Here is a 54,612-nt window from a genome sequence, read left to right on the forward strand (position 1 = left end):
CCGCAGGCGGGGCTCGCGGGAAAACCCGAGGGAGATCAGCGACGACGTGGCCGCGAACAACGGGCCTGAGTGTCCCAGCACGTATTCGGCAAAAGCGTAGGCGCCGACGGCACAGACGGTCATTTGGACGGCGGGGAACAGCGAGTTGCGGCTCCTGATCATGCCGGTACGGAACCGGCTGCGCAGGAAGCGCCTGCCTGCTGAAATTCCTGCTGCGGGGGCCATGCGGTCCAGTCTATTGGCTGCCCCGGCCGCGGCATTCCCGCCGTTCCCACTACGCCCGCGATGTGACCTGCGCAATGGTGACCGGGCAATTGTCAGCGATTATCCGGCCGTCGTTAATGTTTCGTTCACCTTGGGCAGCCCATCCCGTTACCTGCGGCCCCTAACTTTCTTGGAAGTACAAAAGGTACGCATCGCGCAGCAGGGTTCTCCGTCCCTGCCCCGCACTGAATAACCCTGGAAGGGGTACACGTAGTGAAGGCATCCCGCTTCGGCCGCCACGCGGCTATCGCTGTTATCGCAGCCGGCGCACTCGCGCTCACCGCCTGCGGTTCAGACAACGCCACCGGCACCACCCCTGGAGGCGAACAGACTTCGTCCGGCCCCAAGGTCACCGGCACGCTCACCGGCATCGGCGCATCCTCCACGGGTGCGGCCATGGACGCCTGGAAGGCCGGCTTCGCCGCCGCCAACCAGGGCGCCACCGTTCAGTACTCCCCGGACGGTTCCGGTGCAGGCCGCAAGGCGCTCATCGACGGCTCCGCCCAGTTCGCCGGCTCCGACGCCTACCTGAAGGACGACGAGCTGGAAGCCTCCAAGGCCGTGTGCGGCCCGGACGGCGCCATCAACATCCCCGTGTACATCTCGCCGATCGCTGTCGCCTTCAACCTGCCCGGCATCGAAGAGCTGAAGCTGGATGCCGCAACCGTGGCCAAGATCTTCCGCGGCGAAATCGCCAACTGGAACGACCCCGCCATCGCAGCGCTGAACGAGGGCGTCACCCTTCCCGACCTGAAGGTCACCCCGGTGAACCGCTCGGACGACTCCGGCACCACCACCAACTTCACCGACTACCTGGCCTCCGCTGCTCCCGAGGTCTGGACGGACAAGTCCTCGGGCGTTTGGCCCGCCAGCCTGCAGGGTGAGAACGCCAAGGGCACCTCCGGCGTCGTCAAGACTGTCACCGACACCCCGGGTGCCGTGACCTACGCCGACGACTCCGCTGTTGGCGGCAAGCTCGGTACCGCCTCCATCAAGGTGGGCGAAGAGTTCGTCGAGATCTCCGCCGACGCCGCAGCCAAGGCCGTCGAAGCAGGCTCCCCGGTGGAGGGCCGCTCCGCCAACGACGTCGCCATCAAGCTGGACCGCAAGACCACCGAGTCCGGCGCGTACCCGGTCGTCCTCGTCTCCTACCACGTGGTCTGCAGCACCTACAGCAGCCAGGAAACCGTCGACCTGGTGAAGGCCTTCGAGAACTACGTAGTTTCCGAGGAAGGCCAGCAGACCGCTGCGGATTCCGCAAAGTCGGCCCCGCTTTCCTCCGCCCTTGCGGAGAAGGCAACCAAGGCCATCGAATCCATCAAGGTCAAGTCCTAATCAACGCGCACCAACACCGGGTTCCCCGCACTGCCGCAAGGCAGTGCGGGGAACTTCGGTGTGCCCGCACCACTTTTCCAGTGTCAGTTAACGATCGAAGGGCCGTCGAATGACCGCCACCCCCCTGACCAGCACCCAGGGCGCCGGCCGTGCCGGTGACAAAGTCTTCTCCGGTGCCGCCCTGGCCGCCGGCTGCCTCATCCTCGCCGTCCTGTTCGGCGTCGCACTGTTCCTGGTGGTCCAGGCAATCCCGGCGCTGACCGCCCCGGCCGCCCAGATCCAGGGCGGGGCGGGCTTCTTCGCCTACATCTGGCCCATTGTGATCGGCACGCTCATCGCCGCCGTGATCGCCCTTGTCATCGCGACGCCGATCGCCATCGGTGTAGCCCTGTTCATCTCGCACTTCGCCCCGCGCGGCCTCGCCGCCGGCCTGGGCTACGTGGTGGACCTGCTCGCCGCCATCCCGTCCGTTATCTACGGCGCATGGGGTGCCGCGTTCCTGGCGAAGGAAATTTCCCCGGCCTACAACTGGCTCGCGGACAACATGGGCTGGCTTCCCATCTTCCAGGGGCCCGCCTCTGCCACCGGCAAGACGATTCTCACGGCAGGCATCGTCCTGTCCGTCATGGTCCTGCCCATCATCACCTCCCTGTCCCGTGAAATCTTCCTGCAGACCCCCAAACTGCACGAGGAAGCCGCCCTCGCCCTGGGTGCCACGCGCTGGGAAATGATCAAGATGGCCGTCCTGCCCTTTGCCCGGCCCGGCATCATCAGCGCCGTCATGCTGGGTCTGGGCCGCGCGCTGGGCGAAACCATGGCCGTGGCACTGGTCCTCTCCTCCGGCGCCCTGACTGCCAGCCTCATCCAGTCCGGCAACCAGACCATCGCCGCCGAGATCGCGCTGAACTTCCCGGAGGCCAGCGGGCTCAAGGTCAGCACCCTGATTGCGGCAGGCCTGGTCCTGTTCGTCATCACCCTGGCCGTGAACATGATCGCGCGCTGGATCATCACCCGGCACAAAGAATTCTCGGGAGCCAACTAAATGACCTCCACGCTTACCCCGGTGCGCAGCAAGCGCTCGGCACTGACCAAGGGCCAGCTGCCCAAATACGCCCCCTACGTGGTCCTCGCCGCGGCCCTCATCATTGGCGCCGCCATCCTGGCCCTGGTGGGATTCAACGCCTTCGGTTGGGGCATCGTCTCAGCACTGCTGTTCGCGGTGGGACTGGTGTCCTGGAGCGCCGTCGTCGAAGGTTCCCGCAAGGCCAAGGACAAGCTGGCCACGTGCCTGGTGGTGGGATCCTTCCTGATCGCCCTGCTGCCACTCATCTCCGTGATCTGGACCGTGCTGGTCAACGGTGTTCCCGGACTCCTGAACCCCGGGTTCCTCAGCAACTCCATGAACGGCGTTACCGGAATCTATGACAACCGCGCGGTGGAGAAAGGTGCGCCGGTGCTGGGCGGCATCTACCACGCACTGCTCGGCACCGTACAGATCACCCTGCTGGCCACCCTCATCTCGGTCCCGGTCGGACTGCTCACGGCCATCTACCTCGTCGAATACGGCAACGACGGCCGGCTGGCCCGCGCCATCACGTTCTTCGTGGACGTCATGACCGGCATCCCGTCCATCGTGGCCGGCCTGTTCGCCGCCGCCTTCTTCTTCGCGGTGGTGGGCCCGGGCACCAAGACCGGTGCGGTAGCCGCCGTCGCCCTTTCGGTACTGATGATCCCGGTGGTGGTCCGCTCCAGCGAGGAAATGCTGAAGATCGTCCCCAACGAGCTGCGGGAGGCCGCGTACGCGCTGGGCGTCCGCAAGTGGCGGACCATCGTCAAGGTCGTCATCCCGACGGCGATCTCCGGCATTGCGTCCGGCGTCACCCTCGCTATCGCCCGGGTCATCGGCGAGACCGCGCCCATCCTGGTCACCGCGGGCTTCGCCACGAGCATCAACTCCAACGTCTTCAGCGGCTGGATGGCCTCCCTGCCCACGTTCATCTACACGCAGATCCTGAACCCCACCTCGCCGGCCAACCCGGACCCGTCGAACCAGCGTGCCTGGGGCGCGGCGCTGGTGCTGATCATCCTGGTGATGATCCTCAACCTGGCCGCCCGACTCATCGCCCGCGTCTTCGCCCCCAAAACCGGCCGCTGACCGGTTCACCTTTTTCCCGCCCACCTGTCCAGGCAGCCGGCCGGAACCTAGACTCAATCCATACCCAGTAAGTGAAGGAACACCATGTCTAAGCGCATCGACGTCAAGGACCTGAACGTGTACTACGGCGACTTCCTCGCCGTGGAGGACGTCACCATCAACATCGAGGCCAAGTCCGTCACCGCGTTCATCGGCCCGTCCGGCTGCGGAAAGTCGACCTTCCTGCGGACCCTGAACCGCATGCACGAGGTCCTCCCCGGCGCCCGGGTGGAGGGTGAAGTCCTGCTCGACGGCGACAACCTGTATGGTCCCGGCGTGGACCCCGTCACCGTGCGTTCCCAGATCGGCATGGTGTTCCAGCGGCCCAACCCGTTCCCCACCATGTCCATCCGCGACAACGTGCTGGCCGGCGTGAAGCTGAACAACAAGAAGATCTCCAAGGGCGAGGCCGATGTCCTGGTGGAGCGCTCGCTGAAGGGCGCCAACCTGTGGAACGAGGTGAAGGACCGCCTGGACAAGCCCGGCTCCGGGCTTTCCGGCGGCCAGCAGCAGCGCCTCTGCATCGCCCGCGCCATCGCCGTGGAGCCGCAGGTGATCCTCATGGACGAGCCGTGCTCCGCCCTGGACCCCATCTCCACCCTGGCCATCGAGGACCTCATCAACGAGCTCAAGGACCAATACACGGTGGTGATCGTGACGCACAACATGCAGCAGGCTGCACGTGTGTCGGACAAGACTGCGTTCTTCAACATCGCCGGGACGGGCAAGCCGGGCAAGCTGATCGAATTCGGCGACACCCACACGATCTTCAGCAATCCGGTGCAAAAAGCTACTGAGGACTACGTCTCCGGCCGCTTCGGGTAACCCAAAGAGGCGTCCTCCCGCGGAAGTGTTGTAGATTTCCTGCTGCTGGTGCGTTCCCTACGCATTTAGTACGCTGAACTAGATACTTATCGGACTAGTAATAAGCACGCTTGGGAGTTCGCATGACGCAGATCGTTACCAGTCCCCGCGGCCAGAAACTCGAAGCGTCCGGATTCGGGCTTCCGGAAATCGCTCCGCTGGCCATGGGCACACCGGCAAGGGACCTTCCGAATGCGGGGGAGGACCTCCTCGCCGCAGTCTGGCGCACCAGCTCCTATGTGGAGAGCGTCCAGTGGGAGCTGGACGCGGCGCAGGGTTCGCTGTTCCGCGCGGTCCGGCAGGCGGCGCAGTCCGGCGTCGCGCATGACGAACTGTGCAAGGCGGCCAACATGACCGCCGTCGAGCTCGCTGCGGCTCTGGAGACGGTCCCCGTCACCGCGGGGCCCTAGCCCGCCGCCCTGCTGCTCCCGCTATTCCGGGACTTCGAGCTGGTAACCGCACCGGCAGCGAAGCACCCTCGTCGGCAGGCAGACTGCGCTTAGCCCGGCACCCCCCGTCCGGTAGCAGAGCCTTTCGATTTCGAGTTCGGTTTCCTCCATTGGAAAGCCGCAATGGATGTAATCGTCGCCGAACATGATGACTTCCGCCATCCAGCGCACCTGGTGCAGTGCCGCCGCAACATCGGCCGCATAGGCGAGGTGCTCCTGGAACCGGCTGCAGTCATGGCAGGTGTAGGAGACGGTAACCAGGTCGCCGCCCCCTGCGCTCAGAGCCGTGATCGCATGGATGGTGAGGCGGTGTTCGGTTCCGCAGGTTTCGCACTGTAGTTGCCGTGGCTGGGGCAGGGGGTGGCGGGGATTCGAGGAAGACATTGTTGTCTGCTCTTTTCCGTAGGTGTGCATCCTGGCCGCCGGTTTGCTACAGCGGCACCCGTCCGCGGCGTGCACAGGGTGGCGGACGGCGCTCCCCGGCCGGGGTCCGATGCCGCGGAAACGTACTTTCGAATGTAAGCCACCCGCGGCGGGCCTGTACAGGGTAAGCGCGCCCGTAGGGGAGGGAGAGTCAGCCCACCAGCGGCGACAGGGCAAGGGCCAGGACAAACGCCATGCCCGCCGTCGCCGCAGGGGTCAACGCCCACAGCGACAGGATGCGGATGACCAGTTTCCTGTTGGTGACCGAGAAGTTCTGGTTCTCGCCCGCCCCCAGGACGGCGGCGGTGACGGTATGGGTCGTGGACAGCGGCCAGTGCAGGGCGATCGCGCCAACGAACAGCATGGCTGCGCTGTAGATCTGCGCCACCGAGCCCCGCAGCGGATCGACCCGGGTGATTTTGTGGCCGATCGTGTGCGAAATCCGCCAGCCGCCAAAAAGCGTTCCCAGGGTGATCATCACAGCGGTCACCAGCGCCACCCACATCGGGATGGCACCGCCGTCGGACCAGTCCGCCGCCAGCAGTGCCAGCAGGAGCACTGCGCTTACGCGCTGCCCGTCCTGCAGGCCGTGGCCGAAGGCAACCGCGCCGGCCGCAATAGCCTGGCTGCGGCGGAACCGCTGGTTGACGACGTTGGGCTGGGTGTAGCGCGCAGCCCAGGTGGCTGGGGTAACCAGCAGGAACGAGAAGCTGTAGGCCACCAGCGGCGAGAGCACCAGCGGCAGGACCACCTGGAACAGCAGCGACTGGTCCGCGCCGCCAACGCCTGTGCCGCCCACGGCAAGGCTGGCCAGTCCGGCACCTGCCAGGCCACCGACCAGGGCGTGCGTGGAGGAGGAGGGCATGCCCCGCCACCACATCAGCAGGCCCCAGGCGATAGCGCTTGCCAGGCCGGCCACCAGGATGCCGAGGCCGCTGGTTCCGGCAGGGAGGGTGATCCACTGCTGCGTGACCGCAACCGCGAAGCCGGCGCTCAAGAGGGCGCCGACGAAGTTGAAGAACGCTGCCAGCAGCACCGCAATGCTGGGAGTGAGCGCCCGGGTGCGGGTGGCGAGTGCGACGGCGTTGGAGACGTCGCGGAAGCCGTTAAGGAATGCAAACCCGGCAGTCAGCAGCACCACCGCGCCGAAGATGGCAGGCAGCACGTCAGGATTCCTTGACGATGATGCTGCCCACCTGCGTGGCGATCCGCCGCATGTCCTTGGTGACCTCGACCAGCTGGTTGGCGATGTCACGGTTGCGGGAGTACTGCGCCCATTTCATGTCGCTGATCATGTCCGCGACCCAGACCCGGTGTGTCCGTTCGGCGCGCTTGGCCAGGCGGAGGATCTCGATCCAGTAGTCCTCAAGGTCGTCCAAATTGTCCAGCCGGCGCATGGCGTCCACGGTCAGTTCGGCCTGCCTGCTGATGATCTCCAGCTGGTCCGCCGCGCGCTTGGGCAGCCGCTCCAGTTTGTAGAGGGCCACCAGCTCGGCGGCGGCGTCCATCTTCTCCATGGCCTCGTTGAGGTAGCGGGAGAGCGCGTACATGTCCTCGCGGGGGAGCGGGTTCACGAAGCTGGTGCGCATGTGGGTCAGGAGGGCGAAATGCAGCTCGGCGGATTTGGCGTCGTGGTTGTGCATGTCCTCGACCAGCCTGCCGTGCTCGGCGGCGGGGACGCCAAGGATTTCCGCCAAGGTGCCGCTGGCCAGCACAATCTGCTGCGCCATCTGCGTAAGAAGGTTCAGCCCGGCGGGCTCCTGGGGAAAAAGGCGCAGCTTCACGTGGTTCCGTCTCCGGGGAAAGTCTAGGGCGGGGTTGCCGCCGTATGACTTGACCCCGGCTGGCAACTGACGCTAACTCTACCGGGCCGTCAGCAGACGGTTGAAACGCGAAAACGTGCCGCGGGCAGAAAAATGGTGCCGAACCGGATACGCCTCTCGGCGGTAGGCCGCTCTAGGCGGCTGAGTTTTGAAGCCCGGGGGTTTCGCGGTTCGGCACCAGTTTCAGTTTTCTACGATGCTGCGCCCAAGTCAATCTTGACAGCCGGGAGCCCGCCGGGGCAGGGGCGCAGGTCAGTCCAGCTCGCCCAGGCGCCAGGCGTTGGCGGCGTGCTCGAGGTCTTCCGCCGTCTTCACCAGCTGGTGCGAGTTGCGGGTGAGCCTGCTGGCGTGTGCCTCATTGGCGTGCTCAGCACCGTCGGCGAGCGTGGCCTGGCCGAGTGCCACCACGCGGCAGAAAGCGGCGGAACGTTCGAGCGCGACGTCGAACTCGCCGTCGAACGCTCCGGAAAGGATGGCATCGGCCATGGCCGTCATTTCGTCGGCTCCCGGCGGCTCTGCTGCCCCCGCCACCACGTTGGACACCTGGGCAGTGTCCCGGCCGGCGCGGAAGTAGACGGAGATGCGCTCGGGGTCCTGGACGGTGGCGGCGCGCAGGGCGTAGAGCCGCCACAGGGCTCCGGGAAGGGACCGGGCGGGGCTCTCGGCCCACATTTCAGCGATCGCTTCAAGGCCTTGTTCGTCGGCGAGCCTGACGAGGCGTTCGGTGACCACGGGGTCATCGCTGTCGCGGCCGTGGCGGACCAGCGCCTGCGCGGCAAGGTGGGCGGCCTCGGAGACGCGGGCAGGATCGGCGCCGCCCGCGAAGGGCTCAAAGTCGATGGGCGCGAAGGGTTTCGGCTTATGGTGCCGGTGCGCGCCGCCGTAGGGACTGGATCCTGCTTGCTGGCTCATGCCCCCACGCTACTCCTGTGGTGCCGCCTAATCGAGCACGGGGCGTCCCTTGCAAACGGACGACGACGGCACCCCGCCCGCGTGCCAAACGCACCGGAACCATGGGTTAGAGTATTAACGTCCAGAAATGGATTGGGCTGTACGGTCGAAATGACCGGACGGCAGGGGCCTTTAGCTCAGTTGGTAGAGCATCGGACTTTTAATCCGTGGGTCGTGGGTTCGAGCCCCACAGGGCCCACTCTTTGCACGAAGAGTGATCCCCGGCTGCCGTAGACGGCGGCCGGGGATTTTTTCTTGTCCGCCCCGGGGAGAATGGGCACATGACCAAAAGCAGCCCTACGACAAAAAGCAGCAAGGGCCGGATGCCGCGCCTGGAAGACGTGGCGGACGTGGCGGGTGTTTCCCACCAGACCGTCTCCCGGGTGGTCAACAACCACCCCAACGTCAGTGCGGCAACGCGGGAAAAGGTCGAAGCGGCCATCGCGGAGCTGGGGTACCGCCGCAACACCGCCGCCCGCAGCCTGGTGACGCGGCGCTCGCAGACCATCGGTGTGCTGGCCAGCGAGCTGTCCCAGTACGGCCCGGCCAACACGCTCCTGGGCGTGGAACAAGCGGCCCGCGACGCCGGATACTTCGTCAGCATCGCAGCCCTCCGCGAGGTTGGCCGGGACGCCATTGCCGAAGCCGTCAGCCGCTTCATGGACCAGGCGGTGGACGGGATCGCGGTGCTGGTTCCGCACGCGGACACCCTGAAGGTGCTCGAGGACCTGAACCTGCCCGTTCCCGTGGTTGCCGTGGGCTCTCCGGGCACCAGCGCTGTCAGCGGTGCCATGGTGGACCAGCGCGAAGGTGCGCGGCTCGCCGTCGAACACCTCATCGGGGAGGGGCACCGGCAGATCGGGCACATCGCCGGCCCGCCGGACTGGACCGACGGCGCCGAACGCGCCCAGGGCTGGCGGGAGGCCCTCCGCGAAGCCGGCCTCCCGGATACTCTGCTCCTGGAAGGCGACTGGAGCGCCGGCAGCGGCTATGGGATCGGCAGGAAACTCGCGGCCGAAAGGAGCGCCACGGCGCTGTTCGTGGGCAACGACCAGATGGCCCTCGGCGTGCTCCGCGCCTTCGCCGAGGCGGGCGTGCGGGTGCCCGACGACGTCTCCGTCGTCGGGTTCGACGACCAGCCTGAATCGGGGTACTTCACCCCGCCGCTCACCACTGTCCGGCAGGACTTCGAGGAACTTGGCCGGCGCTGCATGGACATCATGCTCAAGGAGATTGAGGCCGGCGCCGCGGTCAGCTCCACCGTCGTCACGCCGGAACTGGTGCTCCGGGCGAGCACCGCGGGGCCGGCCACCGCGTAGGGGGCAGGAAAAGATCCCAAATAATTTTCCATGAATCTGCATCCAACTCCGCACCTGCACCAGTAGTAGGGGTGTAAGCAAAAACGCCCGCGAAGCGGGCCGATGAAGGAGAAGGACATGCGCAACAGGATCTTCACGGCAGGTGCCGGTGCAGCGGCAATTGCGGCAGCAATCGCCCTCGCCGGTCCAGCCCAGGCAGCCGAGGGCGACGCCCAGCTCTCGGTCCTGCACGGCGTCCCCGGACTCACCGTGGACGTCTGGGTCAACGGGGAACGGACCCTCGACGATTTCACGCCCGGCACCCTGGCAGGCCCGCTTGCCCTCCCCGCCGGCGCCTACGAACTGGCCATCACAGCATCGGATGCGGCAGATGCCTCCGCCGCGGTGATCGGCCCGGTCAGCGTCACCCTGGCAGCCAACGGAAACTACACCGCCGTGGCGAACCTGGACGCGGGCGGCAACCCGACCGCCAACCTCTTCACCAACGACGTCTCGCAGATCGCCGCCGGCAAGGGCAAGCTCACCGTCCGGCACACCGCGGCAGCACCCGCCGTCGACGTCCTCGCCGGCGGCACGGCAGTGATCTCCAACCTCGCCAACCCGAATGAACAGACCCTGACGCTCGATCCCGGAACCATTCCCGCTGCCGTCGCCGCCGCCGGCACCACGACCCCCGTCATCGGTCCCGCCGACGTCACGGTCGCGGAAGGCACCTCCACGATTGTCTACGCATGGGGCAGCCTGGCGGACAACAACCTGCAGCTCGCGGTCCAGACGATCGAAGGCCTGCACTCCTCACCGGCTTCGGTGCCCGGAGCGCTGGACGGTTCCGCTGACGCGGCTCCTGCCACCTTCGTCCTCGGTGCCGGCGGCGCCGCCCTGGCCCTGCTGCTTGCAGGCATCGGTGCAGTCCGCACGGTTGCGGCCCGCCGGCAGCAGTAACACCGGCAAACGCGGTACCCAGCAGGCCGTCCGGTGCATCGGCCCAGTGCACCGGGCGGCCCTTCCGCCGCCACGCCCGCGGCAGGACGGCACGTCAGGAGAAAGGCGGGGCAATGGACAAGCAGACGACGACGGCAGGGGAGCCCCGCCGTCGTCCTTTCGGTTCTTCAGGGGCTGCCCTCCTCGCGGCGGCGCTGCTCCTTCCCGCCTGCGCCCCTGGCGGCACAGCCTCCGGCCCCACCCCTTCGGTGCAGGTGACCGTCAGCGGGCCACCCGCAACAGCCGGGCCAACCGCCGCGACACCCGAGCCGCCTGTGCAGTCGGCACCGGCGATGCCTACGGGACCCGTGGTCCCCATCCAGCAGGCGACGCTCCCGGCAGTGTCGACCGCCGACCCGGCGCCCACCTCACTCACGGTCGAGGGGACGCAGATCGACATGCCCGTCATTCCCGGGGGCGTGTCAGCGGAAGGAGCCATGGAAATCCCGGACGTCTTCGACCAGGCGGCGTGGTACCGGTTCGGTCCGGCCCCCGGCGCCGCAGAAGGAGCGGCCGTCATCGCCGGGCACATCGACACGACCTCTGACCGGGCACCGTTCTCGGCCCTGAAGTCCCTGGCGGCCGGCACCGCCATCCGGGTGGGCCGGGACGGCGCCCCTCCCCTGACCTACCGGGTGATCAGCGTGGAGCTGATGGCCAAGGACAAGTTCGACGGCGGGGCGCTGTTCCGCAGGACCGGTCCGCACGAGCTCAAGGTGGTCACTTGCGGGGGCAAATGGCTGGACGAGCGAATGGACTACAGCGACAATGTGATAGTTACTGCGGTCCTGGAATGAGCGGTGATCCGGCCGTGGTTCTCGCCACCGATGCCGGGAAGGAGTCCATTGTGGCACTTTCCGGGCAGTCCGCGGCCGGTGGGGAGGACGCGCTGACCGCCGCGTTCGCGGCGGGCGACGAGCGGGCCCTGGCCACCGCGTACCGCGAGTTCGCACCGCTGGTGCACACCCTGGCGTTGCGCTCGCTGGCCGACCGGTCGGCCGCCGACGACGTCACCCAGGAAGTCTTCATCCGGGTGTGGCGGTCGCGGGGCACGTTCAACCCCCGGGTTGCCCGGCTCCCTGCGTGGATCGTCGGCATCACCAGGAACGCCATCGCGGACGCGCTGTCAGCCACGGCACGCGAGGCACGCAAGGCCTACGCCGCGGCAGGCGCCGGGATGGCGCGGGAGGACGACCCGGGGGTGGAGGCGGCCGAGCACCTGGCCGACCGGCTCCTGCTGGACGGCGAGTTGGACCGGCTGGGGGAGCCGCAGGGCTCCATCATGAAGCTCGCGTTCTACGAGGACCTTACGCACGAGCAGATTTCGCGGAAACTGGACCTTCCGCTTGGTACCGTCAAGAGCCACATCCGCCGCAGCCTGACACACTTGAGAAACAGATTGGAGGTTGACCGTGCCGCATCTTGATCCGGAACAGTTGAGCCTCCTTGCCCTGTACGCCGGCTGGGAGGACGACGCCGGGCGCGAGCACCTGCGCGTCTGCCCGGAATGCGCCGCCGACTACGCCGCATTGCGCCGCACCGTGGAGGCCGTCAAGACCACCCCGGACACCAGCAGGTTGTCCGTGCCCGGACCGCAGGTGTGGGCCGGCATCCACCGGGAACTTGGCCTGGCGCCGGAGCTGGCGGGGGACCCGCTGGCCGCCGGGACGGCACCCTCCGCAGCGGTGCCAACCGAAGGTGCCATGCCGCCGTCGGACGCTGCAACGGCGCCGGACGCTGCAGGCGGTGCATCCCCAATTGACATCGCCGCCGCCCGCGAACGCAGGAAGGGCGGAGTGTGGCGGCGCAGCAGCACCTGGCTGGCGGCTGCCGCGGCGGCCGTGCTGGTGGCCGGCGCAGGCATCTGGGCCTTGAACCGTCCCGGGGAGCAGGAGCCCCGACCGCTTGCGGCGGCCCAGCTGACGCCGCTGGCGCAGTTTTCCGCCACGGGCACGGCCAAGGTGGTGGAGGGCTCTGACGGGTCCCGGAGCCTGGAGGTCCAGCTCACCAAGGACGAGGCGCAGGGCTACCAGGAGGTGTGGCTGATCGCCCCGGACTTGTCGCGCCTGGTCAGCCTGGGCGTGATGAACACTGAATCCGGCACGTTCCAGGTGCCGGCGGGCCTGCAGCTGTCCGACTATCCCATCGTGGACGTCTCCGACGAACCGGTTGACGGCAACCCTGCGCACTCAAGCGTCAGCATCGTCCGCGGCACGCTTACGTCCTAGCGACGGCCGGGCCAGCGCCGTCCAGGCTGGCGCCATCCGCCATCGACTGAGCCGTTCCCACTGCGCGGCCACCAGAGCGGTCAGCAGCGCGGCGCCGGCGTGCAGGTACAGCAGCAGATGGAGGTCGTGGGCGGCGGCAGGCTGCTGCCCGGGTACGGATGAGGCGTCCTGCTCCGGCGCATCCCCGTGGCCGTGCCCTGGCAGGTAAAAACCCGTGGCGGAGGCAAAGGCGCTGAAGGCCAGGTGCAGGAGTTGCTGCGCGAGCGCTGCCGCCACCAGTACACCCCAGGCGGGAAGCCGGCGCCGCCCGAGCATGGCAGCGGCCATCGCCAGCAGCGCCGCCAAGGCAACGACGATCAGGGCTGCGGGCGACTGGCCGCCACCGGCCACATGGGCAGCCCACCCGAGTCCCGTGGCAAGGGGACCCAGGAGCCAGGCGGCACGGGTGGGGCGTCCGGTCAGGGCAGGTTCCACGTCATCCCCCTGGTGAGTATCCGGCAGCATGGAAGGTTCCTACCCTTTTCGGGGCGCTCTGAACTGCACTTGCCGCAAACTACGCCGCGCTCAACATGGTCCTGTCGGAGCGAGAACTGGAACTGGGCCGTCCCTTGGCGGCCGAAGGATCGGCTCTTCTCTCCGGAGTTGAATGCGTGCGGGACAGGTAACTCACTTCAGCCACCGGCGCAGCTGACAGTAAGAGTCCAGTAAGGGACGTTTCCGGTTGAACCGGCCAGCGCCAAAATGCCAACACCATCGGTCTCTGCCGGCCCGGCCCGTTGTTATTGGAGATGTTGTTTTCCACCACGCTGGGACTTCCGGGGCGCAACCTGATGCCTGCCAAGGAAGTTCTTGCCCTCGAACGGTCGCGAAGCATCTTGAACATGCCTACGCGAAGCTTGGGGTCAGCAACCGGACCGATGCACTCAATCGCTTTAAAGGGGTCATCCCTTGATAGCGAGTCATGTTCCGACATGCAGCTACGACGGAGACGACGAGGTCCAGGGCCGCGCCACGGGCACGGTCCTGGCCGTGAGGAAGTTTCACAGTGCTCCGGCTCCAGAATGTCTTTTTCATCGTCAGGTTTACGTTCATGCCGCGATTTGGTCATGGATCGAGACCTGTTGAAATGCAGGGTCCTCGTCAAACTCGATGAGAATCTGGTCAGCCTGGCGGGAAGCGCTTCGATAGTCGCCCAGGCGACCACCGCCTTCTTTGGTTTGCACACAACGCTTTATCCGACAGCCTCCAATGACTTCTGGAAGGACCTGGCGCGGTTTTCACTGTTCCCGATGCTGCATCCTATTCACGGCAGGGAACGACAACATTGCAGTCGGCGCGCATGGCGGGCATGGAGGAACTCCGCAATTACCTCGAAGCCGACAAGGCTATATAGCGCTGGACTCTCCGCTTGAGCCTGACGAGGTGTACCACTCCCACACACCCTCATCGTTGATACGCCCGCTCATCGCACCGAACATCCAGGGAGTGATTCCCGTAGGATCACCACCAGCCCTCACGAAATCCTCCCGCTTCTTACGGGCGACCCTGAAGTGCTCGCGAAGGTACAGCACAAGCCCGATGCCGCATCCGAGCACGAAGAGCAGGATCGACAGGACGCCGTAGGGCCGGCCGATAATTAGGTTGCTCAGGAAGACGTATCCGACCGTGAACCCCACTCCACAGAAGAGCGTCCAGAACACTACCCAGAATCCGGCCCAAAACCGAAGGCTTCTGTTGCTCGGGCGCTGGTTGGGATCGTTGTTACGCTTCAGGCCGGATGGTTTTCCTGTGGAACCTGAGTGGTCTAACCGCTTCACATCAGCAGTCTATGCAGGCGTGCGAAGGCCGACTAACCAAAGTATGCGCGCCGGCAACGGAACGTTGCGCCCGTTTCGATAACAGCGGACGGTTCACCGGACGTTGCGCCAAACGTCTACTGCCCTGGTGCCGGTCGGGCATGAGGCATACGACGTGTTGAGGCCCTGCGAGGCCGGCATCTGCCACTTCCAAGGACCGCGCACAATCTCTTCATGGCCAGTGGGAACATGACGGCACCGGCCCGCGACTTGATACTCGGTGCCCGGCGCATCGGAGTTGCACGTGGCTCCCACGTGATACTCGTAGTGGATCCACACATTGCAATTGGCATACCCGTCACCAGCCAACGCAGGCTGAGCTGTGAGTAATGTCCCGCCCGCGAACGCAAGGGCGACGCTGGCAGCAAGAATTTTTCGCGAAAGCTTCAAGATGTTCCCCCAAGGTGTGAGTGGCGACTCGATGTCGTCGCTCAATACTCGGGGGACACCCAGCGGTTGCGCAATGGGGCGAACTATCCATCCAGGCTCCTCGGTGGCTTCAGCTGTTCGATGGACGATCCCCTTGCGGCTGCACTAGGCGTCAAATAGCCCGTGAAGCAGCCGCCATTTACGCAGAAGGTTACCCGCAGGAGGAGTTAGCGATCCCGCGTCGTCCTGCCAGTAGCGGCCACGAGCCAGCCGCGGGCGGTCATGCTTCATCTCCCGTGCTACTGACCCCAGCCCGAGCCTGTATGCGTCGTTCGTCGGCTTGAAGGATGCCGTCACGGACTGCGGCACGGATGACGCCGTAGAGGACGTAGGCGAAGATCGCCGCGAAGACCACGAGCAGGACCGGGTTGTTGAATGCATCCATTACTGCCCGCCCTCTTCCGGCCAATACTTCTTGGCGCCAGCCGCGGCCTCCCTGAGCTGTTTGCCGTCCAGGATGATGGAACCCTCACTCATGCCCATGTCCGTCCATTGAGCGACGAGACGGAGGTCACCAGCCGACGGAAGCGGCCATAGCCAGAGGAAGCCTGAACCTGTCAGTTCGTCATCTCCACCGCCGCCCCCGCGGTTCTGCAGGTACAGGACGGGAGAGGTGGGGTGGTAAGCCGGATCGTCGGGGCCAACGGGCATGTGCATCACAGCCGTACTGGCCTTCGTTCCGTCAGAAAACTCCACGCCGAATAGCAGGCCACTGCCACTTGCCGCGTTCCTCGGGGGATGTCCGTGGCTAAAAAAGGCCGCATTGAGCGCTGCCCAGTCCTGGTCGCTCTCATCGGCGCGGCGGATGAACCATGACACGTCGAGGGTGCAGCCAGTGGAGAAAACCTGGGCGCTCCGGACGGCGAGGACGCGGTTGGAGCTTCGGTGCAGGAACTTCCCCAGATGAACAACAGCAGGCAGTTCGTCATCGGGCGCACCAGACCAATCGGGACGGATCGGCTTCGGGACCTTGGGTCTTGGTGGAAGATTCGGTACTGGAAAGTCGCGGAAGAAAGTCATGATCATCCTTGGTTCGCTGGCTGCGACCGACCAGCGGAACAGCGGCGAGCCGCCCTGGATCCCCCAATCCGTCCTAACCCCGCAAGTCTAGCCACAGCCCCCATGCCAACGGACAGCAACAAGACATGGACCCCCGATGAAGCAGCCGGCCTACGCACGGATTAGGTCATGAAAAGAAGCACATTGGAACTCTTCAGCGGCTCGGAGAGCGATCCCGGGCTGGGATAGTCAGTTCAAGTTTGGTTGGCTGGCGAGGATGTAATCCAGGGCGGCCGGGCCGGTCATACGGAGTCCAAGCCGCATGTGCCCGCGGTTGTTCCCATACCGTTCATGCAGGCCCAGCTCGGCCATTGCCGCCCAGAAAGACTCGCAGGGCCCAGGGGCTTGGGCGAGCAGTGAGCACCAGCTCAGGTACACGCCAAACACCTGGTCTTCTGTAAGCGTTTGCTCCTCGAGCGTGTCGGCGAGGCAGTCCTGAACAAAACGGGCATAGTCCCGGCTTTCCATCTCTAAGTGCTCCTGTTCCTGGTCCCTGCAAATTGCGGATGCTCGTGCGGCGGCCTTCTTGAAGGGCCAAGGTAGAACTGACGAGCGCTAACGGGTGGTCACGGCGTTACCGCCGTGGTCGTGGATGAGGGATGTGGCCATGCGTTTGGCGAACACAGCTGCCTCCCGGTCTCCCTCGACCGCTGCAATGATCGAACCCTTTGTCAGGATGTGGCAGGAGCGGGCAAAGATGTCAGGTTGCTCAAGGCCAGCCTCGACTGCCAGAGCCCGAATGAAGGACCGGACGTGCGCTAAATACTCGATTGAGGCAACTCCGAGTGGATGGGCGGAACCCATCTCCAACATGGTGCTTACGAAAGCGCAGGCTTGGAAGTCGTCCTGGCGGAACCACCCGTCCAGGACATCGAAGATGGCCAACAACCGGCCCGTAGGGCTCTCCGTCCGCCTTGCGGTCTCGGCGATAATCCCCTCAACCGTCATGTCCTGGTGGCAGTGCTCCAGGTAAGCAAGGACCAGTTCATCCTTTGAGGTGAAGTGCGCATAGAACGTCGCCTTGGCGACCCCGGCCCGTGCGATCAACTCATTGATGCCGACATCGCGGATGCCCCGCTGTAGAAACAGTTCGTAAGCCGCAGCCAGGATGCGCTCCCTGGCCCCACCGGTAGTCGGGCGTGGAGGAGCCGCGAGCCTCTCAGCGGCGGGTGGAAAGTCATATGTGTGTGACATTACAAGCAGACATTACACGGAAACAGACAGACCAGTCGGTTCACCCCGGCGTCGTAATGGAAGAGGCTCCGGAGGCAAATGCCTCCGGAGCCTCGCCGCGAGCTGTCCCCGCTAGTGCCCGAAGTGCGCGCTTGGGGCGCCCTCCGGAAGCCGCTCCAGGATGTCCTCGGCAATCCTTCGCACCTTGATGTTCCGGTGGCTCGAGGCCTTTGCCAGGATGGAAAAGGCCTCATGGTACGAGCACCTGTTCTGCGCCATGATCACGCCGCAGGCCACGTTGATGGAGGTGCGGCTGTCCAGCGCGGAGCGCAGGTCCGAGGCCATGGACCGGGCCGTATGCAAGTCGACGGCCATCTGCAGGCTCTTTGCCGCCAGGCCCGCAAAGGCCCGCGCCTCGGCGATGACCTGCAGCGGGAAGGCCTTCGCATCCTGGGCGAAGAAGGCCAGGCCCGCGGGGGGAGCGGCTTCGCCGTCGCTCTTCAGGGGCAGTCGCACGCCCAGGACGCTGCCGAATCCGGCGAGCTGGAGCTGGTGGCAGTAGCGCGGCCAGCGGAAGTCTCCGATGCGCTGGAGGACGGCCACAGGCTGGCCGCCGGCCAGCACCTCGCAGACCGGCCCTTCCTTGGACTGGTTTTCCCATTCCAGCAGCCGCACCACATCGTCGGAGGTGCCGGTGATGGCGGGCGCCTTCTTGGGCTGGGGCACCACGACGCCGCACTCGATGCGGATACCCGCCGTGCGTGCCACCGTGTGCACGGACGAGGTCACAAGCCGGGTGAGGGATTCGCCCAGGGAATCAGCGCCGGTGACCAGGTCCAACAGAATGTCCTGGCTTGCGTCCGGGCCGCCGTTGTCCGGGGACGTTCCAAGGTCGGGGACAGCCGATACCGGGCGGCTGCCAGGGGCCCTCGGGGAAACAAGAGGGCCGGCGACGGCTGGGGGAGAGTCCTTGGTCTCAAAGGACTCCTCGTCGCCGGCCCCGCCTAATACCCGTGTCCGCTGGACCGGGAAGCCGGAGCTCATATGTCGTGCATGCATCCAGTCTCACACCCCCTAGTGAGCAAGTACCGCGAGGCAGAACAGGTCTTGTCTCTGCCCAAAAATCTAGTTCCGCCCCGGCGCCGGTGAACGCGTAAGCGGTACCCGTTTTTGAAATTAGGTACTACTTGGATTTCCGCTCGATCCCACACCCTTCCCGCGTTGCTGCAGGTGAGCCGGACGCCGCGGCCGGGGCGTCCCTCCGGGGCAGGCTTCAGCCCGCCCGCTCCAAACCCTTGACTCCCGGGCGGACAACCCAAAGAATGTTTTCTATAACGTTGTAAAAGTAGCTGAGGAAGTTTTAGTGACCACTCCCGAACCGGCTCCGGCCACAATCACCATCGACCCCGCCTTCACGGTGGGACCAGTCCGCCGGCGCACTTTCGGTGCCTTCGTGGAGCATCTGGGCCGGTGCGTATATACCGGCATTTTCGAACCCGGGCACCCCGCGGCGGACGGGGACGGCTTCCGCGAAGACGTCCTCGAACTCACCCGCGAACTCGGCGTCTCCACCGTGCGGTACCCCGGCGGAAACTTCGTCTCCGGCTACCGCTGGGAGGACGGCGTCGGTCCGGTGGACCAGCGCCCGGCCCGACTGGACCTGGCCTGGCACTCCACGGATCCCAACCTGGTGGGCGTCGACGAGTTCGCCAAGTGGTCCGTGAAGGCGGGGGTGGAACCCATGATGGCCGTCAACCTGGGCACGCGCGGCACACAGGAAGCACTCGACCTGCTGGAATACTGCAATATCGACGGCGGCACGCACCTTTCGGACCAGCGCCGCGCCAACGGAGCGGAAAACGGCTACGGCATCAGAATGTGGTGCCTCGGCAACGAGATGGACGGCCCGTGGCAGATCGGCCACAAAAACGCCCAGGAATACGGCCGGCTCGCCGCGGACACGGCACGCGGCATGCGCATGATCGAGCCGGACCTCGAGCTCGTTGCCTGCGGCAGCTCCGGTCCCACCATGGCCACCTTCGGCGAATGGGAACGGGTCGTTTTGACCGAAACCTACGAACTGGTGGACCTGATCTCCGCCCACCAGTACTTCGAGGACTTCGGCGACCTGCAGGAGCACCTCTCCGCCGGGCACCGGATGCAGGCCTTCATCCACGACATCGTCAGCCACATCGACCACGTGAAGTCGGTGAAGAAGTCCACCAAGCAGGTGAATATCTCCTTCGACGAATGGAACGTCTGGCACATGAGCCGCGACGAGTCGAAGGTACCCAACGGCAAGGACTGGCCGGTGGCCCCCGTCCTGCTGGAGGACACCTACACGGTGGCGGACGCCGTCGTCGTCGGAGACCTCCTGGTCACCCTGCTCCGGAACACGGACCGCGTGCATTCAGCCAGCTTGGCGCAGCTGGTGAACGTCATCGCGCCCATCATGACCGAACCGGGCGGGCGCGCCTGGAAGCAGACCACCTTCCATCCCTTCGCGCTGACCTCCCGCCACGCCTCCGGCACCGTGCTGCAGCTCGCCGTCGAGTCCCCGCTGGTCAGCGGCGGCAAGACGGCCGGCTTCGCCGCGCTGTCCGCCGTCGCCACCTACGACGCGGAGAAGGGCGAGGCCGTTGTGTTCGCGGTCAACCGTTCGGCAACCGACGCCCTGCGCCTGGACGCCGTGGTATCCGGGCTGGGCAGCGTCCGCGTGCTGGAGGCCCTCACCTACGCCAACAAGGACCCGTACTGGCAGGCCAGCGCCGACGATTCCACCTCCGTGCTGCCCACGGAGAACGTCACGGCAAAGGCCGACGGCGGCCGCCTCACCGCGGAGCTGCCCGCCGTGTCCTGGTCCATGATCCGGCTCGCCGTCAACCCCTGAACCTTTGGCAGGTGAAGGCCACTCCGTAACCCCGTCGCCGGAGTATGACGGCGGCGGGGCGCAGTGGGAGGATGGACGGCATGGAACTGCACATCACCGGCGATCCCGCCGCGGACAAGCTGTTGAGCGAGGACGATTTCGCGCTGTTGACCGGAATGCTGCTGGACCAGCAGGTGACCATGGAGTCCGCATTCGCGGGTCCGGAGAAGATCAAGACCAGGATCGGCTCCCTGGCTCCCGAAGCCATCGCCTCGCATGAGCCGCAGGCCTTCGTCGAGATGTTCAAGGAGCGCCCCGCCGTCCACCGCTTCCCGGGTTCAATGGCCGCCCGGGTCCAGGCGCTCGCGGAAGCCGTCCAGAACGAATGGGACGGCGACGCCGCCGCCATCTGGACCAAAGGCGACCCGGACGGTGCCGAGGTGCTCCGCCGGCTGAAAGCCCTGCCCGGGTTCGGCGACCAGAAAGCCAGGATCTTCCTTGCCCTCCTCGGCAAGCAGCGCGGCCTGCAGGCACCCGGCTGGCGTGAAGCGGCCGGGCACTACGGCGAGGAGGGCGCGTTCCTGTCCGTGGCAGACATCGTGGACCCTGAATCCCTCGTCAAGGTCCGCGCCAGCAAGCAGGCCGCAAAGGCGGCGGCGAAGGCGGCAAAGACCAAGGCCTGAGTTGCCCCTTCCGGTACGGTTCCCGTGCAGGTGCTGCCATCTGCAACGATGTATCCCAGGAAGTGGCCAAACCACACGAAGGAGCCCAGATGGCGGTCACCATGAACGACGTTGCACGAGCGGCGGGGGTGTCCCTCAAAACGGTTTCCAACGTCCTGAACGACTACGAGTTCATCCGGCCGGCCACCAAGCAGAAGGTCAAGGATGCCATCGCCGAACTGGGCTACCAGGCCAACCTCACAGCGCGCAGCCTGCGGTCCGGCAAGACGTACATGCTGGGCCTGGTCCTGTCCGACCTTTCGGCCCCGTACTACGCCGAGCTTGCCGCCAGGCTGATGAAGGCCGCCACGCAGCGCGGGTACCGGGTCCTCGTTGAACAGTCCGACGCCGAGGAGCAGGCCGAACTGAACGCGCTCCAGGGTCCCTTCCGCCAGTTGACCGACGGGCTGCTGTTCACGCCGCTGGCGATTGACGCCGACGCCGTCGCCTCCCGGGTGGGCAGCAAGCCGCTCGTGATGCTAGGCGAACATGTGATGGACCCCCGGTTCGACCTCGTCACCATGAAAAACGGGGAGGCCGCCGCGGCGATCACGGCGCACCTGCTGCGCAGCGGCCGCCGCCGCATTGCCGTGCTCGGCGCCAGCCCGGAGGAGACAACCGGCAGCGCAGGCCTTCGGCTGACCGGTTACCGGACGGCGCTGGAGGAGGCCGGCGTCCCGTTCGACCCCGCCCTGGTCACCCCGGCCGAGTGGCGCCGCGACACCGGGGCCGCGGCCCTGGCCAATCTCCTGGACAGCGGCGTGAAGTTTGACGCCGTGTTCGGCCTCAACGACGTCCTCGCCCTCGGAGCCATGCACGAACTGCTGATCCGCGGCGTCCGGGTTCCGCAGGACGTGGCCGTGGCGGGTTTTGACGACATCGATGAAGCCCGCTTTGCGTCCCCCTCCCTGACCACCGTTTCGCCCGGCATGGACGAAATCGCCGAACGATCCGTTGCCCTGCTGCTGGACCGGATCTCCGGAAAGGAGACGGCGGACCAGGGTGTGCACGTGAAAGCCGGGTTCGAGCTGAAGATCCGCGAGTCTGCGCCCTAGCCTCTGTTGGCGGACCGGTCCCGCCGTTTCGCCGGCTCCGGGCGCGGGTACGTGTCCCGCAACGGCTCAACGAGAGGGAAAGGTGTCCACATGATTGCCCTTCTGGTCATCGACATGCAGAATGCCTTCTTTGAAACACCGGAACTGGCAGAGCAACAGGAACGCGTGGTGGCCGAGTGTAACCGGCTCCTGGAAGGCTTCGCCCAAGCCGGACACAAGGCGTTGCTGGTGGGGACCGAGCACGAGCGTGACAAGTCCACCTGGACCCTGAGCATGCTTGACGACGACCAGGGCTTCATCTTCCGCGGCAGCGAGCAGGCCCAGTCCGTGCCCGGGCTGGCCAAGGACGACCTGCCGCAGCTCAACAAGACGCGCGACAGCGCCTTCGTGGGCACCAACCTGCTCTCCCGGCTGCGGAACTGGGGCGCCGACGAGGTGGTCCTCGCGGGCGTTTCCACACACAACTGCATCGCCCAGACCGGCGCGGACGCCTTCGCGCACAACATCCGGGTCACGTACGCCAAGGATGCCATGGCCTCCGAGGACGACCAGGACGCCCAGGACATGCTGCGCATCCTCTCCACCACGTACCGCCAGCCGGTCCAGTCCAGCGACGAGATCCTGGCGCGCCTCAAAGAGGCAAAATAGGCCGCTGACTTGGAAAGGCCCGCATTACAAGTCTGAAACGTGGCCGAAACGTGCGGCCCCTACTGTAAGTCCCACGCCGTCCGCTGGCCGCCGAAGGGACCTACGATGCACCTGATGCCACGTGAGCAGGAAAAGCTCATGCTCGTGGTCGCCGCCGACCTCGCCCGCCGCCGGCAGGCCCGCGGGCTGAAGCTCAACTATCCCGAGGCTGTGGCCATCATCAGCTACGAACTGATCGAAGGCGCCCGGGACGGCCGGAGCGTGGCGGAGCTCATGAGCCACGGCACCACCATCCTCGCCCGCGACGACGTGATGGACGGCGTGCCGGAGATGATCCACGACGTCCAGATCGAGGCCACCTTCCCGGATGGCACCAAGCTCGTCACCGTCCACAACCCGATCCGCTGAGGGGCGCCATGATTCCCGGAGAGTACATCCTGCGGCCCGAGCCGGTGACGGCGAACGCGGGGCGCGAAGCCATCGACGTGGACGTCGCCAACACCGGCGACCGTCCGGTCCAGGTGGGCTCGCACTTCCACTTCGCCGAGGCCAACGCTGCACTGGACTTCGACCGGGACGCCGCCCACGGGCGCCGCCTGGATATTCCCGCGGGGACGGCCGCCCGGTTCGAGCCGGGGGACCGGAAGACCGTGAAATTGATCCGGCTGGCGGGCCGGCGCGAGGTCTTTGGGCTCAGCAACGCGGTCAACGGAACGCTCGACGGCGGCACCCGCCCGGGCGGGCACGCCACGGAAGGGGACGGCCAGTGAGCTTCGACATCCCACGGCGGCAGTACGCCGACCTGTACGGCCCGACCACGGGCGACAGGATCCGCCTCGCCGACTCCGAACTGTTCCTCGAAATCGAGAAGGACCTCACCGTCTACGGCGAGGAGGTGGTGTTCGGTGGCGGCAAGGTGATTCGGGACGGGATGGGCCAGAACGGGCAGGCCACCCGGGACGGGGAAAGCGCAGTTGAAGATGTTCCCGACACCGTAATCACCAACGCCGTCATCCTTGACTACACCGGCATCTACAAAGCCGACGTTGCCCTGCGGGACGGGCACATCTTCCGGATCGGCAAAGCCGGCAACCCCCAGATCACTGACGGCGTGGACATCGTGATCGGCGCCGGCACCGAAATCATCGCCGGGGAGCGCAAGATCCTCACCGCCGGCGGCATCGACACCCACATCCACTTCATCTCCCCGGACCAGGTCCCCACCGCGCTGGCCAGCGGCGTCACCACCATGATCGGCGGCGGCACCGGCCCGGCCGAAGGCACTAAGGCCACCACGGTCACCCCGGGAAAGTGGCACATCCACCGGATGCTGCAGGCCGCCGAGGCGTTCCCCATGAACATCGGCCTGTTCGGCAAGGGCCACGCGTCCGCTGTCGAACCCCTGGCCGAGCAGATCCGAGCGGGAGCCATCGGGCTGAAGGTCCACGAGGACTGGGGCGCCACCACCTCCTCGATCGACACCTCCCTGACCGTGGCGGACGAATACGACGTCCAGGTGGCCATCCACACCGACACCCTCAACGAGTGCGGCTTCGTGGAGGACACCATCCGCGCCATCAACGGCCGCGTCATCCACACCTTCCACACCGAAGGTGCCGGCGGCGGCCACGCCCCGGACATCATCAAAATCGCCGGGATGCCCAACGTCCTGCCGGCGTCAACCAACCCCACCCTGCCCTACACCCGCAACACCATCGAAGAGCACCTGGACATGCTCATGGTCTGCCACCACCTCAACCCGGACATCCCCGAGGACGTGGCCTTCGCCGATTCCCGGATCCGGGCCGAGACCATTGCTGCCGAGGACGTCCTGCAGGACCTCGGAATCTTCTCCATCACCTCCTCCGACTCCCAGGCCATGGGCCGGGTGGGTGAGGTGATCACCCGGACCTGGCAGGTGGCGGACAGCATGAAGAAGCAGCGCGGGGTTTTGGAAGGATCCCGCAGGGAGGATACTGCCGGCTCCCACGGCAGTGCGGACAGCGACAACTTCCGGATCAAGCGCTACGTGGCCAAGTACACGATCAACGCGGCGCTGGCGCAGGGCATCGCGGACTCCGTCGGTTCAGTGGAGGAGGGCAAGTTCGCGGACCTGGTCCTCTGGGACCCCGCGTTCTTCGGCGTCAAGCCCGAACTGGTGCTCAAGGGCGGGCAGATCGCCTACGCCCTGATGGGGGACGCGAACGCCTCCATCCCCACGCCCCAGCCACGCACCATGCGCCCGATGTTCGGGGCATTCGGCAAGGCGGTACAGCAGTCCTCCATCACCTTCCTGTCCCAGGCGGCGATCGACGCCGGCGTCCCCGAAGAGCTCGGGCTGGAAAAGCTCATCCGGCCCGTCTCCGGGATCCGGACCCTCACCAAGGCGGACCTCAAGTACAACGATGCGACGCCGGACATCCAGGTGGACCCGGAAACCTACCAGGTGACGGTAGACGGCGAGGACGTCACCTGCGAACCCGCCGACGTCCTGCCCATGGCACAGCGCTACTTCCTCTTCTAGAACTTTCGAAAGAACCCACGTGATCATCGAGAAAGTCCTCGGCAACCTCCACGACCTGCCGGACACCGACCTCACCGCCTACGCCGGGCTGCACCGCGAGAAGGTGGTGCTGCCCAGCACCCAGCTGGTCAAACGGATCCAGCGCGCGACGACGGACCACGGCAACGAGATCGGCATCCGCCTCCCGTCCGGCTCCGGCGACCTCCGCGACGGCGACATCCTCCACGTCGCGGAAGCCAACATGATCGTGGTGTCCGTGCTGCCCACCGACGTCCTGGTCATTGCGCCGCGCAGCATCACCGAAATGGGGGTCACGGCCCACTCCCTCGGGAACCGGCACCTCCAGGCGCAGTTCTTCGATGCGGAATCGGAGTACGAAGCCGAAGTCATGGTGTGCGCCTACGACCACACCGTCGAGGACTACCTCAGACAGGCCGGCGTGCCCTACACCCGCCAGGAACGCGTTATGCCGGTGCCATTCCGCCATGCTGAACACAGTCACTGACTACCAGCTGGCGCTGCAGCAGCTGACTGACTCGGCGCTTCCCACCGGGGCGTTCGCCCACTCCTTTGGGTTTGAGACCTACATCGAGCAGGAGCTCGTTCTTGATGAGGACTCTTTTGGGGTGTGGCTGTCTGTTTTTGTTGGGCAGCAATTGACTTACTCGGATGGGCTGGCCATCCGTTTTCTCTATGAAGGATGGGATGTCCTTGAACTCGATGCCCTCTTGTCCGCGCAGCTGCTGCCGCGCCAGGTCCGGGAGGCCAGCATCAAGATGGGCGGGCGGCTGCTGGAAATCGGGGCGGAAGTCTTCCCGTCGGACGCGCTGGAGCTGTACCGGGACCCGGTGACCACGGGCCGGGCCGACGGGCACCAGCCGCTGGCGTTCGCCGTCGTCGCCCGTTCCCTGGGCGTGCCGCTGCAGGAGGCGCTCGCCGCGTACCTTTTCGCGACCGTCACGTCCCTGACGCAGAACGCCGTACGCGCCATCCCGCTCGGCCAGAACGCCGGGCAGCGGGTACTGCGGAAAGCGCACGACGACGTCGCTGCCGCGCTCGAGGCGATTGCCCGCCTCACGCCGGACGACTTCGGGGCTGTCAGCCCCGGACTGGAAATCTCACAGATGCGGCACGAACGCCAGCGTGCCCGGATGTTCATGAGCTGATTGTGCTCGTGAGAAGGAGGAACAATGGCTGAACCCATCAAAATCGGCGTCGGCGGACCCGTTGGAGCCGGCAAGACCCAGCTCGTCGAGCGGCTCACCCGGCACATGAGCGCCGACATTTCCATGGCCGCCATCACCAACGACATCTACACCATCGAAGACGCCAAAATCCTCGCCGCCAACGGCATCCTCCCCGTGGACCGGATCATCGGCGTCGAAACCGGCGGCTGCCCGCACACCGCCATCCGCGAAGACACCTCCATGAACACCGCCGCCATCGAGGAACTAAAGACCCGGCACCCCGACCTGCAGGTGATCTTCGTCGAATCCGGCGGTGACAACCTCTCCGCCACGTTCAGTCCCGAACTCGTGGACTTCTCCATTTACATCATCGACGTGGCCCAGGGTGAGAAAATCCCGCGCAAAGCCGGCCAGGGCATGATCAAGTCCGACCTCTTCATCATCAACAAAACCGACCTCGCACCACACGTCGGGGCGGACCTCGCCGTCATGGAACGCGACTCCAAGGAATTCCGCGGCAACAAGCCCTTCTGCTTCACCAACCTCAAAACCGACGAAGGCCTCGAAAAGGTCATCGAGTGGATCCGGCACGACGTCCTGATGCTCGACCTTGCGTCGTGAGCACGACGGCGTCCCCGGCGGTTGAGCCTGTCGAAACCCCGGTGATTGGATTTCGACAAGCTCAATCACCGAAAGCCATGGGCGAGCTTGAGCTTGGGGTCGCCGTGCGTGGTCAGCGGTCAGTTGCCATGCATCAGTACCATCGGGGTGCTTTGAGGGTTTTGCGGCCGCACTATCTGGATGATTCGGGACAGGTTTGTTATGTCGTTGTGAATCCTGGCGGGGCTTATCTGGGGGCCGACCTTTTTGTTGTTGATGTGGAAGTCCAGGATGGGGCTGACCTGCTGCTGACGACCCAGTCCGCGACCAAGATCTACCGGACTCCGGGGTCGTTTGCCGAGCAGCGGATGTCTTTGCGGCTGGGGGAGGGGGCGCGGCTGGAGCTGATGCCGGACCAGCTCATCGCCTACCGGGAAGCCAGCTACCGGCAACGGACCTCCGTGACCCTGCGACCGTCGTCGTCCCTGGTGATGGCGGAGGTGGTGACGCCGGGGTGGTCACCGGACAGGGCTGCGTTCCGGTACGAGGAAGTCCGGCTGCGGAACGAAATATGGGTCGAAACGGACAACGGCACGCGCGAACTGCTGGCGCTGGACAACCTGCTGATCCGGCCACCTGCCGGAGACGTGACCGGGTTGGGCTTCATGGACGGCTACAGCCACCTGGGATCGCTCGTGGTGATCGATCCCCGGGTGGACCAGCCGCTCGCGGACGAGCTGCACGGGCTGACGGCGGGGGATAATGCCTTGACCGGGGTCTCCCTCACCCACCAGGTTGGCGGAACCACCGGGCTGGTCCTGCGCTCGCTGTCGAACAGCACGGGGGAACTGAACCGCCTGCTCACTGCCTGCGCCGACCTCCTCCGTGAACGCTGGCACGGGCAGGGGCCGCTGAACCTAAGGAAGCACTGATGACGGCAATGACCAGCATCACCACCCTCTACCGGGACAGGGAAGCACTGCCGCTGCGGACCCGCGTGCTCATCACCTTCGGTGCCGTGGCGGCACTGCATGCTGCCGCCGTCGTCGTTCTGCTCGCGGGCGGTGCCGGACCACAGGCACTGACGTGGGGCCTGGTCCTCACCGCCTACCTGGCGGGCGTAAAACACAGCTACGACTGGGACCACCTTGCCGCCATCGACAACTCCACCCGTAAATTCGTGGCCCAGGGGCAGGACCCGGTCAGCGTGGGCTTCGCCTTCAGCCTGGGACACAGCTCCGTGGTGACCCTGGCCGGTGTGCTGGTGATCGCCGGCGCCGCAGTCGTGGGGGAGTACATGGCCGACGGATCCACGGGCAACCTTGTCCTGGGGCTGATCGGCAGCGGTGTATCCGGGTTGTTCCTGCTGGCCATGGGGCTGTTCAACGGCTCCGCCTTCGCCCGCTCCGCCCAAGCCTTCCGCCGGGCAAGGAACGGCGCCGCCGTCGACCCCTCTGAGCTCGAACCGCAAGGAGTGGTTGCCAGGCTCCTCACCAGGCCGCTGTCCAGGGTGCGGCGGCCGCGGAACATCTACGTGGTCGGCTTCCTCTTCGGGCTGGGCTTTGACACCGCCACCACCATCGGGCTGCTGATGATGACGACGGCGGCGTCCCTGGCCGGCGTGCCCCCGTTCGCCCTGCTTGCCCTGCCGCTGGCGTTCGCTGCCGCCATGACGCTGTGCGATTCGCTGAACGGCATGGCGATGATGCGGATGTACCGGTCAGCGCTGCACGATCCCCTGCGGCGGCTCGGTTTCAACGCGGTGATAACGGGCATCTCTGCGCTGTCCGCCCTGTTCATCGCCGTGATCACGTCGGGCGGCTTCCTGAACGCAGCCCTGGCCCTGGAAGACCCACTGACGACGTGGCTCGGATCTGTTGACCTGGGCCACGCCGGACTGTTGCTGGTTGGGCTGCTGCTGGCGGCCTGGGGCGCGGCTGCCCTTCGGGCCGGAAAGCAGAATTGATGATTGTGACGCGATCAGTTGCTTCTATTGCAACAATTTCTGAGCGGGTTATTCGCGCGGAAAATAGAGGTTTAGGTCACATCCGGGCCTGTCGGCCGGCCGATCTCCCTTTGTCTTTCTGGCACAATACTTAGCACCTCCCCTAGGGGAAACCGGCTTATAGCCGGTACTCCTGCCGACCCGTCATCCGGTTAATAGACAGGACGAAGATGTTCGAACAGTCCAAAGAACAGCAATCCGTGCGCCAAAAATCCGGCCGCCGACTCAAGGCGGCCGATTGCATCGTCGTGGACAAAAACGAACTGCGGAAGGCACAGGTAGGTGCCGGGGTAGGCAACTTCATCGAGTGGTACGACATTGGCGTCTACGGCTACCTGGCCGTCGTCATGACCTCCGTGTTCACCGAAGGCATGGATGAACGCGTGGGCCTGCTCGTGACGCTTCTCGGTTTCGCGGTCTCCTTCATCGTGCGCCCCCTGGGCGGCATGATCCTTGGCCCGCTCGGCGACAGGATCGGCCGCCGCAAGGTGCTGTTCTTCACTATGGCGCTCATGGCTGTGGCGACAACCGGGATCGGCCTGCTCCCCACCGCGGGTGAAGTGGGCCTCTGGGTCATCATCCCGCTGTACCTGCTCAAGATGCTGCAGGGGTTCTCCACCGGCGGCGAATATTCAGGTGCCGCCACCTATATCTCCGAGTTCTCTCCGGACCGCAGCCGCGGGTTCATGGCCTCGCTGCTGAACTCCGGCTCGATGCTCGGTTTCGCTGCCGGCGCCAGCATGGTGGCCGCCACCACCGCCATCACCACGTCCGTGTGGGGCCCTTCGGCAATGCTCGACGGCGGCTGGCGCATTCCGTTCCTGATCGCCCTTCCGCTGGGCGTCGTAGCAATCCTGATGCGGCTCCGGCTCCCGGAATCACCCAGCTTCGAGGTCGCCCACGCGAAGGCCGCGACTGAGGACATCGACCCGATCTTCGTCCGGCACAACCTGTCGAACATCTTCAAGCACTACTGGCCCCAGATCCTGATCGGCTGCTGCCTGGTTGCCGCTGACGGCACCACCGGCTACCTGCTTACCGGCTACCTGCCCACCTACCTGGAAACCCAGGTGGGATCGGATCCCGTCCACACGGCCGTTGCCGCCGTCGTGGTCCTGGTCCTGCTGGCGGTCATGATTCCGCTTGTGGCCCGCTGGTCCGACCGCATCGGCCGCCGCCCCATCTACGCCATGGCCACGATCGGCAACCTGGTCCTGCTGCTGCCGGCCTTCACCCTGATGCAGATGGGAACGCTGTGGTCCCTGTACCTGGCACTGTTCATGGTGTCGCTGCCCTCGGCGTTCTTCCTCGCTTTGACCGCTGCAGTGATGTCCGAGCTCTTTCCCACGGCCTCCCGTTTCGGGTCCGTCGGTGTCACGCACAACCTGGCCATTTCGGTTTTCGGCGGCACCACCCCGCTGGTCAGCCAAATCCTTGTTGACGCGACCGGGAACCCGTACGCTCCCGCGTTCTACGTGATGTTCTTCTCGCTGGTGGCGCTGTTTGCCTTGCTGAAGATGCGGGAGTCGGCGTCCCGGCCCCTGCTCGGGTCAGTGCCTGTTGTGGCCAGCCGCGAGGAAGCGGAGGAACTGGCCGCCCGGCAGGACACCGATGAGCGCATTGATACCGCAACCATGCTGCTGACCCCCGCCGCGGAGGTTCCCGAGGCTGCCGGGGCGCGCTAGCAGCCTCAGGCGGCCATCCGGCCCTTGCCCTTCCGGCGCGGCCCCCTGGGCTGCGCCGGCGCCGTCGTGCGCGGGCCCATCAGCACCTGTCCGTTGTCCGCGACGGTGGCATCCGCTTCCAAATGGACACCGTGCTCGATCAGGACACTCGAGCCGATCCTGGAGTGGCTGCCAATATGCACCCGGTTCCCGATCACCGTTCCACGGCCGATCCGGACGCCGTCGCCGATGACGGCACGGTCGCCGATGATGGCGTCGCGGTCGATCCAGGAGCCATGCCCGATCCGGGCACCGTGGCCAATCCGCGCGCCGTATTCCACATAGGTCATCGAGCCGATGCGCGCGCTCTCGGCGACCGTGGCGCCGGGAGCCACCAGGCCGCCCCCGTTGGCGCGGCGGACGTAGCGGGTGACCTTCCCGGCGTCGTCTTCAACTGATTCAAACTTCGTGCTCATGAAATCCCTCAGTACCGTGCGGCAACTTACCGTACGTTCAGTTAACGGTTGCGAACCCAAACGGATTCCCGGGAAACCCTTTTCGCGGCGGCTCCCCGGGAACGGCGCGCTAGGGGACGTTCTGGAAGGACGCGCCTTCGTCCTCTTCGGGCTCGTCCGCTTCGGTCAGCAGCAGGGCTGTGCCCTGGTAAGCAGGCAGTTCGAGGAAGAAGCTGCACAGGTCGTCCACCTGGCCGATTGCCTGGCCGGTGAACAGGTCCTGCACGGTTGAGCCGGGGGACAGGTGGCTTGACTGGATGCTGCCGGCCACGTCCTGGTCCGAGAAATTCAGGACGGTGACCTCCAGGGCCCCGCTTCCCAGCCGGGTGACCATGACCAGCAGGCCCCGGTGCGAAACATCGGGGATGTCCAGCAGTGCTCCGGTGGCGATGCCGTGCTCGTCGCGGACGGCAAGCACCCGCTGCAGCCGGCGGGCAAAGGAGTTGGCGTCCTGCAGCTGCTCCGGGAGCGGCCCGTAGAGGCTGCGGGCCCGCTTCATACCCGACGAGGAGGCCGTCGCGTCCGGGCTGGTTCCCATAAGGTCGTGCGCTCCGCGGTTGATCCAGCGGGTGTCGCCCTGGGCGGTCAATTCCGCCACGCTGTCCCGGTCCAGGGCCGTGATGCCGGCGATATCCCAGCCGGACAGTGCGAAAACGCCCGGCTGCAGTGCGTTGTACATTGCCAGCAGGATGTGGACGTCCAGGACGCGCGCCTCCTGTTCCGGGGTGATCGCGTCCGGGTCCTGCACCCCCAGGGCGGCCATGATGAAGCTGACGGTGGTGCAGGCGATCCCGTTGGTGGTGAACACGGCGTTGTACGGTGCGTTTTCGCCGGTAAGGCGTTCACGCATGGTCTGCTGCACCTTCTCGGCCAGTTCGGCGCCGGTCAGCTCCTCACCGCCGAGCTCGAACATCTCGTCCCGGTGGCCCGAGGCGAAGTGCATCAGTTCATACGTGAGTTCGTCATGGTTCTGCAGGGCGTGGACCAGCGAGGCCTGGTCCACGCCGATTTCCATGGACAGGCGCAGCGTCAGCCGCAGCAGTTCGGTGTCCGCCGCGACCAGCGCATAGTGGTACGCGGGCCGGGTAATGAAGTCGTAGGACAGGTCCGGGCCGGACTCGGAGGTGGCCTTGATGTCGTCGATGGTCAGGTTGAGTTCCTGGAAGGAGAACCCGCCCACCTTACGGATCATCGAGCCAATCAGCTGGTTGGCGGCCTCCGAGAGCGGATGCCCTTCCGACCAGCCGGGCTGCTCCTCGGCGCTCTTTTCGACGCCCAGGAAGCCGTTGGCGTCCAGGCGCAGCGCGCCGGTGCCAAGGTCGAGGAGCGAGTGCAGGGCATCGCCCACCACCAGGCGCATGCCGGCGAATGTGGGGTCCAGCCAGTTGATGGAGGGCTGGCCGGCCTTGAAATAGTGCAGGTAGACCCAGCGCCGGGTCTTCCCCGTGGTGTCCACCACCGGCCGGGTGGCACTCCAGTTGGTTTCCTTGACGCCGGGCTCGTAGAAGATCACCCGCTGTAGCCGGCCGATGATGTATCCGGCCTTCTGCAGGGCCTGTTCGGACTCCGGGCTGAGGTTCACCGAGTCCTGTCCCTCGGGGACGTCCGGCAGCAGGTGCCAGTCCTCTTCCGGGATGTCCACCATGTGGTAGATGCCGGGGTAGTCCCGGAAGTTCATCTCGGCCAGGCGGAAGTCCGCCCCCTTGCCGGTGTGGCCGGGCACGATGTCGTCGATGATGGTGCCGCCGTGGTCGGCCGCCACCTCGCACATGCGCCGGAACTCGTCCTCCGTGCCGAACACGGGGTCGATGGCCATGCTGATCCGGTCAAAGTGGCCGTCCACGCTGGGTGTCTGCGTCCAGCCGCTGATGCCGCCGGCAAGTTTGACGGGACCGGTGTGGATTGCCCGGATCCCGATCTCGCTGAAAGCGTCCCACATGCTCTTGTCGCCCAGGGCGCTCAGGAAGGATTCCCCCTCCCTGGTGATGAAGGACAGGGGATAGGCGGTGAACCACACGGGTGCACGCTCGACGGCGGCCCGCGGGTTGGGGTGCGCGTAGGAGTTCTGCCACATGCTGGCCTGGCCGGAGAGCTGCCGGGCCAGGGTGTTCGCGTCGCCGAGCATGGCCTGGTTCCGCAGCCATTCGACATACGCCTGGTTGCGCCCGTCGAACTCGAACGACGGCCTGGTCGCGAGGTACTGGCGCCGACGGGCGATCGGCCGAAGCGCCTTGGGGCGTGCGGGATAAAACTGCTCGTCGTAGGTGATCTCCGGCTCGGCCGTGGCGCCGGCCGCCGCCGCGTCTACCTCTTCGTCCCCGCCGGCAAGGGTGTCCGCTTCAAGAAAACCGTCGCTGGCACTTCGATCCCGCATAGATTCCTCCTCCAGGTCGTTCCCGTGGTCCCTGGGCATCATTCCAGGTCACCCTGCTCCTGCCAACGTACCCCAGAGGGCGGTGAGTATTCGCGAGGACGGAACGGCCGGCGTCGAAAGACGGTGCGAAAATGTGCGCTGGGGCGGGACAACGGCCCGGGCGCGGCCTAGGAGACCAGGTTGGCCGCGGCGGTATCCATGTGCTCGAGGATGGTTTTCCGGGCCAGGCCGGCGTCGCCGGTGTCGATGGCGGCAACGATGTCGCGGTGCCGGTCAACGCTCATGTTGCTGACGCCCTTTTCCAGCCCGGCGAACATGATGGACATCCGGATGGAGCCCTCCAGGGATTCCCAGGAGTGCAGAAGGGTTTCGTTGCCGGTCAGGCGGCAGAGGGTCCGGTGGAACTCAAGGTCGGATTCGATCCGCTCCTCAAGCGTTCCGCCGGCCGCTGAACCCATGGCATCGATGGCCGCGTGCAGGGCCTCGGTGATGTGCTGCCGGTCGGGCAGTTCGCACAGGGTCCGGGCTGCCAGGGATTCCAGCGCTGCGCGGACGGCGTAGATGTCCCGGATTTCCTTCGCGTCCAGGTGGCGGACGGAGAGCCGGCCGCGGGGCCCGGCCGAGAGCAGGCCCTCCTGCTCCAGCTGACGCAGGGCTTCGCGGAGGGTGCCCCGGCTGATCTGGAGCATTTCGGACAGTTCGGTTTCCACCAGGTGCCGGCCGGGTTCCAGCTCGCCGCTGGTGATGGCGGTCCTCAATGCCGAGAGGGCCTGCTCGCGCAGGCTCTTCTTTTGCAGTCCCAGCAGCGGGGCTGTCAGTCCGGCCATGGCATCCGTCCTCAGTGTCATAGGTTGACTGTTTACAGTCGTATTTCGATAGTACGGCAGAAAGCACGGCTCCAGCCGGGACCGGAGCCGTGCTTTACGCGGTGATACAGGTTTAGCCGAGTTCGGCGAGGACCTTGGCCACGATGCGGTCCACGGCCAGGCCGTAGCGGTCGTGCAGGGTGGGCAGCGCGCCGGCGTCGAGGAACTGGTCCGGCAGCGCCACGGGAACCACGCGCTTGCCAAGGCCCGCGCCAACGACGGCGGAGGCGACGGTTTCGAACAGGCCACCCACCACGGAGTGGTTTTCCAGGGTGACGGCGAGCCGGTCGGTGTTGATCTCGGCGAGGACGGTTTCGGCGTCGAACGGCTTGATGGTGGGGGTGTGCACGACGGCGACGTCCACGTTGTGTGCCCCAAGGGCCTTGGCGGCCTGCAGGGCGCGCATAGTCATCAGGCCGGAGGAGATGAAAACTACGTCGTTGCCGCCGCGCAGGACCTTGGCCTTGCCGAGTTCGAACGTGTAGTCGTACTCGTCCAGGACCGTGGGCACGTTGCCGCGCAGCAGCCGCAGGTAGGTGGGGCCTTCGGACGCGGCGAGCTGCGGGACCGCCTGCTCGATGTCCACTGAGTCGCAGGGGTCAACGATGGTCAGGTTGGGCATGCCGCGGAAGATCGCCATGTCCTCGGTGGCCTGGTGGCTGGGACCGTACCCGGTGGTGAGGCCGGGCAGGCCGCCGACGATGTTCACGTTCAGGTTCGGTTCCGCTGCATCAAGGCAGAGGAAGTCGTAGGCGCGGCGGGCCGCGAACACCGAGTAGGTGGACGCGAACGGCACCAGCCCGGTCTCGGCCAGGCCGGCGGCGGCGCCGAAGAGCAGCTGCTCGGCCATGCCCATCTGGAAGAACCGCTCCGGGAAGGCCTTGGCGAAGATGTGCATGTCCGTGTACTTGCCCAGGTCCGCGGTCAGGCCAACGATTTTGTCGTTTTCCTGTGCAGCCTTGACCAGTGCGTGCCCGAACGGTGCGGAGGCGGTCTTCTGGCCGGGGTCGGCGAACGATGCGATCATCGCCGAGGTCTTGAGCTTCGGCTTGGCAGTTGTTGCAGCGGCTGCTGCGGTGGTGCTGGGGGCCTCCGTGGTGGTGCTCATGCTGAAGCCTTTCCTTCATAACCGGCGGTGAGCTGCTCGCGGCAGGTCTGCCATTCGTGTTCTTCGATGCGCATGAAGTGCGCCTTTTCGCGGTTCTCCAGCAGCGGCACGCCGCGGCCCACCTTCGTGTCGCACAGGATGACGGAAGGACGTCCGACGGCGGCGGCCTGGGCGGCGGCGTTGTCGAACGCTGCCAGCAGGGCGCCGACGTCGTTGCCGTCCACGCGCTGGGTGTACCAGCCGAACGATTCCCACTTCTCGGTGACGGGCTCGGTGCGCAGGACTGTGTCCGTCTTGCCGTCGGCCTGGAGGGCGTTGATGTCCACCATCGCTGTGAGGTTGCCCAGTTGGTGGTGGTGGGCGCCCATGGCAGCCTCCCAGGTGGAGCCTTCGTCCAGTTCGCCGTCCGAGAGGAAGTTGAAGACCCGGGCGTTTGAGCCCTGGTAACGCAGGCCCAGGGCCATGCCCACGGCGATGGTCAGGCCGTGCCCAAGGGAACCGCCGGAGATTTCCATGCCCGGGGTGTAGGTGGACATCCCGGACATCGGCAGCCGCGAGTCATCGGATCCGTAGGTTTCGAGTTCCTCCACCGGAACGATGCCGGCTTCGGCGAGGGCGGCGTAGTGGCCGATGGCGTAGTGGCCGGTGGAGAGCAGGAACCGGTCGCGGGCCTCCCAGTGCGGGTCCTCAGCGCGGAAGTTCAGCTGGTCACCGTAAACGGCTGCCAGCATGTCCGCGGCGCCCAGCGCCTGGCCCACGTAGCCCTGGCCCTGCACCTCCCCCATGTTCAGGGCATGGTGCCGGATCCGGTACGCGGCCGCGCTGATCTTGGCGATCCGCTCCTGCGTCACCTGCCCCTTCAAGGCCGGGTCCTGGATTGTCTGCGTTGGCATAGCTGGCTCCGTTGTTGTTGCGTGCGTGACGGTCATTTAGGCATTCACCGGGTTGGGGGTGCTTTTGGTGGCCTCTTCAGCCAGCTCGCGCTCCCGCTTGCCCCAGGTCTCCCGGGTGGCCACGGCGGCCCAGAGGCCCACGGCTGCGTAGAGGCCGAACAGCATGGCCGGGCCCAGCCAGCCGAAGCTGACGAACAGCAGGGTGGTGATGAAGGGGGTGAAGCCGGAGACCATGGCCGAGATCTGGTAGGCCAGGCTGGCACCGGAGGCGCGGGTCTTGGCCTGGAAGAGCTCGGGGAACCAGGCTCCCTGGGCGCCGGCGAGCGAGTTCTGGCAGACGGCGTAGGAGATGGCGATGGTGGCGATGATGAAGAAGAACAGACCGGTGTTAACCATCAGGAACATGGGTACGGCGAACAGGACGGCGAAGGCGCAGGACCAGACGTATACGGGGCGTCGGCCGATCTTGTCGGTCAGGCGGGCCCAGGCAAAGGTGGCGAAGATGCCGATGAAGGACGCGATGCAGAGGGCCACCAGGGTCTCGGTCTTGTCAGCCAGCTTCTCGGTGTGCAGGTAGGAAATCATGTAGGTGATGGACACCGCGTAGCCGGCAGTCTCAGCAACGCGCAGGCCAATGCCGCGGACGATGTTGCGCCAGTCGGTCTTGACGACCTCGACGATGGGGGACTTGACGATGGCGCCGCTGTCCTTGACTTCGTCGAAGACGGGGGACTCGGGAACCTTGGACCGGATGATCAGGCCAACCACCACCAGCACGATGCTGGCCAGGAAGGGAACGCGCCAGGCCAGTTCGCCGCCCAGGTTCACGCTGACCAGGAACACCAGGTTGGCCAGCAGCAGGCCCACCGGGAAGCCGGCCTGCACGATGCCGGTGTACTTACCCTTGGCCTTCCACGGTGCGTGCTCATAGCTCATCAGGATGGCGCCGCCCCATTCGGCGCCGAAGGCCAGGCCCTGGACGATGCGGACGAACACCAGCAGGGCCGGGGCCAGCAGGCCCACCTGTGCGTAGGTGGGGAGCAGGCCGATCAGGAACGTGGCAACGCCCATGAGGATGAGCGAGGTGACCAGGACGGGCTTGCGGCCCACCTTGTCGCCGAGGTGGCCGCCGATGATGCCGCCGAGAGGGCGGGCCGCGAAACCGACGCCCAGGGTGGCGAAGGCGGCGAGGGTGCCGGTGACGGGGTCACCGGTGGGGAAGAAGGCGGTCCCGAAGTACAGCGCAGCGGCGGTGCCGAAACCGATGAAGTCGTATGTCTCGATCACGGCGCCAACGCCGGAGCCGATGGCGACGCGTTTGGCGTCCTTGGTGCCGTGGACCGGACCGCGCATGTTCAGAGCATCTTTGCTCATGGTGGTTTCCCTTTCGGAGAGCGGCTTGTTGGGGATTCGCCGCTGTCGACGGTTAACAAATGATAGACCCAGTGTGACCCACGCCATTCTCAATGTCAACAGTCGACCTTGAAGGTTGACTGTCAACAGTCGATCGGGCTACTGTGGTCGTCATCACTACCGCGGGGCGCAGCTGCCCTCGCACTACTTCAGAGGATCAACGATGTTCCACTCCAGACTCGGGTGCTCGTCCATCAGCTTCCGGCACCAGGAGCTCGCCACGGCACTTGCCACCATGCGCGGGCTGGGCTTCGAAGAAATCGACCTTGGCGCCCTGCCCGGCGTGTGCGACCACGTCCCCTATGAGCTGGACGCCGCTGCGGTGGCCTCCGTCTCGGAAACCGTGAATGCCTCCGGACTCCGGGTACGTTCGGTCAACGGTGACATTGGTGACCTCAATGCAGTGCTCGACGGCGGTGGCCAGGCCGCGCGGCAGCGGCACCTTGATGCACTGCTCACCCTCACGGCCAACACCGGTGCCAAGGCGCTGGTCCTGCCGTGCGGCGCCCTGGACCACGGGCCGGTTCGAAGCGAACGCGAGGACCTGGACCTCATCGCCGCCCAGCTGATCGGTGCCGGACAGCGGGCGGCGGAGTTCGGCGTCGAACTTTGGACCGAATCCCTGCACTTCCTGCGCTTTTGCTGGAACCTGGAACGCGCCGGCCTGCTGGCCGACCGGCTGGCAGGCACCGGCGTCGGGATCGTCATGGACTTCAGCCACATCGTGGCCGCCGGTGAGGACGTCCAGGCGTACCTGGACCGCCACCACGGCCGCATCTCCCATGTCCATCTCCGGGACGCCGTACCCGGCAACATCAACCTCAGCATCGGCAACGGCGACGCCGACTTTGCCGGCGGCCTGAAGCGGCTTGCCGCGGACGGCTACACCGGGCACTTCTCCCTGGAACTGGAGACCCGCGACGTGACCCACGAGGAACGCCCGGCCGCCGCGGCCAAGGCAGCCAGCTTCATCACCGACCTTCTCTGACCCCAACCACCACGATTCAGGAGCACCACCATGACCAGCATCCAGCGCACCGCCGTCCTCACCGGGGCAACCTCGGAACGGGGCATCGGCCTCACCACCGCCCGCCGCTACGCCAGCCAGGGCTGGGGCGTGGTCATCCTCGACCTCGACGGCGAGAAGTCCGCCAAGGTCGCAGCCGAAATTGGCAACGAGTTCAACGTCCCCGCGTTCGGCCACGAGATCGACGTCGCCAACGAAGCGTCCGTCACCGCAGCCCAGGCCGCCGTCGCCGCCGAGGTCGCTGCGGGCAACCTGCCGCCCGTTGGTGCCCTGGCCAACATCGCGGGCATCACCTCCCCGGTCCCATTCCTGGAGACCACCCTGGAGCTGTGGCACAAGGTCATGGATGTCAATGCCACCGGCACCTACCTGGTGACTAAGGCCTTCCTGCCGGCCATGATCGACAACGGCTGGGGCCGCATCGTCAACATGTCCTCCGTCTCCGCCCAGCGCGGCGGCGGCGTTTTCGGCAAGGTTCCCTACTCCGCCGCCAAGGCCGCCATCCTGGGCTTCACCAAGGCCCTGGCCCGTGAACTCGGTACCACCGGCGTCACCGTCAACGCCATCACTCCGGGCGCCGTGGACACCAACATCCGCGTGGGCAGCACCGAGGAGCAGGAAGCCGCCATCAACGCCGGCATCCCGCTGGGCCGCAACGCAACCACCGAGGAAGTCGCAGCAGTGATCACCTTCCTCTCCTCGGAGGACTCCGCCTACCTCACCGGCACCACCGTCGACATCAACGGCGGAAGCCACATGCACTAAGGGCCCGGTGCCCTTTCCACCCCGACGGATGCCAGAGAGCCCACCATGACAAAGATCTTCAACGACCCCTCCGAATTCGCCGAGGAAGCCCTGGCGGGCTTCTGCGACATCCACTCAGACCTGGTCCGCCAGGTGCCCGGCGGCGCGGTCCGGCGCTACCGCCCGGCCCGGCCCAAGGTTGCCGTCCTCGCCGGCGGCGGCTCCGGGCACTACCCGGCGTTCGCCGGCGTGATCGGAACCGGGTTCGCAGACGGCGCCGTGGTGGGGAACATCTTCACCTCGCCGTCAGCCCAGCAGGCGTATTCGGTGGCCAAGGCCGCGGAGTCCGGTGCCGGCGTCGTCTTCACCTACGGCAATTACGCAGGCGACGTGATGAACTTCGGCATGGCCAGCGAACGCCTGGCCGCCGAGGGCATCGCCGTGGAGAACGTCCTGGTGACGGACGACGTCGCCAGCGCGCCGCCGTCGGAATCCGCCAAACGCCGCGGCATCGCCGGTGACTTCACAGTCTTCAAGGCCATGGGCGCTGCTGCCGAGCGCGGCGACAGCCTGGCCGAAGTGGTCCGGCTGGGACGCAAGGCCAACGACCGGACCCGGACCATCGGCAGCGCCTTCGCCGGCTGCACGTTCCCCGGCGCCGAGACGCCGCTGTTCAGCCTGCCCGACGGCCAGATGGGCCTCGGCCTGGGCATCCACGGCGAACCCGGCCTGCGCGACACCGACCTGCCCTCCGCCAAGGAACTGGGCCAGGAACTGGTGGCGCGGCTGCTTGCCGAGACCCCGCATGACGCCGGGGACCGGATCGCAGTGATCCTTAACGGCCTCGGCTCCACAAAACACGAGGAGCTGTTCGTCCTCTGGGGCAGCGTGGCGCCGCTGCTGCGCGAGGCCGGTTACACGCTGGTCATGCCGGAGGTGGGCGAGCTGGTCACCAGCCTGGACATGGCCGGCGTCTCGCTGACCATCACCTGGCTGGACGATGAACTCGAGCCGCTGTGGGTTGCCCCGGCCGAAACCCCCGCCTACCGGCGCGGCAATGCTGCCCTGTCCTCCGGCGCGATGGCCGGCGGGGAAGCGTCCGACGCCGGCGCTGCCCCGGCCACGTTCGTCGCCAACGATGCCTCCCGCGGCTACGCTGCCGCATGCGTGGCAGCCATCGACGCCGCACGCAGGTCCCTTCACGACGCCGAGGAACGCCTTGGCCGGATGGATGCGATTGCCGGCGACGGCGACCACGGACGCGGCATGGTCCGCGGTGTTGATGCAGCCGCCGCGGCAGCCGCCGTCGCACTGGGCGAAGGCGCCGGGGCGGGGGACGTGCTGGCTGCCGCCGGTGACGCTTGGGCCGATAAGGCCGGCGGAACGTCCGGCGTCCTGTGGGGAGCCGGGCTGCGTGCCTTCGGCGAAACCGTGGGCAACACCGCTGTTCCGGATGCGCCGGGACTTGCCGCTGGCGTGACCGCATTCGCAGACCGCATCGTGCAGCTGGGCAAAGCCGAAACCGGGGACAAGACCATGGTGGACGCGCTGCTGCCGTTCACATCAAGCTTCAGCTGCCTGGTGGCCGAAGGAACCGGACCTGGAGAGGCGTGGCAGCAGGCCACGCAGGCCGCCGCGGCCGCGGCGGAAGCAACTGCTGACTTGCTGCCGCTGAAGGGACGGGCACGGCCGCTGGCCGAGAAGAGCCTGGGCACCCCCGATCCGGGTGCCACGTCGCTGGCCATGGTCTTCGCGGTCATGGGCCCGCACTTCACCGACGCGGTTGCGGCAACCGGACAGGGCTCCGCCAGGGAATCGATTGGAGCAGAAGCATGAGCACGGAAGGACAAACCATGGGACTGCGGCTTATCGTCGGTGCCGACGAAGCAGGTGTTGACTACAAGGACCGTGTCCTGGCGGATCTCCGCGAGGACCCAAGGGTCAGCGAGGTCATTGACATTGGGGTCAACCGGTCGGACGCCCCTGACGACTTCACCAAACCCTATCCCTATGTGGGAATCACCGCCGGTGAATTGATCCGCGACGGCGCCGCCGACCGCGCCATCCTTTTCTGCGGGACGGGCATCGGCGTGGCGATTGCCGCGAACAAGGTGGAAGGGATCAGGGCAACCGCGGCACACGACTCCTTCTCGGTGGAACGCTCGGTGCTGTCCAACGACTGCCAGGTCCTGACCATGGGACAGCGTGTTGTGGGCATCGAGCTCGCGCGCCGGCTCGCCAAGGAGTGGATCGGATATACCTTCGACCCCTCGTCCACGTCCGCAGGCAAGGTCAAGGTCCTGACTGACTTCGAAGCCTGCTAGCAGGCGACCGGAACCGGGACAAGCCGATGAAGTGGTTCCGTTGCCACGATTGGAGCGGGCTGGTCGGGATACCTGTGGAGGTTCGCAGGGACTTCCGGGTGGTCCGCGCCGGCGTTGTGGACGACGCGATGCAGGACTCCTCGGCGCTGTGGCTTGCAGCTGACGCTGCCGGCGGCAGGGCACTGTTCAGCGCCGCCGAAGGCTACGAGGTGTGGCTCAGACCCCGCGAGCTGGACGGAAAGCTGTGCTACAAAATGGCTTCCGGCCAGCTGCGGGGCGCTCCTAGACTGGGGTGATGATCACAGTCACCGGAAGTGTGGAAACCAAACTGTCCGCCGCGGAGGCTTTCGCTTTCATGCGGGAGTTCGAAAACACCAGCAAATGGGACCCCAACACTCCGGTGATGGACAAGCTGACCCCGGGGCCGGTGGCTGTAGGCCACAGGTACCACGCCGAATCCGAGTTCCGCGGCAAGAGGCAAACCCTGGAGTATGAGGTCATCGAGCTGACGGACAACCACATCAAGCTCCGTGGCGAAAACAAGTCAGTGACCGCCTTTGACTCGGTGGACGTCACTCCTTCCGGCAGCGGATCAGTGGTCAAGTACACCGCGGAATTCAGTATCAAGGGGCCCGCCAAGATCATCCAGCCGCTGCTCAAGCCCGCGTTTATGCAGCTCCGGGACCCTGCGCTGAACGGGATCCGTGACACCCTTAACGCCCAGGCTGCGGGCTGACTGGCCCCTCCCAGTCACTGCACCATAGGCTGGACAGTACCGTTCGGCAGTGGGCGGCCATGACGATGTGGCTTTGCTGTTGTCCGGAGGGAGCCTTGTAATGAACAGCGACGTATTCGAAGGCACCGCCTTCGCTGATGTTGCCGTGTACCTGCAGGACCTCGTCCTGGAAAACGTGGATGTTGACCAGCTCCTGGGCGGCCTCGCCGGCTATGCGGCCGCCCGGCTTGAGGGAACGGCTCCCGCGCTCTCGTGCGGAATATCTATCGAGCGTCCCAAGAAGCGGGCTGTCGCGGCGGGCAGCGACCCGGTGGCCCGGCTGTTGGGGCAGCTGGCGCCCAAATGCGAAGGCGCTCCCGGCGCCGCAGCTGCCGCCGGCTCCGGTGGAGTTGTTGTTCCGGACCTCCGCGCTGAAAAGCGTTGGCCCGAGTACGTCCGGGCAGCACGCAGGCAGGGGGTCCTGTCCCTGGTTTGCCTGCCGCTCGTCCTCGACGATGGAGACTCCGGCGTCCTGAACCTGTATTCCGGACAGGCGGGCGCGTTTGCCGGTGCCGGCCTTGCCGATGCCGAAGCCTTCGCTGTCCAGGCCTCAAAAGGACTCCGGCTCGCCTTGAGGATGGAGAAACTGCAGGACGCCAGGGACGGGCTGAAGGCAGCCATGCGGTCGCGCACCGTTATCGACCTGGCCACGGGGGCCATCATGGCCCAGAGCCGCTGCAGCCAGGCGGAGGCCTTCCAGGTGCTGCGCACGGCGTCGAACACCAGGAACACCAAGCTTCGCGAGGTTGCCTACGGCGTGGTGTCTTCCGTGGCTGGCAGCCCGGAAACCTTCACCTACTTCGACGGATAGGGATCCTGCGGCTCCGAAAGCCCCCGGGCCAGCGGCGAGTTGCTGTACGGCGCCCTGACCACCAGGCCGCTCTCGGCGCAGTATTCGTTGACAGCCTGCGACAACGCATCGCGCTCCTTCTCCGGCAGGGTGCCCGCGCCCAGGCTGTAGGCCCTGATGGCGTCCTCCGACGCATCACCGCCCAACGCCACGTAGTCAAGCCACAGCGCGGCGATGTCCAGGTTGTGCCGCCTGATGACGGCCCCGGTCAGGGCCTGCTGGTCCACCGCGTCCATCATTCCCTCCTGTTCCGTGGAGTTTCTCCAGGGAGTTCGGTGCGGGATTGGCGCGCGGATGGGTGGGGAGCGCAAATTTTTTTGCGGAAGCGCTCGCAGGCCTTTTCGAGGTTGAATCAAGTTTGCCCGCCAAAAGTCCAGGCTCGCGGGCACTATCAAGGGCTCCTACTTCGTCACCAAGTGCCAGTACTGGACCGTATCCCTGGCCCGGCGTCCGCTGCGGGACGCCGGCCACTGAAGCATCCCCTGGCGGGGCTGCGCCTTGTCAGCCCTCGCACTCCTTGCAGTACTTGTTGCCGTCCTTTTCACGGGCCAGCTGGCTGCGGTGGTGCACCAGGAAACAGGACATGCAGGTGAATTCGTCCGCCTGCACCGGAACCACCTGGATGAGGAGTTCCTCGTTGGAAAGGTCGGCGCCGGGCAGCTCGAAGCTGTCCGCGAGGTCCGTCTCGTCGACGTCCGGGGCGGCTTCGCGCCGGCCCGGCTTTTCAGTCTTCAGCTCTTCCAGGGCGACGTTCGGTTCTTCCTCCGGTGTCACCCGCGGAGCGTCGTAGTCAACTGCCATTGATGCGTTCTCCTGTACGGCTGTTGGTGCCCAGATTGTTCTGGACAGAGCGAAAACCCGGTGCGGTCCGCAGATATTCCCGGACGTTGCCCTACGCTATCCGGGAATTGCCGAATGTGCCCCCCGGGCGCGCCTTCCGCCGTCGTGCTTTGCGCAACACCGCCCTCACATGCCTGCCAGCCGAGAGCATTCGGCCCACAGCCTGCGGCGGGCTTCGGGATCTGAGCCCATGCCGGGGGTGGGGAGCTCTTTGCGTCGGCCCCAGAGCTTGCCCGAGACCGCGGCCGTTTCCGGTGCCGTGGCCAGCCACAGCGGAGTGTCCGCGGCCTTTTCTGCCGTACTGCCAAACCTGTTGGTGATCCAGCGGAAAGGGCCACCCACGTCCTGCAGCAGCGCTGTGTTCTTCACCAGGCCGGGGTGGACGGCATTCGCCACCACCCCGGTGCCGCTCAACCGTTCCGCGAGTTCCTGGGTCAGGAGCACCCGGGCCAGCATGGTTGGCGGAGTGGAGCGCAGGTAGCTGTACCTGCCTTTGGCGGTTTGCAGGTCATCGAAATTGAGCCTTGTGTTGCCATAGGGGGAGGCCACGTTGACGATCCTTGCCTGCCCCGCCGCCGCAGCCGTGCTCTTGAGCGCGTCCAGCAGGAGGCACGACATCAGGAAGTAGGACATCACGTTGGTGGCGAACGTCAGCTCCAGCCCGTCCGCTGTGACGTGACGTTCCTTGCGGAAGACGCCTGCGGCATTGACCAGGACGTCGAGTTGCCCGTGGCCGGCGAGGAAACCCGCCACGGCCGAATGGACTGACGACTGCAGCGACAGGTCGCACGCCATTGGTTCCACCCTGGCCGCCGGCACCCGGGCCCGGATGTCCTGCGCTGCTTCCTCCGCGCGCGCAGGGTTCCGGCCAACGACGACGACGGCGGCGCCCTCCCGCGCGAGGCCGGCGGCTACCGCTTTGGCCAGGCCGCCGGTGGCACCGGTGACCAGCGCAACCTTGCCGTTCATTGATGCCATGGCTACCGCCTCCTGACGCGTCCCTACGTCAATATCCCAGCACTAAACGCCGGGCCTGGCCATAGCCATGCGGGACGCGCGAAGGGCCCGGCAGGAGGGCCGGGAAGAACTATTTATGGCGTGGAGCCACAGCGGATCCGACCTCGTCAACGCCCTCGATTACGCCATCGAAACCCCGAGGCACGTAAATGTTGGCATGCTTGAGCTCATGCCCACGTTCCAGGTGCCCGGCGGCCTGACCTTCGACCGCCGCGAAGACAACGCCTGAACCGCGGCCGGCAGCACCACATCCGTTTCCAACCCGATAGGCCCTCCCGATGCAGTTAGTGCAAACCGTCAGTTTCCCGGACCCCCAGCTCCTGGCCGATCTTTCCCCGCTTCCCGCCGGCCTCCGCGGCGTGGTGTGGGACATGAAGGAGGCGCCGGACGCGTCGCTGGGCTCCATTGATGGCGTAATCCTGCCCTACCTGAACGCGTCCGTGGTGCTGAATTCCCTGGCGCACGTCCCGGACCTTAAGTTCGTGCAGACGCAGTCAACGGGGTACGACGGCGTCCAGGAGGCAGCAGGTCCGGCTGCGGCGGTTGCCACAGCCTCGGGCGTCCACGCCGCTGCCACGGCAGAGCTGGCGGTGGGCCTCATCCTGGCGAAACTCCGCGGCATCGACCAGGCGGTCAAGGATCAGCAGATCGAGAGCTGGAAGCCGCAGCGCCGCCAGTCCCTTGCGGACCGGCGGATCCTGCTGCTGGGCATCGGCGGCATTGGCAAGGAGCTGGCGAAGCGGCTGGAACCGTTCGAGGTGACCATCACCAGAGTGGGCAGCTCCGCCCGCACAGATGCTGACGGGCAGGTCCACTCTTCGGACGAGCTGGTGGCCCTGGCCGCGGACCACGATATCCTCGTTTCGGTCCTGCCGCTGACCGACAAGACCCGTCACCTGGTGGACGCGACGGTCCTGGCCGCACTCCCGGACGGGGCGCTGGTGGTGAACGTGGGCCGCGGCGCCGTGATCAGCACCGACGCCCTCACCCGCGAAGTGGTGTCCGGCCGCCTGCACTGCGCGGTCGACGTCGTGGATCCCGAGCCGCTGCCCGCGGGTCATGCGCTGTGGTCGGCGGAGAACGCCCTCATCACCCCGCACATAGGCGGAAACGCGTCTGCCTTCGAACCGCGGATCCTAAAGCTCCTCAAGAGCCAGCTGGAATTGCTGGCCGCCGGCGAAGCCCCGGCGAACCTGGTCCGGCAGGGGGCTTTCTGATGAGTGGCCTGTTCGACCTCACCGGGCGGGTGGCCCTGGTCACCGGCTCCAGCCGGGGCATCGGCTCCGCCCTTGCACGGGCTTTGGCCGACGCCGGAGCCACCGTTGTCCTCAACGGCGTCAACGCGGAGCGGCTGAAGGCAGCCGAAGCCGCGCTTGCCGCCGACTACGCGCCCGGCCGGATCACCAGCTGCGCCTTCGACGTCACCGACGCTGAAGCCGCAGCAGGCGGGATCAGCTGGATCGAAGAGAACGTGGGCCCGTTGGACATCCTGGTGAACAACGCCGGCATCCAGCACCGCGTGCCGATGCTGGACCTCGACGTCGCCGACTGGGAACGGGTCATCAGTACCGACCTCACCAGCGCGTTCCTGGTTGGCAGGGAAGCCGCACGGCACATGATTCCCCGCGGCCGCGGCAAGATCATCAACATCTGCTCGGTCCAGACAGACCTGGCACGTCCCACCATCGCGCCGTACGTCGCGGCGAAGGGCGGACTCCGGAACCTGACCCGCGCCATGACGGCAGAGTGGGCAGCCTCCGGCCTGCAGATCAACGGCATCGCGCCCGGGTACATCCACACCGAGATGACCCAGAACCTGGTGGACGACGAGCAGTTCAACTCCTGGATCCTGGGGCGTACGCCCGCCCACCGGTGGGGGACCGTTCAGGACCTGGCCGGTCCCGTGGTGTGGCTTGCCTCGGACGGGTCGGCGTTCGTCAACGGCCAGACGATCTTCGTCGACGGCGGCATGACGGTGGTGGTCTGATGTCCTCCCTAAACCGTGATCTGGACCGTGCTCTGAACAGTGACTTGAAGACGGACTTGAAGACGGGCCTTGCTGCAGGCCCGGCCCGGCTCCCGGCTTCCGGCCCGGCCCTGGTGGCGCATGCCGCCGGCGACCTTCGCATCGATGACGTGCCGCTGGCTGAACCCGCTCCCGATGAGGCTGTCATTGAAGTGCGCTATGGCGGCATTTGCGGTTCGGACCTGCACTACTGGCTGCACGGGGCGGCGGGGGAGTCAATCCTCAAGGCCCCGCTGGTGCTAGGCCACGAGATTTCCGGCGTGGTGGTGCGGCCGGCAGCCGACGGGTCAGGCCCAGCGGCCGGGACAGCCGTCGCCGTGCACCCGGCAACCCCCGGCCCCGGCGCGGCCCGGTACCCCGCGGACAGCCCGAACCTGTCTCCCGGCTGCACCTACCTGGGCAGCGCCGCACGCTACCCGCACACCGGCGGCGCCTTCAGCAGGTACGTCAACCTGCCCGTCCGCATGCTGCGGACACTGCCGGCGAGCATCAACCTGCGCACGGCGGCCCTGATCGAACCCGCCAGCGTCGCCTGGCATGCTGTATCCCGTGCCGGTGACGTCCGCGGCAAAACCACCCTGGTGATCGGGTCCGGTCCCATCGGCGCCCTGGCTGTGGCTGTCCTTAAGCGGGCGGGGGCTGCCCGGATTACCGCCGTCGACCTTCACGCGAAGCCGTTGGAAATCGCTGCTGCCGTGGGCGCCGATGAAGTCATCAACGCAGCTGACGTTGCGGCCATCGAAGCCGTGGAGGCTGACGTGGTGATCGAGTCCTCCGGCAACCACCACGGGCTGGCGTCGGCCATCCGCGGTGCGGTGCGGGGCGGAACGGTGGTGATGGTGGGGCTCCTGCCCACGGGCATGCAGCCGGTGCCGATCTCGCTGGCCATCACCCGTGAGCTTCGGCTCCTGGGCTCATTCCGGTTCAACGACGAGATCGATGACGTCATCGCGGCGCTCGCCGAGGGATCCCTGAAGATCGAGCCGGTCATCACCCATGAGTATCCGCTGGCCGACGCGCTGCAGGCGTTTGAGATGGCAAAGGACTCCACGAACTCCGGCAAGGTCCTCCTGGGCTTTGGCGGGCACGGGCAATCGCAATGAGCTCCCCGACACCGCCGCGGGACCGGCGGGAAACGGCGGTCGCCTAGCGCCTCGTCGCTGCGATGCGGGTCGGGGTAGGTAGACTGGTCTACCTACCCCGACCTCAAGGAGCCCGTAATGGCCGATACCAGCGCCGCCGTTGGGGCGGCACCGCGACCGCCGGCACGTGAGCTGCTGCTCGCAGCGGCGGCCCGGCTGTTCTACTCGAACGGCGTTTCGGCCACCGGCATCGACACCATCACGTCCGAAGCCGGTGTGGCCAAGAAGAGCCTCTACAACAACTTCTCCTCGAAGGCCGAGCTCGTGGCCGCCTACCTCGAAGCCCGGCATGAGGAATGGCTGGGCCTGTACCGCAGCCGGGTCGGGGCGGCGACCAACCCCCGTGACAAGGTCCTGGCCATCTTCGACGCCTACACCGACCACGCCAACGCAGCCTACGAGCACGGCTTCCGCGGCTGCGGACTCCTGAACGCAGCGGCTGAACTGCCGGCCGGCGACCCTGGCCGGACGGCGGTGCGGCAGCACAAAGAGGAAGTCGAGGAACTCCTGACAACCCACGTGGCCGAACTGCTGCCGGACGGGAGTGGTCGCGCCGCGGACCTGGCCCGCCACCTGTCCTTCATACTCGAAGGCGCCATGGCCCGGGCGGGCCTGGAGGGCAACGACGCGCAACTCCAGAACGCCAGGCTCATCGCCGCGCGGATGCTGGACAGCCTGTGACCCCGCAGCACGGAAACGCCCGGCACGCCAACTCACCGCACACCGACGGTTCGCACGCCAACGCTCCGCTGCTGGGCGCGGTGTTCGTGGCGGTGGCGTCCATTTTGTGGGGCACCACGGGAACCGCCGCTACGTTCGCCCCGTCCGTCAGCCCGCTCGCCATCGGAGCCGTGGCCATGGGCCTGGGCGGGTTGCTGCAGGCACTGTACGCTGCCACATCCATCGCCCGGCAGCGTTCAGGGCTGGCCCGGCGGTGGCGGCTGGTCCTGCTGGCTGCGGCAGCCGTTGCCGTGTATCCGCTGGCCTTCTACAGCTCCATGCACCTGTCCGGGGTGGCGGTGGGCACCGTGGTTTCCATCGGGTCGGCCCCCATCGCGGCGGCACTTATCGAACGGTGCGCGGACGGCAAGCCGTTGACCCGGCGGTGGGTGACAGGCGCAGTGCTCGGCGTGGGAGGGGCGGCGCTGCTGTCCTTCGCCGGCCGCACGCCCGCGGGCCATGGTGCTGCCGCCTCCGGGACCGTGCCGGAGTGGGCGTCCACCGTTGGGATCATGCTGGGCCTGGTGGCCGGCGGCACCTACGCCCTGTACTCCTGGGCAGCGCACCGGCTGATCGGCGGCGGGGTTTCTTCGCGGGCTGCCATGGGGTCCGTCTTCGGATTGGGCGGGCTGCTGCTGATGCCCGTCCTGGCCCTGACCGGCGCGCCGCTGCTGCAGTCGTGGACGAACTTCGCCGTCGGCGCCTATATGGCCCTGGTCCCGATGTTCGCCGGGTACGTCCTCTTCGGCTGGGGCCTGGCCCGGATCCACGCCAGCACAGCCACCAGCATTTCCCTGCTGGAGACAGTGGTCGCGGCGGTCCTCGCCGTCCTAATGGTGGGGGAGCGGCTCCCGGCACTTGGCTGGCTTGGCGCCGCCGTCGTGCTCGCCAGCCTGTTCATCCTCACCCCGGGCACCCCGCGCAGCTCAGTCAAGAAGCCTGCTGGCGGAAAGGAGAGCGGATCAGCCGGGTTCTTGCCGCCGCCCGCCCCGGCCGAGGGGGCGCCCGTTCCGGAGGATGCAGGCTCCCAGCGCCACTAGCAGGACACCAACCACGACGGCGGCCGCGGCCTGTCCGCCGATGCCCGCCATGACGAGCAGCAGGCCGAGCAGGCACACGGCCGTGCCGGCCACAAAGCCGTCAGGCACGCGGCGCGCGGGATAACCGGAGAGCAGCTCCATGGCCAGGTGGGGATCGTCGGCGATCAGCCGCAGTTCCAGTTCCTGGAGCAGCCTCCGCTCCTCGTCGGACATTGGCATGGCCTGCCCCTGTATTCCGTGGGATGCGGGTATCGCTTCTGACCGTAGGAGCCTTCACCCGCGCAGTCAAGGGCCTCGCCTGCCGCGCACGTGGGCAGGACGCGGCTGCCGGCTCCGGGCAGGCCAGCTCCCTGCAGGGGACGCGCGGGAAGCCGGCTACCGCCGTCGTAGTTCCGCGAACTCAATGGACGGCACGATGGCGCCCGCGTCCCGCTCCACGAAGTTCGTGCCCGGCGGCACCAGCTCGTCGATGGCGTCCAGTACGTCCTCGCCGAGCAGGACGTCCGCGGCGCGCAGGTAGGCGTGCAGGTGCTCCTCGTTGCGCGGGCCGATGATGACGCTGCTGATCGCCGGGTGGCTCAGGGCAAATCCGACGGCGAGGTCCACCAGCGGCAGTTCCAGCTTGTCCGCGAGCCGGGCCAGGGCGTCGGCAGCGTGGAGCTTGCGCTCGCTGGAGGGGCCGGAGATGTCGTACCGGCCCGGAAGCGAATGCACGCGTGTGGGCGCCTTGCTCGCCTCAAGCGTGAAGTCGCCGGAAAGCCAGCCGCCCGCCAGTGGCCCGTAGGCCAGGACACCGAGGCCGTACTGCTGGGCGATGGGGAAAACGTCCCGCTCGTTGCCCCGCACCAGCATGGAGTACGGCACCTGGTTGCCCAGCGGCGGAATGAGGTGGTTGGTTGTGGCCAGCCACTGCGCCTCCACCAGCTGCGCCGGCGTGAACACAGACGTGCCGTAGTAGAGGATCTTGCCCTGCCGGATCAGGTCGTTGAGCGTGGTGATGGTTTCCAGGACGTCGGTGTTGTAGTCCGGCCGGTGTGCCTGGTAGAGGTCGATCCGGTCAGTCTGCAGCCGGCGGAGGCTGCCCTCCACGGCCTGGGTGATCCAGCGGCGGGAGTTGCCTGAATGCGCCGGATTGGCGCTCATCTGCCCGTGGAACTTGGTGGCGAGGAAGACGTCGTCGCGGCGCCCGCGCAGAGCCCGTCCCACTACCTGCTCGGACTCGCCCTGCGAATAGACATCAGCGGTGTCGACGGCAGTGATCCCGGCATCCAGGGCGGCATGGATGGTGCGGATGCTTTCCTCTGCACCGGTGGGCGCCCCGGAGGGGCCGCCCATTCCTTCACCAAAGTTCATGGTGCCCAAAGTGAGCGGACTGATGGGAGTCCCCGACCGCCCGAACACCCGCAGTTCGCTGAGGCTCATTCCGGTTTCCTCCCACTGGCCTTGGCTTGTATGCCTTCGATTGTCATGAGGCTACATAGTTCCGCCGGTGGCCTGAAGAATGCCGCCTTACTCCTTCTCTTTTCGACGCAAAGGGTAACCGTGGGGGCGGGAATGACGTTTTGTGGCGCGCGCCCACCGGGACTTCTCGCATATATTTTGAGTCATGGCCACCCCGACCAACGATGAGCAGTTCCTCAAGCTGCACGACCTGATCATCGGAAGCACGAACGTGAGCGGCTTCCTCACCGAACTGTCCATAGTGGCTGCCACCGCGCTGAGCGAGTCCGCGGGGACGCACATGGAATGCGGCGTGACCCTGAGGCGGCGCAAACGCAGCGCCACCGTGGCCGGCAGCAGCGAGCGTGCACGGGAGTTGGACAGGCTGGAGCAGGTCCTGGGGGAGGGGCCATGCCTGGCCTCCCTGGAGACGATGAGGCCGGTCGTCCTGGCGGACGTGGACAACGACCCCCGCTGGCCGGAGTACCGGAAGATCCTCGCGGACAACAACTGCCGCAGCGTCCTGGGCGTCCCCTTGGAACTCGACGAGCACCAGTCCGCCGCGCTGAACTTTTTCGCGGACCAGCCCGGCGTGTTTTCCGAACACGTGATTGGCAGGGCCGAAGCTTTCGCGCACCTGGCGGGCCGGGCGTTGCGGCTGGCCTTGCGGATCGCCGACGCCCAGAACCTCGCCGACGACCTCTCCGCAGCCATGCAGAACCGCACCACCATCGACCTTGCCTGCGGCGTGATCATGGCGCAGAACCGGTGCTCCCAGGATGACGCCATAGCCCTGCTGACCAAGGCCTCCAGCCACCGGAACCAGAAGCTGCGCGACGTGGCGGCCGAAGTCCTGGCCAGGGTGAACGGCAGTTCGGTCAGCACCCACTTCGAACCCTGAGCGTCCTGCCCGGCCCTCCCGGCCGGCAGCTGCACGGCGTAGTGCCACTGTGACGGCGGCCGCATTTCGTCTCCACGGCACCCTGCAATAATCTGAACCCACGGTTGTGCGCGGGGGTGCAAACGCCCGGTACAACAGGCAGCACTGTAAGTTCGGGCCCCACCAGACGAGGCGGACACGCATGACGGCTTCAGACCAGCAGCAGGCAGCACGGCCAGGGAGGCCGGCCGGCCAACCGGAGACACCTGGAACGGCAGGCGCGGCTTCCGCCGGTGTTGCTCCCGGCGGGGCTGCCGGTGCGGCTGCGGCCGGGACAGCCCGCCCGGACGTGGACCCGCACCTGCTGCAGCGTCTCGCCGACGCCCACGGTGTCGGCACCTCCTTCCAGGGCTGGGACGGGCTGCCACACACTGTTGCCGGGGAAACACTCATCAAAGTCCTTGCAGCCCTGGGCGTGAAAGCGGACACCAACCAGCACATCGAGGCGGCCCTGGCGGAAGCCGACCTGGCGCCGTGGCGGCGGATGCTGCCTCCCGCCGTCGTCATCCAGCAAAACGAGCCCGCCCAGGTCCCCGTGCACGTGCGCGACGGGGCAACCGCAACCCTGACCATCACGCTTGAAGGGGGAACGGGGTCCCGGGAAGCCGTCCAGCAGGATCTTTGGGTGGAGCCGCGCGTGGTGGACGGGACCCCTGTCGGGCGTGCCACGTTCGCTTTGCCGCAGGACCTGCCGCTGGGCTGGCACACCCTGAACGCCGAGTCGGAGGGCACCACGGCCACCGCCACCCTGGTAGTGACACCCGCCAGGCTGGACACCGCCAAGGACCTTGAACGGCGTCGCGGCTGGGGCCTGGCCACCCAGCTCTATTCCGTGCGGTCCAAGCGGTCGTGGGGCATCGGCGACTTCGCGGACCTCGCGGACCTCGCGGCAATAAGCGGTGCCAGGGGCGCGGACTACATCCTTGTCAACCCGCTGCATGCCGCCGAACCTGTCCCGCCGGTCCAGCCGTCACCCTATTCACCGTCCACTCGCCGGTTCTTCAACCCGTTGTACATCCGGATCGAAGCCATCCCGGAACTGGCCTACCTCAAGCCCCGCAAGCGGGCAGCAGTGGAAAAGCTGCGGGAAGAAGTGGCCGGCCTGAACAGGGACGGCGAACGGCTGGACCGGAACGCGGCATACGCCGCCAAGCTGCAGGCGCTGGAACTGCTCTACCACGCCCGCCGGTCGCCGGCCCGGCAGGCCGCCTTCGACGAGTTCTGCCGGATTTCCGGTTCCGGCCTTGACGACTTTGCCCTGTGGTCCGCCATCCGCGAGGACCTCGCACCGGATGATCCGCTGTGGGCGGACCCCGATTGTTCGCTGGGCACCCCGGAGGCCGAGGCCTTGCGGGACAAGCTTGCCGACCGGATCGGCTTCCACCGGTGGCTGCAGTGGATCTGCGACGAGCAACTGGAAAGTGCCCAGCAGGCGGCGCTGCGCTCGGGGATGCGGCTGGGCGTGGTCCATGACCTCGCGGTCGGCGTGGACCACAGCAGCGCCGACGCCTGGACACTCCGCGGTGTCCTCACCCCGGGCACCAGCGTGGGCGCGCCGCCGGACATGTACAACCAGCAGGGCCAGGACTGGGGCCAGCCGCCGTGGCACCCGGCCCGCCTCGCCGAGGCCGGGTACGCGCCGTTCCGGAACATGCTGGCAACAGTCCTGCGGCACGCCGGGGGCATCCGCGTGGACCACATCCTTGGGCTGTTCCGGCTCTGGTGGATCCCCGTGGGCAACGCGCCCGGCGACGGTGCCTACGTCCGCTACGACCATGAGGCACTGATCGGCATCCTCGCGCTGGAGGCGCACCGGGCCGGGGCCGTGGTCATCGGCGAGGACCTCGGCACCTTCGAGCCGTGGGTGCGCGACTACCTTGCGGCCCGCGGCATCATGGGCACGTCCATCCTGTGGTTCGAGTACGACGGCGACGCG

At 66.5% G+C, this 54,612-nt stretch carries 61 protein-coding genes and 1 tRNA gene (2 of these 62 only partly in view); 39 read left to right on the forward strand and 23 right to left on the reverse strand.

The genetic code is table 11. The annotated features are described in order from the left end of the window. Positions 1-225, reverse strand: the start of a protein-coding gene (locus ACYQ1Z_RS12795; protein WP_459792904.1) for an FUSC family protein. It extends 903 nt beyond the left edge of the window; only the first 225 of its 1,128 coding nucleotides appear in the window; the start codon lies at positions 223-225; the stop codon falls past the left edge of the window. A gap of 252 nt (positions 226-477) precedes the next feature. Between ACYQ1Z_RS12795 and pstS the strand changes: the two genes are divergently transcribed. The 5 genes from pstS (at position 478) to ACYQ1Z_RS12820 (ending at position 5,067) form a co-directional block, all read left to right on the forward strand. Next, positions 478-1,599, forward strand: a complete 1,122-nt coding sequence (gene pstS / locus ACYQ1Z_RS12800; protein ID WP_459792905.1) for a phosphate ABC transporter substrate-binding protein PstS — start codon at positions 478-480, stop codon at positions 1,597-1,599. A 109-nt stretch (positions 1,600-1,708) separates the two neighbouring features. Next, entirely contained in the window at positions 1,709-2,641 is a 933-nt protein-coding gene (pstC, locus tag ACYQ1Z_RS12805) for a phosphate ABC transporter permease subunit PstC (RefSeq protein ID WP_459792906.1), read from the forward strand. Continuing rightward, on the forward strand, positions 2,642-3,754 hold the full coding sequence (gene pstA, locus ACYQ1Z_RS12810) for a phosphate ABC transporter permease PstA (protein ID WP_459792907.1): 1,113 nt from the start codon (positions 2,642-2,644) through the stop codon (positions 3,752-3,754). 84 nt (positions 3,755-3,838) lie between these two features. Then, positions 3,839-4,618, forward strand: a complete 780-nt coding sequence (gene pstB / locus ACYQ1Z_RS12815) for a phosphate ABC transporter ATP-binding protein PstB (protein WP_459792908.1) — start codon at positions 3,839-3,841, stop codon at positions 4,616-4,618. A gap of 122 nt (positions 4,619-4,740) precedes the next feature. Then, positions 4,741-5,067, forward strand: a complete 327-nt coding sequence (locus ACYQ1Z_RS12820) for a hypothetical protein (protein ID WP_459792909.1) — start codon at positions 4,741-4,743, stop codon at positions 5,065-5,067. Positions 5,068-5,088: 21 nt separating this feature from the next. Here the strand turns inward: ACYQ1Z_RS12820 and ACYQ1Z_RS12825 are convergent, their stop codons facing one another. The 4 genes from ACYQ1Z_RS12825 to ACYQ1Z_RS12840 all read right to left on the reverse strand — a co-directional run bounded on the left by ACYQ1Z_RS12825 (position 5,089) and on the right by ACYQ1Z_RS12840 (position 8,264). Next, the gene (locus ACYQ1Z_RS12825) at positions 5,089-5,490 is read right to left on the reverse strand and encodes a hypothetical protein (RefSeq protein ID WP_459792910.1); all 402 of its coding nucleotides are present in this window, start codon (positions 5,488-5,490) and stop codon (positions 5,089-5,091) included. A gap of 190 nt (positions 5,491-5,680) precedes the next feature. Beyond that, a complete protein-coding gene (locus ACYQ1Z_RS12830) occupies positions 5,681-6,694 on the reverse strand; it encodes an inorganic phosphate transporter (RefSeq protein ID WP_459792911.1) in 1,014 nt (337 codons plus the stop codon). Position 6,695: 1 nt separating this feature from the next. Beyond that, the gene (locus ACYQ1Z_RS12835; protein ID WP_459792912.1) at positions 6,696-7,313 is read right to left on the reverse strand and encodes a DUF47 domain-containing protein; all 618 of its coding nucleotides are present in this window, start codon (positions 7,311-7,313) and stop codon (positions 6,696-6,698) included. 291 nt (positions 7,314-7,604) lie between these two features. Then, complete coding sequence (locus ACYQ1Z_RS12840; protein ID WP_459792913.1) at positions 7,605-8,264, reverse strand: hypothetical protein; 660 nt, start codon at positions 8,262-8,264, stop codon at positions 7,605-7,607. A gap of 165 nt (positions 8,265-8,429) precedes the next feature. Between ACYQ1Z_RS12840 and ACYQ1Z_RS12845 the strand changes: the two genes are divergently transcribed. The 6 genes from ACYQ1Z_RS12845 (at position 8,430) to ACYQ1Z_RS12870 (ending at position 12,831) form a co-directional block, all read left to right on the forward strand. Next, positions 8,430-8,502: transfer RNA gene (locus ACYQ1Z_RS12845), tRNA-Lys, on the forward strand. 82 nt (positions 8,503-8,584) lie between these two features. Next, positions 8,585-9,622, forward strand: coding sequence for a LacI family DNA-binding transcriptional regulator (locus ACYQ1Z_RS12850; protein ID WP_459792914.1), 1,038 nt, complete (start codon positions 8,585-8,587; stop codon positions 9,620-9,622). Between the two features lie 117 nt (positions 9,623-9,739). Then, positions 9,740-10,564, forward strand: a complete 825-nt coding sequence (locus ACYQ1Z_RS12855) for a DUF4397 domain-containing protein (protein WP_459792915.1) — start codon at positions 9,740-9,742, stop codon at positions 10,562-10,564. Positions 10,565-10,677: 113 nt separating this feature from the next. Beyond that, a complete protein-coding gene (locus ACYQ1Z_RS12860) occupies positions 10,678-11,400 on the forward strand; it encodes a class F sortase (RefSeq protein WP_459792916.1) in 723 nt (240 codons plus the stop codon). Continuing rightward, a complete protein-coding gene (locus ACYQ1Z_RS12865; protein WP_459792917.1) occupies positions 11,397-12,029 on the forward strand; it encodes an RNA polymerase sigma factor in 633 nt (210 codons plus the stop codon). Before ACYQ1Z_RS12860 ends, ACYQ1Z_RS12865 begins: the two co-directional genes overlap by 4 nt. Then, positions 12,016-12,831, forward strand: coding sequence for an anti-sigma factor domain-containing protein (locus tag ACYQ1Z_RS12870; protein ID WP_459792918.1), 816 nt, complete (start codon positions 12,016-12,018; stop codon positions 12,829-12,831). The genes ACYQ1Z_RS12865 and ACYQ1Z_RS12870 overlap by 14 nt, the downstream gene beginning before the upstream one ends. On the opposite strand, the gene ACYQ1Z_RS12875 is transcribed toward ACYQ1Z_RS12870, so the two are convergent. The 7 genes from ACYQ1Z_RS12875 to ACYQ1Z_RS12905 all read right to left on the reverse strand — a co-directional run bounded on the left by ACYQ1Z_RS12875 (position 12,793) and on the right by ACYQ1Z_RS12905 (position 18,392). Next, positions 12,793-13,335 (reverse strand): hypothetical protein, encoded by a 543-nt coding sequence (locus tag ACYQ1Z_RS12875; RefSeq protein WP_459792919.1) that lies wholly within the window; start codon positions 13,333-13,335, stop codon positions 12,793-12,795. The genes ACYQ1Z_RS12870 and ACYQ1Z_RS12875 overlap by 39 nt on opposite strands. 881 nt (positions 13,336-14,216) lie before the next feature. Beyond that, positions 14,217-14,648: a hypothetical protein gene (locus tag ACYQ1Z_RS12880; protein WP_459792920.1), complete on the reverse strand. Its 432-nt coding sequence runs from the start codon at positions 14,646-14,648 to the stop codon at positions 14,217-14,219. Between the two features lie 688 nt (positions 14,649-15,336). Further along, positions 15,337-15,501, reverse strand: coding sequence for a hypothetical protein (locus ACYQ1Z_RS12885; protein WP_459792921.1), 165 nt, complete (start codon positions 15,499-15,501; stop codon positions 15,337-15,339). Continuing rightward, positions 15,501-16,136, reverse strand: coding sequence for a hypothetical protein (locus tag ACYQ1Z_RS12890; protein ID WP_459792922.1), 636 nt, complete (start codon positions 16,134-16,136; stop codon positions 15,501-15,503). Before ACYQ1Z_RS12890 ends, ACYQ1Z_RS12885 begins: the two co-directional genes overlap by 1 nt. Before the next feature lie 228 nt (positions 16,137-16,364). After that, a complete protein-coding gene (locus ACYQ1Z_RS12895) occupies positions 16,365-16,643 on the reverse strand; it encodes a hypothetical protein (protein ID WP_459792923.1) in 279 nt (92 codons plus the stop codon). Between the two features lie 87 nt (positions 16,644-16,730). Further along, entirely contained in the window at positions 16,731-17,369 is a 639-nt protein-coding gene (locus ACYQ1Z_RS12900; protein ID WP_459792924.1) for a TetR/AcrR family transcriptional regulator, read from the reverse strand. A gap of 111 nt (positions 17,370-17,480) precedes the next feature. Then, positions 17,481-18,392 (reverse strand): GAF and ANTAR domain-containing protein, encoded by a 912-nt coding sequence (locus ACYQ1Z_RS12905; RefSeq protein WP_459792925.1) that lies wholly within the window; start codon positions 18,390-18,392, stop codon positions 17,481-17,483. 319 nt (positions 18,393-18,711) lie between these two features. On the opposite strand from ACYQ1Z_RS12905, the gene arfA reads away from it, so the two are divergent. From arfA to ACYQ1Z_RS12970, 13 genes are all read left to right on the forward strand, one after another. Further along, entirely contained in the window at positions 18,712-20,238 is a 1,527-nt protein-coding gene (gene arfA / locus ACYQ1Z_RS12910) for an arabinosylfuranosidase ArfA (RefSeq protein WP_459792926.1), read from the forward strand. Between the two features lie 71 nt (positions 20,239-20,309). Beyond that, a complete protein-coding gene (locus ACYQ1Z_RS12915) occupies positions 20,310-20,900 on the forward strand; it encodes an HhH-GPD-type base excision DNA repair protein (RefSeq protein WP_459792927.1) in 591 nt (196 codons plus the stop codon). A gap of 89 nt (positions 20,901-20,989) precedes the next feature. After that, the gene (locus ACYQ1Z_RS12920; RefSeq protein ID WP_459792928.1) at positions 20,990-21,994 is read left to right on the forward strand and encodes a LacI family DNA-binding transcriptional regulator; all 1,005 of its coding nucleotides are present in this window, start codon (positions 20,990-20,992) and stop codon (positions 21,992-21,994) included. A gap of 90 nt (positions 21,995-22,084) precedes the next feature. Then, a complete protein-coding gene (locus tag ACYQ1Z_RS12925; RefSeq protein ID WP_459792929.1) occupies positions 22,085-22,642 on the forward strand; it encodes a cysteine hydrolase family protein in 558 nt (185 codons plus the stop codon). 105 nt (positions 22,643-22,747) lie between these two features. Further along, positions 22,748-23,050, forward strand: a complete 303-nt coding sequence (locus ACYQ1Z_RS12930) for an urease subunit gamma (protein WP_459792930.1) — start codon at positions 22,748-22,750, stop codon at positions 23,048-23,050. Between the two features lie 8 nt (positions 23,051-23,058). Further along, positions 23,059-23,412: an urease subunit beta gene (locus tag ACYQ1Z_RS12935; protein ID WP_459792931.1), complete on the forward strand. Its 354-nt coding sequence runs from the start codon at positions 23,059-23,061 to the stop codon at positions 23,410-23,412. Then, positions 23,409-25,166 (forward strand): urease subunit alpha, encoded by a 1,758-nt coding sequence (gene ureC, locus ACYQ1Z_RS12940; protein WP_459792932.1) that lies wholly within the window; start codon positions 23,409-23,411, stop codon positions 25,164-25,166. Before ACYQ1Z_RS12935 ends, ureC begins: the two co-directional genes overlap by 4 nt. Before the next feature lie 19 nt (positions 25,167-25,185). Then, entirely contained in the window at positions 25,186-25,671 is a 486-nt protein-coding gene (gene ureE / locus ACYQ1Z_RS12945) for an urease accessory protein UreE (RefSeq protein WP_459792933.1), read from the forward strand. Further along, the gene (locus ACYQ1Z_RS12950; RefSeq protein WP_459792934.1) at positions 25,652-26,332 is read left to right on the forward strand and encodes an urease accessory protein UreF; all 681 of its coding nucleotides are present in this window, start codon (positions 25,652-25,654) and stop codon (positions 26,330-26,332) included. Before ureE ends, ACYQ1Z_RS12950 begins: the two co-directional genes overlap by 20 nt. Positions 26,333-26,356: 24 nt before the next feature. After that, the gene (ureG, locus tag ACYQ1Z_RS12955) at positions 26,357-26,974 is read left to right on the forward strand and encodes an urease accessory protein UreG (protein ID WP_459792935.1); all 618 of its coding nucleotides are present in this window, start codon (positions 26,357-26,359) and stop codon (positions 26,972-26,974) included. Between the two features lie 77 nt (positions 26,975-27,051). Further along, on the forward strand, positions 27,052-27,885 hold the full coding sequence (locus ACYQ1Z_RS12960; protein ID WP_459792936.1) for an urease accessory protein UreD: 834 nt from the start codon (positions 27,052-27,054) through the stop codon (positions 27,883-27,885). Beyond that, positions 27,885-28,919 carry a HoxN/HupN/NixA family nickel/cobalt transporter gene (locus ACYQ1Z_RS12965; RefSeq protein ID WP_459792937.1) on the forward strand — a complete coding sequence of 345 codons (1,035 nt, stop codon included), beginning with the start codon at positions 27,885-27,887 and terminating at the stop codon, positions 28,917-28,919. The genes ACYQ1Z_RS12960 and ACYQ1Z_RS12965 overlap by 1 nt, the downstream gene beginning before the upstream one ends. A gap of 209 nt (positions 28,920-29,128) precedes the next feature. After that, a complete protein-coding gene (locus ACYQ1Z_RS12970; RefSeq protein WP_459792938.1) occupies positions 29,129-30,643 on the forward strand; it encodes an MFS transporter in 1,515 nt (504 codons plus the stop codon). Between the two features lie 5 nt (positions 30,644-30,648). Here ACYQ1Z_RS12970 and ACYQ1Z_RS12975 read toward each other — a convergent pair whose 3' ends face one another. The 6 genes from ACYQ1Z_RS12975 to ACYQ1Z_RS13000 all read right to left on the reverse strand — a co-directional run bounded on the left by ACYQ1Z_RS12975 (position 30,649) and on the right by ACYQ1Z_RS13000 (position 37,752). Next, positions 30,649-31,098: a DapH/DapD/GlmU-related protein gene (locus ACYQ1Z_RS12975; RefSeq protein WP_459792939.1), complete on the reverse strand. Its 450-nt coding sequence runs from the start codon at positions 31,096-31,098 to the stop codon at positions 30,649-30,651. Between the two features lie 109 nt (positions 31,099-31,207). After that, a complete protein-coding gene (gene treS / locus ACYQ1Z_RS12980) occupies positions 31,208-33,511 on the reverse strand; it encodes a maltose alpha-D-glucosyltransferase (protein WP_459792940.1) in 2,304 nt (767 codons plus the stop codon). Positions 33,512-33,678: 167 nt separating this feature from the next. Beyond that, positions 33,679-34,338 (reverse strand): GntR family transcriptional regulator, encoded by a 660-nt coding sequence (locus ACYQ1Z_RS12985; RefSeq protein ID WP_459792983.1) that lies wholly within the window; start codon positions 34,336-34,338, stop codon positions 33,679-33,681. A 112-nt stretch (positions 34,339-34,450) separates the two neighbouring features. Further along, the gene (locus ACYQ1Z_RS12990; protein ID WP_459792941.1) at positions 34,451-35,485 is read right to left on the reverse strand and encodes a transketolase family protein; all 1,035 of its coding nucleotides are present in this window, start codon (positions 35,483-35,485) and stop codon (positions 34,451-34,453) included. Beyond that, a complete protein-coding gene (locus ACYQ1Z_RS12995) occupies positions 35,482-36,378 on the reverse strand; it encodes a transketolase (RefSeq protein WP_459792942.1) in 897 nt (298 codons plus the stop codon). Before ACYQ1Z_RS12995 ends, ACYQ1Z_RS12990 begins: the two co-directional genes overlap by 4 nt. A gap of 36 nt (positions 36,379-36,414) precedes the next feature. After that, a complete protein-coding gene (locus ACYQ1Z_RS13000) occupies positions 36,415-37,752 on the reverse strand; it encodes an MFS transporter (protein ID WP_459792943.1) in 1,338 nt (445 codons plus the stop codon). Between the two features lie 202 nt (positions 37,753-37,954). On the opposite strand from ACYQ1Z_RS13000, the gene ACYQ1Z_RS13005 reads away from it, so the two are divergent. From ACYQ1Z_RS13005 to ACYQ1Z_RS13035, 7 genes are all read left to right on the forward strand, one after another. Then, positions 37,955-38,779, forward strand: a complete 825-nt coding sequence (locus tag ACYQ1Z_RS13005) for a sugar phosphate isomerase/epimerase family protein (protein WP_459792944.1) — start codon at positions 37,955-37,957, stop codon at positions 38,777-38,779. Positions 38,780-38,809: 30 nt separating this feature from the next. Then, positions 38,810-39,583: an SDR family NAD(P)-dependent oxidoreductase gene (locus ACYQ1Z_RS13010; protein ID WP_459792945.1), complete on the forward strand. Its 774-nt coding sequence runs from the start codon at positions 38,810-38,812 to the stop codon at positions 39,581-39,583. A 45-nt stretch (positions 39,584-39,628) separates the two neighbouring features. Next, positions 39,629-41,398, forward strand: a complete 1,770-nt coding sequence (locus tag ACYQ1Z_RS13015; RefSeq protein ID WP_459792946.1) for a dihydroxyacetone kinase family protein — start codon at positions 39,629-39,631, stop codon at positions 41,396-41,398. Beyond that, positions 41,395-41,886 (forward strand): RpiB/LacA/LacB family sugar-phosphate isomerase, encoded by a 492-nt coding sequence (locus tag ACYQ1Z_RS13020; protein WP_459792947.1) that lies wholly within the window; start codon positions 41,395-41,397, stop codon positions 41,884-41,886. Before ACYQ1Z_RS13015 ends, ACYQ1Z_RS13020 begins: the two co-directional genes overlap by 4 nt. 74 nt (positions 41,887-41,960) lie before the next feature. Then, the gene (locus ACYQ1Z_RS13025) at positions 41,961-42,182 is read left to right on the forward strand and encodes a hypothetical protein (protein WP_459792948.1); all 222 of its coding nucleotides are present in this window, start codon (positions 41,961-41,963) and stop codon (positions 42,180-42,182) included. Continuing rightward, positions 42,182-42,622, forward strand: a complete 441-nt coding sequence (locus tag ACYQ1Z_RS13030) for an SRPBCC family protein (RefSeq protein ID WP_459792949.1) — start codon at positions 42,182-42,184, stop codon at positions 42,620-42,622. Before ACYQ1Z_RS13025 ends, ACYQ1Z_RS13030 begins: the two co-directional genes overlap by 1 nt. A gap of 100 nt (positions 42,623-42,722) precedes the next feature. After that, the gene (locus tag ACYQ1Z_RS13035; protein ID WP_459792950.1) at positions 42,723-43,472 is read left to right on the forward strand and encodes a GAF and ANTAR domain-containing protein; all 750 of its coding nucleotides are present in this window, start codon (positions 42,723-42,725) and stop codon (positions 43,470-43,472) included. On the opposite strand, the gene ACYQ1Z_RS13040 is transcribed toward ACYQ1Z_RS13035, so the two are convergent. The 3 genes from ACYQ1Z_RS13040 to ACYQ1Z_RS13050 form a co-directional block, all read right to left on the reverse strand. Then, the gene (locus ACYQ1Z_RS13040) at positions 43,457-43,747 is read right to left on the reverse strand and encodes a hypothetical protein (protein ID WP_459792951.1); all 291 of its coding nucleotides are present in this window, start codon (positions 43,745-43,747) and stop codon (positions 43,457-43,459) included. The two genes, ACYQ1Z_RS13035 and ACYQ1Z_RS13040, sit on opposite strands and share 16 nt — an antisense overlap. A 265-nt stretch (positions 43,748-44,012) precedes the next feature. Further along, positions 44,013-44,312 carry a DUF4193 domain-containing protein gene (locus ACYQ1Z_RS13045; protein ID WP_459792952.1) on the reverse strand — a complete coding sequence of 100 codons (300 nt, stop codon included), beginning with the start codon at positions 44,310-44,312 and terminating at the stop codon, positions 44,013-44,015. Between the two features lie 165 nt (positions 44,313-44,477). Further along, positions 44,478-45,329: an SDR family NAD(P)-dependent oxidoreductase gene (locus ACYQ1Z_RS13050; RefSeq protein WP_459792953.1), complete on the reverse strand. Its 852-nt coding sequence runs from the start codon at positions 45,327-45,329 to the stop codon at positions 44,478-44,480. A 115-nt stretch (positions 45,330-45,444) separates the two neighbouring features. On the opposite strand from ACYQ1Z_RS13050, the gene ACYQ1Z_RS13055 reads away from it, so the two are divergent. From ACYQ1Z_RS13055 to ACYQ1Z_RS13080, 6 genes are all read left to right on the forward strand, one after another. Beyond that, positions 45,445-45,597, forward strand: a complete 153-nt coding sequence (locus ACYQ1Z_RS13055) for a hypothetical protein (protein WP_459792954.1) — start codon at positions 45,445-45,447, stop codon at positions 45,595-45,597. Between the two features lie 49 nt (positions 45,598-45,646). Next, entirely contained in the window at positions 45,647-46,585 is a 939-nt protein-coding gene (locus ACYQ1Z_RS13060; protein WP_459792955.1) for a 2-hydroxyacid dehydrogenase, read from the forward strand. Further along, positions 46,585-47,355 carry an SDR family oxidoreductase gene (locus ACYQ1Z_RS13065; protein WP_459792956.1) on the forward strand — a complete coding sequence of 257 codons (771 nt, stop codon included), beginning with the start codon at positions 46,585-46,587 and terminating at the stop codon, positions 47,353-47,355. Before ACYQ1Z_RS13060 ends, ACYQ1Z_RS13065 begins: the two co-directional genes overlap by 1 nt. A 56-nt stretch (positions 47,356-47,411) precedes the next feature. Continuing rightward, complete coding sequence (locus tag ACYQ1Z_RS13070) at positions 47,412-48,497, forward strand: L-idonate 5-dehydrogenase (RefSeq protein ID WP_459792957.1); 1,086 nt, start codon at positions 47,412-47,414, stop codon at positions 48,495-48,497. Positions 48,498-48,614: 117 nt separating this feature from the next. Continuing rightward, positions 48,615-49,217 carry a TetR/AcrR family transcriptional regulator gene (locus ACYQ1Z_RS13075; protein ID WP_459792958.1) on the forward strand — a complete coding sequence of 201 codons (603 nt, stop codon included), beginning with the start codon at positions 48,615-48,617 and terminating at the stop codon, positions 49,215-49,217. Between the two features lie 80 nt (positions 49,218-49,297). Further along, complete coding sequence (locus ACYQ1Z_RS13080; protein WP_459792984.1) at positions 49,298-50,296, forward strand: DMT family transporter; 999 nt, start codon at positions 49,298-49,300, stop codon at positions 50,294-50,296. Here the strand turns inward: ACYQ1Z_RS13080 and ACYQ1Z_RS13085 are convergent. Beyond that, on the reverse strand, positions 50,219-50,515 hold the full coding sequence (locus tag ACYQ1Z_RS13085) for a DUF3040 domain-containing protein (RefSeq protein WP_459792959.1): 297 nt from the start codon (positions 50,513-50,515) through the stop codon (positions 50,219-50,221). The genes ACYQ1Z_RS13080 and ACYQ1Z_RS13085 overlap by 78 nt on opposite strands. 156 nt (positions 50,516-50,671) lie before the next feature. After that, complete coding sequence (locus ACYQ1Z_RS13090) at positions 50,672-51,718, reverse strand: aldo/keto reductase (RefSeq protein WP_459792960.1); 1,047 nt, start codon at positions 51,716-51,718, stop codon at positions 50,672-50,674. A 184-nt stretch (positions 51,719-51,902) separates the two neighbouring features. On the opposite strand from ACYQ1Z_RS13090, the gene ACYQ1Z_RS13095 reads away from it, so the two are divergent. Beyond that, positions 51,903-52,637, forward strand: coding sequence for a GAF and ANTAR domain-containing protein (locus tag ACYQ1Z_RS13095; RefSeq protein WP_459792961.1), 735 nt, complete (start codon positions 51,903-51,905; stop codon positions 52,635-52,637). Between the two features lie 181 nt (positions 52,638-52,818). Next, on the forward strand, positions 52,819-54,612 hold the 5' portion of the coding sequence (gene malQ / locus ACYQ1Z_RS13100; protein WP_459792962.1) for a 4-alpha-glucanotransferase. 483 nt of this gene lie beyond the right edge of the window; only the first 1,794 of its 2,277 coding nucleotides appear in the window; its start codon is at positions 52,819-52,821; the stop codon falls past the right edge of the window.

It is taken from the genome of Arthrobacter sp. AD-310 (genome assembly GCF_054656615.1).

Coding starts and splice junctions, on each gene's coding strand:
- ACYQ1Z_RS12990 (WP_459792941.1), bottom strand. CDS start 35,485: ATGAGCACCACCACGGAGGCCCCCAGCACCACCGCAGCAGCCGCTGCA.
- ACYQ1Z_RS12825 (WP_459792910.1), bottom strand. CDS start 5,490: ATGTCTTCCTCGAATCCCCGCCACCCCCTGCCCCAGCCACGGCAACTA.
- ACYQ1Z_RS12915 (WP_459792927.1), top strand. CDS start 20,310: ATGGACGGCATGGAACTGCACATCACCGGCGATCCCGCCGCGGACAAG.
- ACYQ1Z_RS13010 (WP_459792945.1), top strand. CDS start 38,810: ATGACCAGCATCCAGCGCACCGCCGTCCTCACCGGGGCAACCTCGGAA.
- ACYQ1Z_RS12905 (WP_459792925.1), bottom strand. CDS start 18,392: ATGAGCTCCGGCTTCCCGGTCCAGCGGACACGGGTATTAGGCGGGGCC.
- ACYQ1Z_RS12900 (WP_459792924.1), bottom strand. CDS start 17,369: ATGTCACACACATATGACTTTCCACCCGCCGCTGAGAGGCTCGCGGCT.
- ACYQ1Z_RS13065 (WP_459792956.1), top strand. CDS start 46,585: ATGAGTGGCCTGTTCGACCTCACCGGGCGGGTGGCCCTGGTCACCGGC.
- ACYQ1Z_RS12960 (WP_459792936.1), top strand. CDS start 27,052: ATGGGCGAGCTTGAGCTTGGGGTCGCCGTGCGTGGTCAGCGGTCAGTT.
- ACYQ1Z_RS12985 (WP_459792983.1), bottom strand. CDS start 34,338: ATGGCCGGACTGACAGCCCCGCTGCTGGGACTGCAAAAGAAGAGCCTG.
- ACYQ1Z_RS13055 (WP_459792954.1), top strand. CDS start 45,445: ATGGCGTGGAGCCACAGCGGATCCGACCTCGTCAACGCCCTCGATTAC.
- ACYQ1Z_RS13095 (WP_459792961.1), top strand. CDS start 51,903: ATGGCCACCCCGACCAACGATGAGCAGTTCCTCAAGCTGCACGACCTG.
- treS (WP_459792940.1), bottom strand. CDS start 33,511: ATGCGGGATCGAAGTGCCAGCGACGGTTTTCTTGAAGCGGACACCCTT.
- ACYQ1Z_RS12930 (WP_459792930.1), top strand. CDS start 22,748: ATGCACCTGATGCCACGTGAGCAGGAAAAGCTCATGCTCGTGGTCGCC.
- ACYQ1Z_RS12850 (WP_459792914.1), top strand. CDS start 8,585: ATGACCAAAAGCAGCCCTACGACAAAAAGCAGCAAGGGCCGGATGCCG.
- ACYQ1Z_RS13015 (WP_459792946.1), top strand. CDS start 39,629: ATGACAAAGATCTTCAACGACCCCTCCGAATTCGCCGAGGAAGCCCTG.
- ureG (WP_459792935.1), top strand. CDS start 26,357: ATGGCTGAACCCATCAAAATCGGCGTCGGCGGACCCGTTGGAGCCGGC.
- ACYQ1Z_RS13085 (WP_459792959.1), bottom strand. CDS start 50,515: ATGCCAATGTCCGACGAGGAGCGGAGGCTGCTCCAGGAACTGGAACTG.
- ACYQ1Z_RS13050 (WP_459792953.1), bottom strand. CDS start 45,329: ATGGCATCAATGAACGGCAAGGTTGCGCTGGTCACCGGTGCCACCGGC.
- ACYQ1Z_RS12860 (WP_459792916.1), top strand. CDS start 10,678: ATGGACAAGCAGACGACGACGGCAGGGGAGCCCCGCCGTCGTCCTTTC.
- ACYQ1Z_RS13035 (WP_459792950.1), top strand. CDS start 42,723: ATGAACAGCGACGTATTCGAAGGCACCGCCTTCGCTGATGTTGCCGTG.
- ACYQ1Z_RS12995 (WP_459792942.1), bottom strand. CDS start 36,378: ATGCCAACGCAGACAATCCAGGACCCGGCCTTGAAGGGGCAGGTGACG.
- ACYQ1Z_RS13000 (WP_459792943.1), bottom strand. CDS start 37,752: ATGAGCAAAGATGCTCTGAACATGCGCGGTCCGGTCCACGGCACCAAG.
- ACYQ1Z_RS12895 (WP_459792923.1), bottom strand. CDS start 16,643: ATGGAAAGCCGGGACTATGCCCGTTTTGTTCAGGACTGCCTCGCCGAC.
- ACYQ1Z_RS13005 (WP_459792944.1), top strand. CDS start 37,955: ATGTTCCACTCCAGACTCGGGTGCTCGTCCATCAGCTTCCGGCACCAG.
- ACYQ1Z_RS12970 (WP_459792938.1), top strand. CDS start 29,129: ATGTTCGAACAGTCCAAAGAACAGCAATCCGTGCGCCAAAAATCCGGC.
- ACYQ1Z_RS13045 (WP_459792952.1), bottom strand. CDS start 44,312: ATGGCAGTTGACTACGACGCTCCGCGGGTGACACCGGAGGAAGAACCG.
- ACYQ1Z_RS13020 (WP_459792947.1), top strand. CDS start 41,395: ATGAGCACGGAAGGACAAACCATGGGACTGCGGCTTATCGTCGGTGCC.
- ACYQ1Z_RS13040 (WP_459792951.1), bottom strand. CDS start 43,747: ATGGACGCGGTGGACCAGCAGGCCCTGACCGGGGCCGTCATCAGGCGG.
- ACYQ1Z_RS12950 (WP_459792934.1), top strand. CDS start 25,652: ATGCTGAACACAGTCACTGACTACCAGCTGGCGCTGCAGCAGCTGACT.
- ACYQ1Z_RS13075 (WP_459792958.1), top strand. CDS start 48,615: ATGGCCGATACCAGCGCCGCCGTTGGGGCGGCACCGCGACCGCCGGCA.
- pstA (WP_459792907.1), top strand. CDS start 2,642: ATGACCTCCACGCTTACCCCGGTGCGCAGCAAGCGCTCGGCACTGACC.
- ACYQ1Z_RS12875 (WP_459792919.1), bottom strand. CDS start 13,335: ATGCTGCCGGATACTCACCAGGGGGATGACGTGGAACCTGCCCTGACC.
- ACYQ1Z_RS13030 (WP_459792949.1), top strand. CDS start 42,182: ATGATCACAGTCACCGGAAGTGTGGAAACCAAACTGTCCGCCGCGGAG.
- ACYQ1Z_RS12890 (WP_459792922.1), bottom strand. CDS start 16,136: ATGACTTTCTTCCGCGACTTTCCAGTACCGAATCTTCCACCAAGACCC.
- ACYQ1Z_RS12885 (WP_459792921.1), bottom strand. CDS start 15,501: ATGGATGCATTCAACAACCCGGTCCTGCTCGTGGTCTTCGCGGCGATC.
- ACYQ1Z_RS12920 (WP_459792928.1), top strand. CDS start 20,990: ATGGCGGTCACCATGAACGACGTTGCACGAGCGGCGGGGGTGTCCCTC.
- ACYQ1Z_RS13090 (WP_459792960.1), bottom strand. CDS start 51,718: ATGAGCCTCAGCGAACTGCGGGTGTTCGGGCGGTCGGGGACTCCCATC.
- ACYQ1Z_RS12840 (WP_459792913.1), bottom strand. CDS start 8,264: ATGAGCCAGCAAGCAGGATCCAGTCCCTACGGCGGCGCGCACCGGCAC.
- ACYQ1Z_RS12820 (WP_459792909.1), top strand. CDS start 4,741: ATGACGCAGATCGTTACCAGTCCCCGCGGCCAGAAACTCGAAGCGTCC.
- pstB (WP_459792908.1), top strand. CDS start 3,839: ATGTCTAAGCGCATCGACGTCAAGGACCTGAACGTGTACTACGGCGAC.
- ACYQ1Z_RS12925 (WP_459792929.1), top strand. CDS start 22,085: ATGATTGCCCTTCTGGTCATCGACATGCAGAATGCCTTCTTTGAAACA.
- pstC (WP_459792906.1), top strand. CDS start 1,709: ATGACCGCCACCCCCCTGACCAGCACCCAGGGCGCCGGCCGTGCCGGT.
- ACYQ1Z_RS12865 (WP_459792917.1), top strand. CDS start 11,397: ATGAGCGGTGATCCGGCCGTGGTTCTCGCCACCGATGCCGGGAAGGAG.
- ACYQ1Z_RS12935 (WP_459792931.1), top strand. CDS start 23,059: ATGATTCCCGGAGAGTACATCCTGCGGCCCGAGCCGGTGACGGCGAAC.
- ACYQ1Z_RS12965 (WP_459792937.1), top strand. CDS start 27,885: ATGACGGCAATGACCAGCATCACCACCCTCTACCGGGACAGGGAAGCA.
- ACYQ1Z_RS13060 (WP_459792955.1), top strand. CDS start 45,647: ATGCAGTTAGTGCAAACCGTCAGTTTCCCGGACCCCCAGCTCCTGGCC.
- ACYQ1Z_RS12855 (WP_459792915.1), top strand. CDS start 9,740: ATGCGCAACAGGATCTTCACGGCAGGTGCCGGTGCAGCGGCAATTGCG.
- ACYQ1Z_RS12975 (WP_459792939.1), bottom strand. CDS start 31,098: ATGAGCACGAAGTTTGAATCAGTTGAAGACGACGCCGGGAAGGTCACC.